The 55,390-nt window shown below is 72.0% G+C and carries 55 protein-coding genes and 1 pseudogene (1 of these 56 only partly in view); 34 read left to right on the forward strand and 22 right to left on the reverse strand.

Going from position 1 to position 55,390, the window contains the following annotated elements; genetic code table 11:
- The 10 genes from hypF to hypE form a co-directional block, all read left to right on the forward strand.
- Positions 1–887: the 3' end of a carbamoyltransferase HypF gene (gene hypF, locus ACWC1K_RS08750; protein ID WP_450829605.1), read on the forward strand. Its footprint begins 1,402 nt before the window's first position; 887 of the gene's 2,289 nt are visible here — the last part of the coding sequence; its start codon lies beyond the left edge, outside the window; its stop codon occupies positions 885–887.
- Between the two features lie 6 nt (positions 888–893).
- Positions 894–1,151, forward strand: a complete 258-nt coding sequence (locus ACWC1K_RS08755; RefSeq protein WP_450829606.1) for a HypC/HybG/HupF family hydrogenase formation chaperone — start codon at positions 894–896, stop codon at positions 1,149–1,151.
- Between the two features lie 149 nt (positions 1,152–1,300).
- Positions 1,301–2,431: a 4Fe-4S dicluster domain-containing protein gene (locus ACWC1K_RS08760; RefSeq protein ID WP_450829607.1), complete on the forward strand. Its 1,131-nt coding sequence runs from the start codon at positions 1,301–1,303 to the stop codon at positions 2,429–2,431.
- The gene (locus ACWC1K_RS08765) at positions 2,431–2,895 is read left to right on the forward strand and encodes a Crp/Fnr family transcriptional regulator (protein ID WP_450829608.1); all 465 of its coding nucleotides are present in this window, start codon (positions 2,431–2,433) and stop codon (positions 2,893–2,895) included. The genes ACWC1K_RS08760 and ACWC1K_RS08765 overlap by 1 nt, the downstream gene beginning before the upstream one ends.
- The gene (locus ACWC1K_RS08770) at positions 2,892–3,698 is read left to right on the forward strand and encodes an FAD/NAD(P)-binding protein (RefSeq protein WP_450829609.1); all 807 of its coding nucleotides are present in this window, start codon (positions 2,892–2,894) and stop codon (positions 3,696–3,698) included. The genes ACWC1K_RS08765 and ACWC1K_RS08770 overlap by 4 nt, the downstream gene beginning before the upstream one ends.
- Before the next feature lies 1 nt (position 3,699).
- A complete protein-coding gene (locus ACWC1K_RS08775) occupies positions 3,700–4,467 on the forward strand; it encodes an NADH-quinone oxidoreductase subunit B family protein (protein ID WP_450829611.1) in 768 nt (255 codons plus the stop codon).
- Complete coding sequence (locus ACWC1K_RS08780) at positions 4,464–5,837, forward strand: Ni/Fe hydrogenase subunit alpha (RefSeq protein WP_450829613.1); 1,374 nt, start codon at positions 4,464–4,466, stop codon at positions 5,835–5,837. Before ACWC1K_RS08775 ends, ACWC1K_RS08780 begins: the two co-directional genes overlap by 4 nt.
- Positions 5,830–6,450, forward strand: a complete 621-nt coding sequence (locus tag ACWC1K_RS08785) for a CBS domain-containing protein (RefSeq protein WP_450829615.1) — start codon at positions 5,830–5,832, stop codon at positions 6,448–6,450. The genes ACWC1K_RS08780 and ACWC1K_RS08785 overlap by 8 nt, the downstream gene beginning before the upstream one ends.
- 16 nt (positions 6,451–6,466) lie before the next feature.
- Entirely contained in the window at positions 6,467–7,570 is a 1,104-nt protein-coding gene (gene hypD / locus ACWC1K_RS08790; RefSeq protein ID WP_450829617.1) for a hydrogenase formation protein HypD, read from the forward strand.
- Positions 7,567–8,601, forward strand: a complete 1,035-nt coding sequence (hypE, locus tag ACWC1K_RS08795; protein ID WP_450829619.1) for a hydrogenase expression/formation protein HypE — start codon at positions 7,567–7,569, stop codon at positions 8,599–8,601. The genes hypD and hypE overlap by 4 nt, the downstream gene beginning before the upstream one ends.
- 17 nt (positions 8,602–8,618) lie before the next feature.
- On the opposite strand, the gene ACWC1K_RS08800 is transcribed toward hypE, so the two are convergent.
- The 5 genes from ACWC1K_RS08800 to ACWC1K_RS08820 all read right to left on the reverse strand — a co-directional run bounded on the left by ACWC1K_RS08800 (position 8,619) and on the right by ACWC1K_RS08820 (position 15,487).
- On the reverse strand, positions 8,619–9,224 hold the full coding sequence (locus ACWC1K_RS08800) for a TetR/AcrR family transcriptional regulator (protein WP_450829621.1): 606 nt from the start codon (positions 9,222–9,224) through the stop codon (positions 8,619–8,621).
- A 27-nt stretch (positions 9,225–9,251) separates the two neighbouring features.
- Positions 9,252–11,312 carry a discoidin domain-containing protein gene (locus ACWC1K_RS08805; protein ID WP_450829623.1) on the reverse strand — a complete coding sequence of 687 codons (2,061 nt, stop codon included), beginning with the start codon at positions 11,310–11,312 and terminating at the stop codon, positions 9,252–9,254.
- Positions 11,313–11,524: 212 nt separating this feature from the next.
- Positions 11,525–12,034, reverse strand: coding sequence for a flavodoxin domain-containing protein (locus ACWC1K_RS08810; protein WP_450829624.1), 510 nt, complete (start codon positions 12,032–12,034; stop codon positions 11,525–11,527).
- 16 nt (positions 12,035–12,050) lie between these two features.
- Positions 12,051–12,782, reverse strand: coding sequence for a CBS domain-containing protein (locus ACWC1K_RS08815; protein WP_450829625.1), 732 nt, complete (start codon positions 12,780–12,782; stop codon positions 12,051–12,053).
- 11 nt (positions 12,783–12,793) lie between these two features.
- Positions 12,794–15,487, reverse strand: coding sequence for a bifunctional acetate--CoA ligase family protein/GNAT family N-acetyltransferase (locus tag ACWC1K_RS08820; protein WP_450829626.1), 2,694 nt, complete (start codon positions 15,485–15,487; stop codon positions 12,794–12,796).
- A 312-nt stretch (positions 15,488–15,799) separates the two neighbouring features.
- On the opposite strand from ACWC1K_RS08820, the gene ACWC1K_RS08825 reads away from it, so the two are divergent.
- The 13 genes from ACWC1K_RS08825 to ACWC1K_RS08885 all read left to right on the forward strand — a co-directional run bounded on the left by ACWC1K_RS08825 (position 15,800) and on the right by ACWC1K_RS08885 (position 28,495).
- Entirely contained in the window at positions 15,800–16,681 is an 882-nt protein-coding gene (locus ACWC1K_RS08825) for a universal stress protein (protein ID WP_450829628.1), read from the forward strand.
- A 31-nt stretch (positions 16,682–16,712) separates the two neighbouring features.
- Positions 16,713–19,037 (forward strand): heavy metal translocating P-type ATPase, encoded by a 2,325-nt coding sequence (locus ACWC1K_RS08830; protein WP_450829629.1) that lies wholly within the window; start codon positions 16,713–16,715, stop codon positions 19,035–19,037.
- A gap of 35 nt (positions 19,038–19,072) precedes the next feature.
- Entirely contained in the window at positions 19,073–20,050 is a 978-nt protein-coding gene (locus ACWC1K_RS08835; RefSeq protein ID WP_450829631.1) for an ABC transporter ATP-binding protein, read from the forward strand.
- 6 nt (positions 20,051–20,056) lie between these two features.
- Positions 20,057–20,581: an ABC transporter permease gene (locus ACWC1K_RS08840; RefSeq protein ID WP_450829633.1), complete on the forward strand. Its 525-nt coding sequence runs from the start codon at positions 20,057–20,059 to the stop codon at positions 20,579–20,581.
- The gene (locus ACWC1K_RS08845; RefSeq protein WP_450829634.1) at positions 20,578–21,225 is read left to right on the forward strand and encodes an ABC transporter permease; all 648 of its coding nucleotides are present in this window, start codon (positions 20,578–20,580) and stop codon (positions 21,223–21,225) included. The genes ACWC1K_RS08840 and ACWC1K_RS08845 overlap by 4 nt, the downstream gene beginning before the upstream one ends.
- Positions 21,222–22,397, forward strand: a complete 1,176-nt coding sequence (locus ACWC1K_RS08850) for an ABC transporter permease (protein WP_450829636.1) — start codon at positions 21,222–21,224, stop codon at positions 22,395–22,397. Before ACWC1K_RS08845 ends, ACWC1K_RS08850 begins: the two co-directional genes overlap by 4 nt.
- A 109-nt stretch (positions 22,398–22,506) precedes the next feature.
- The gene (locus tag ACWC1K_RS08855) at positions 22,507–23,001 is read left to right on the forward strand and encodes a hypothetical protein (RefSeq protein ID WP_450829638.1); all 495 of its coding nucleotides are present in this window, start codon (positions 22,507–22,509) and stop codon (positions 22,999–23,001) included.
- 148 nt (positions 23,002–23,149) lie between these two features.
- Positions 23,150–23,440, forward strand: a complete 291-nt coding sequence (locus ACWC1K_RS08860) for a hypothetical protein (protein WP_450829639.1) — start codon at positions 23,150–23,152, stop codon at positions 23,438–23,440.
- A gap of 13 nt (positions 23,441–23,453) precedes the next feature.
- Positions 23,454–24,593, forward strand: a complete 1,140-nt coding sequence (locus ACWC1K_RS08865) for a site-2 protease family protein (RefSeq protein WP_450829641.1) — start codon at positions 23,454–23,456, stop codon at positions 24,591–24,593.
- Positions 24,594–24,639: 46 nt separating this feature from the next.
- On the forward strand, positions 24,640–25,194 hold the full coding sequence (locus tag ACWC1K_RS08870) for a respiratory nitrate reductase subunit gamma (RefSeq protein WP_450829643.1): 555 nt from the start codon (positions 24,640–24,642) through the stop codon (positions 25,192–25,194).
- Between the two features lie 95 nt (positions 25,195–25,289).
- Positions 25,290–25,964 carry a CBS domain-containing protein gene (locus tag ACWC1K_RS08875; RefSeq protein WP_450829644.1) on the forward strand — a complete coding sequence of 225 codons (675 nt, stop codon included), beginning with the start codon at positions 25,290–25,292 and terminating at the stop codon, positions 25,962–25,964.
- 121 nt (positions 25,965–26,085) lie between these two features.
- On the forward strand, positions 26,086–27,111 hold the full coding sequence (locus tag ACWC1K_RS08880) for a 6-phosphofructokinase (RefSeq protein ID WP_450829846.1): 1,026 nt from the start codon (positions 26,086–26,088) through the stop codon (positions 27,109–27,111).
- Between the two features lie 328 nt (positions 27,112–27,439).
- Positions 27,440–28,495, forward strand: coding sequence for a class I fructose-bisphosphate aldolase (locus ACWC1K_RS08885; RefSeq protein WP_450829645.1), 1,056 nt, complete (start codon positions 27,440–27,442; stop codon positions 28,493–28,495).
- A gap of 298 nt (positions 28,496–28,793) precedes the next feature.
- Here the strand turns inward: ACWC1K_RS08885 and ACWC1K_RS08890 are convergent, their stop codons facing one another.
- Entirely contained in the window at positions 28,794–29,402 is a 609-nt protein-coding gene (locus ACWC1K_RS08890) for a TetR/AcrR family transcriptional regulator (RefSeq protein ID WP_450829646.1), read from the reverse strand.
- Between the two features lie 161 nt (positions 29,403–29,563).
- Between ACWC1K_RS08890 and ACWC1K_RS08895 the strand changes: the two genes are divergently transcribed.
- Together ACWC1K_RS08895 and ACWC1K_RS08900 are read left to right on the forward strand one after the other, a co-directional pair.
- The gene (locus ACWC1K_RS08895) at positions 29,564–30,277 is read left to right on the forward strand and encodes an SDR family NAD(P)-dependent oxidoreductase (RefSeq protein ID WP_450829648.1); all 714 of its coding nucleotides are present in this window, start codon (positions 29,564–29,566) and stop codon (positions 30,275–30,277) included.
- Positions 30,278–30,450: 173 nt separating this feature from the next.
- On the forward strand, positions 30,451–30,891 hold the full coding sequence (locus tag ACWC1K_RS08900) for a helix-turn-helix domain-containing protein (protein ID WP_450829847.1): 441 nt from the start codon (positions 30,451–30,453) through the stop codon (positions 30,889–30,891).
- On the opposite strand, the gene ACWC1K_RS08905 is transcribed toward ACWC1K_RS08900, so the two are convergent.
- Positions 30,784–31,989, reverse strand: coding sequence for a lysylphosphatidylglycerol synthase transmembrane domain-containing protein (locus ACWC1K_RS08905; RefSeq protein ID WP_450829650.1), 1,206 nt, complete (start codon positions 31,987–31,989; stop codon positions 30,784–30,786). The two genes, ACWC1K_RS08900 and ACWC1K_RS08905, sit on opposite strands and share 108 nt — an antisense overlap.
- A gap of 529 nt (positions 31,990–32,518) precedes the next feature.
- The gene (locus tag ACWC1K_RS08910; protein WP_450829652.1) at positions 32,519–33,211 is read right to left on the reverse strand and encodes a hypothetical protein; all 693 of its coding nucleotides are present in this window, start codon (positions 33,209–33,211) and stop codon (positions 32,519–32,521) included.
- Between the two features lie 1,392 nt (positions 33,212–34,603).
- Here ACWC1K_RS08910 and ACWC1K_RS08915 point away from each other — a divergent pair.
- Together ACWC1K_RS08915 and ACWC1K_RS08920 are read left to right on the forward strand one after the other, a co-directional pair.
- Positions 34,604–36,187: an MFS transporter gene (locus ACWC1K_RS08915; RefSeq protein WP_450829653.1), complete on the forward strand. Its 1,584-nt coding sequence runs from the start codon at positions 34,604–34,606 to the stop codon at positions 36,185–36,187.
- Between the two features lie 22 nt (positions 36,188–36,209).
- The gene (locus tag ACWC1K_RS08920) at positions 36,210–36,827 is read left to right on the forward strand and encodes a GyrI-like domain-containing protein (protein WP_450829654.1); all 618 of its coding nucleotides are present in this window, start codon (positions 36,210–36,212) and stop codon (positions 36,825–36,827) included.
- A 55-nt stretch (positions 36,828–36,882) separates the two neighbouring features.
- Here ACWC1K_RS08920 and ACWC1K_RS08925 read toward each other — a convergent pair.
- Positions 36,883–37,204 (reverse strand): annotated as a pseudogene (locus ACWC1K_RS08925) (IS5/IS1182 family transposase); the annotation flags it as partial.
- 303 nt (positions 37,205–37,507) lie between these two features.
- On the opposite strand from ACWC1K_RS08925, the gene ACWC1K_RS08930 reads away from it, so the two are divergent.
- The gene (locus ACWC1K_RS08930; RefSeq protein WP_450829655.1) at positions 37,508–38,497 is read left to right on the forward strand and encodes a GerMN domain-containing protein; all 990 of its coding nucleotides are present in this window, start codon (positions 37,508–37,510) and stop codon (positions 38,495–38,497) included.
- Positions 38,498–38,816: 319 nt separating this feature from the next.
- Here the strand turns inward: ACWC1K_RS08930 and ACWC1K_RS08935 are convergent, their stop codons facing one another.
- Positions 38,817–39,722 carry an NAD-dependent protein deacetylase gene (locus ACWC1K_RS08935; RefSeq protein WP_450829656.1) on the reverse strand — a complete coding sequence of 302 codons (906 nt, stop codon included), beginning with the start codon at positions 39,720–39,722 and terminating at the stop codon, positions 38,817–38,819.
- Between the two features lie 60 nt (positions 39,723–39,782).
- Here ACWC1K_RS08935 and ACWC1K_RS08940 point away from each other — a divergent pair, with 60 nt between their 5' ends.
- Complete coding sequence (locus tag ACWC1K_RS08940) at positions 39,783–40,100, forward strand: hypothetical protein (RefSeq protein WP_450829658.1); 318 nt, start codon at positions 39,783–39,785, stop codon at positions 40,098–40,100.
- Positions 40,101–40,204: 104 nt separating this feature from the next.
- Here the strand turns inward: ACWC1K_RS08940 and ACWC1K_RS08945 are convergent, their stop codons facing one another.
- The 4 genes from ACWC1K_RS08945 to ACWC1K_RS08960 form a co-directional block, all read right to left on the reverse strand.
- Entirely contained in the window at positions 40,205–40,339 is a 135-nt protein-coding gene (locus ACWC1K_RS08945; protein ID WP_450829660.1) for a hypothetical protein, read from the reverse strand.
- Between the two features lie 319 nt (positions 40,340–40,658).
- The gene (locus tag ACWC1K_RS08950) at positions 40,659–41,258 is read right to left on the reverse strand and encodes an Rv1733c family protein (protein WP_450829661.1); all 600 of its coding nucleotides are present in this window, start codon (positions 41,256–41,258) and stop codon (positions 40,659–40,661) included.
- Positions 41,259–41,508: 250 nt separating this feature from the next.
- Positions 41,509–41,973 (reverse strand): cyclic nucleotide-binding domain-containing protein, encoded by a 465-nt coding sequence (locus tag ACWC1K_RS08955; RefSeq protein ID WP_450829662.1) that lies wholly within the window; start codon positions 41,971–41,973, stop codon positions 41,509–41,511.
- A gap of 219 nt (positions 41,974–42,192) precedes the next feature.
- Complete coding sequence (locus tag ACWC1K_RS08960; RefSeq protein ID WP_450829664.1) at positions 42,193–44,577, reverse strand: phosphoketolase family protein; 2,385 nt, start codon at positions 44,575–44,577, stop codon at positions 42,193–42,195.
- 50 nt (positions 44,578–44,627) lie between these two features.
- Here ACWC1K_RS08960 and ppk2 point away from each other — a divergent pair, with 50 nt between their 5' ends.
- Positions 44,628–45,431 (forward strand): polyphosphate kinase 2, encoded by an 804-nt coding sequence (ppk2, locus tag ACWC1K_RS08965; protein ID WP_450829665.1) that lies wholly within the window; start codon positions 44,628–44,630, stop codon positions 45,429–45,431.
- A gap of 14 nt (positions 45,432–45,445) precedes the next feature.
- Here the strand turns inward: ppk2 and ACWC1K_RS08970 are convergent, their stop codons facing one another.
- Genes ACWC1K_RS08970 through ACWC1K_RS08980 form a run of 3 tightly spaced genes read right to left on the reverse strand, consistent with a single transcriptional unit; the run spans position 45,446 to position 48,282 of the window.
- The gene (locus ACWC1K_RS08970) at positions 45,446–46,318 is read right to left on the reverse strand and encodes a universal stress protein (protein ID WP_450829667.1); all 873 of its coding nucleotides are present in this window, start codon (positions 46,316–46,318) and stop codon (positions 45,446–45,448) included.
- Between the two features lie 5 nt (positions 46,319–46,323).
- Positions 46,324–47,346 carry an alcohol dehydrogenase AdhP gene (gene adhP, locus ACWC1K_RS08975; RefSeq protein ID WP_450829668.1) on the reverse strand — a complete coding sequence of 341 codons (1,023 nt, stop codon included), beginning with the start codon at positions 47,344–47,346 and terminating at the stop codon, positions 46,324–46,326.
- 30 nt (positions 47,347–47,376) lie between these two features.
- Positions 47,377–48,282: a universal stress protein gene (locus ACWC1K_RS08980; RefSeq protein WP_450829849.1), complete on the reverse strand. Its 906-nt coding sequence runs from the start codon at positions 48,280–48,282 to the stop codon at positions 47,377–47,379.
- Between the two features lie 265 nt (positions 48,283–48,547).
- Between ACWC1K_RS08980 and ACWC1K_RS08985 the strand changes: the two genes are divergently transcribed.
- Positions 48,548–50,200, forward strand: a complete 1,653-nt coding sequence (locus ACWC1K_RS08985) for a SulP family inorganic anion transporter (RefSeq protein ID WP_450829850.1) — start codon at positions 48,548–48,550, stop codon at positions 50,198–50,200.
- Positions 50,201–50,205: 5 nt separating this feature from the next.
- Here ACWC1K_RS08985 and ACWC1K_RS08990 read toward each other — a convergent pair whose 3' ends face one another.
- Positions 50,206–50,430, reverse strand: coding sequence for a hypothetical protein (locus ACWC1K_RS08990; RefSeq protein WP_450829669.1), 225 nt, complete (start codon positions 50,428–50,430; stop codon positions 50,206–50,208).
- A gap of 210 nt (positions 50,431–50,640) precedes the next feature.
- Here ACWC1K_RS08990 and ACWC1K_RS08995 point away from each other — a divergent pair, with 210 nt between their 5' ends.
- Complete coding sequence (locus ACWC1K_RS08995) at positions 50,641–51,105, forward strand: cyclic nucleotide-binding domain-containing protein (RefSeq protein WP_450829671.1); 465 nt, start codon at positions 50,641–50,643, stop codon at positions 51,103–51,105.
- A 23-nt stretch (positions 51,106–51,128) separates the two neighbouring features.
- Positions 51,129–51,788 (forward strand): CBS domain-containing protein, encoded by a 660-nt coding sequence (locus ACWC1K_RS09000; RefSeq protein WP_450829673.1) that lies wholly within the window; start codon positions 51,129–51,131, stop codon positions 51,786–51,788.
- Between the two features lie 48 nt (positions 51,789–51,836).
- Here the strand turns inward: ACWC1K_RS09000 and ACWC1K_RS09005 are convergent, their stop codons facing one another.
- Positions 51,837–52,424, reverse strand: coding sequence for an Rv1733c family protein (locus ACWC1K_RS09005; protein ID WP_450829675.1), 588 nt, complete (start codon positions 52,422–52,424; stop codon positions 51,837–51,839).
- 228 nt (positions 52,425–52,652) lie between these two features.
- Here ACWC1K_RS09005 and ACWC1K_RS09010 point away from each other — a divergent pair, with 228 nt between their 5' ends.
- Complete coding sequence (locus ACWC1K_RS09010) at positions 52,653–53,354, forward strand: response regulator (RefSeq protein WP_450829676.1); 702 nt, start codon at positions 52,653–52,655, stop codon at positions 53,352–53,354.
- Here the strand turns inward: ACWC1K_RS09010 and ACWC1K_RS09015 are convergent, their stop codons facing one another.
- The 3 genes from ACWC1K_RS09015 to ACWC1K_RS09025 form a co-directional block, all read right to left on the reverse strand.
- The gene (locus ACWC1K_RS09015; protein ID WP_450829678.1) at positions 53,355–53,543 is read right to left on the reverse strand and encodes a universal stress protein; all 189 of its coding nucleotides are present in this window, start codon (positions 53,541–53,543) and stop codon (positions 53,355–53,357) included. It abuts the gene before it with no gap.
- 495 nt (positions 53,544–54,038) lie between these two features.
- Positions 54,039–55,028 (reverse strand): Acg family FMN-binding oxidoreductase, encoded by a 990-nt coding sequence (locus ACWC1K_RS09020; protein WP_450829679.1) that lies wholly within the window; start codon positions 55,026–55,028, stop codon positions 54,039–54,041.
- A 36-nt stretch (positions 55,029–55,064) separates the two neighbouring features.
- The gene (locus ACWC1K_RS09025) at positions 55,065–55,331 is read right to left on the reverse strand and encodes an SHOCT domain-containing protein (RefSeq protein WP_450829681.1); all 267 of its coding nucleotides are present in this window, start codon (positions 55,329–55,331) and stop codon (positions 55,065–55,067) included.
- Between the last annotated feature and the right edge of the window lie 59 nt (positions 55,332–55,390).

A 55,390-nucleotide genomic window follows, 5' to 3' on the forward strand; every position in this document is an offset into this window, starting at 1 on the left:
GGGCCGAGGCGCAGCCGCTGCGCCGCGTTGCGGTGCAGCACCATCACGCGCACGTGGCCGCGTGCGCGGCCGAGCACGGCGTACAGGGGCATTTCCTCGGTGTCGCCTACGACGGCCTGGGGCTGGGCGACGACGGCACGCTGTGGGGCGGCGAGATCCTCGTCGCCGATCTGAGCGGCTACCGTCGCGTGGGCCGGTTCGCCACCGCGCCCCTGCCCGGCGGCGACGCGGCGGTACGCCATCCTTCCCGCACGGCGCTGGGCCAGCTGTTCGGCGCCGAGACGCTGGGCTCCCCGCGCCCGTACCCCTGGCTCACCCGGGCCTTCACGGACCGGCTCGATCCGGCCGAGGTCACGGCCGTGCGCGCGATGATCGCCAGGGGCGTGAACTGCCCCCGCGCCTCCAGCGCCGGACGGCTCTTCGACACGGTCGCCGCGCTGCTGGGGCTGTGCGACCGGGCGAGTTACGAGGGCGAGGCGGCCGTCCTGCTCGAAGCGGCCGCGGGCGCCGAGCACGCCGCGCCCCTTTCCCATCGGGTGGTCCGGGCGCAGGGCCTGTGGGTGTACGACTGCGCGCCGACGCTGGCCGATCTGCTGGAGCGGCGGCTGGGCGGGGAGCCGGTGGCCCGGCTGGCCGCTGCCTTCCATCTGACGCTCGGGATCGTCACCGCGGAACTCGTCGCGCGGGCCGTGGCCGAGGGCGCGCCGCGCACGGTCTGCCTCGGCGGTGGCTGCTTCGTCAACCGCCGTCTGCTGACGGAGGTGAGACGGCGGCTGCACGCGCAGGGGCTGCGGGTGCTGGTCGGTGGTCAGGTCCCGGTCGGGGACGGCGGCATCAGCTACGGCCAGGCGGCGGTTGCTGCCGCACGACTGGCCGGGGAGAGGTGAGCGCACATGTGCCTGGGCATCCCGGGACGGGTCCTGGAGATCCACGACGATGCGGGGCTGCGGATGGCCACGGCGGACTTCGGCGGGATACGGCGCGAGGTCTGTCTGAGCTGCACGCCCGAGGCGGACGTGGGGTCGTACGTGATCGTGCACGTCGGGTTCGCGATCACCTTGGTCGACGAAGCGGAGGCCGAGCGGACCCTCGACGTGCTGCGGGCCATGGCAGGGGCCGTCGAGGGGGAACTGGGCGAGCCCCTTCCCTAGCGCTCGGCCGGCACAGCGATGTCCGCAGGCCGCAGGTTGGCGGCGTTGCAGGTCCGGTCGGCTTGTGCTGCTGGGCCAGTTGGCCCCTGCCTCAGGTGGTGGACGCCGTCAGAAGCTGAGAGTGGAAGCCGGCGACGAGGAGGAGCGACATGAGCACAGCCCCGGCCGTCCTCGATCGGGACGGGCTCAGCGCCCTGGTCACGGTGCTGGTGGCGGACGGACGGACCGTCGTCGGGCCGACCGTCCGCGACGGTGCGATCGTGCTGTCCGAGCTGACCTCGGCGGATGCCCTGCCGTACGGCTGGGGTGTCGAGCTGGAGGCCGGGCGGTACCGGCTGGTGCCACGCGAGGACGGCGCCGCCTTCGCGCACAGCGCGGGCCCCCAGTCCTGGAAGAACTTCCTGCACCCGTCCCGGGAGCGGCTGTGGAGTGCCGACCGGACGGCGGAGGGCGAGGTGACGTTCACCGCGCACGAGCCCGCGGCCCCGGCCTACGCCTTCCTCGGTGTGCGGCCCTGTGACCTGCGGGCCATCGCCATCCAGGACCGCGTGCTGACCGGCGGCCGCTACGAGGACACCGGCTACGGCAGGCGCCGGTCCGGCGCCCTGCTGATCGCCGCCGAATGCACCGAGCCCGGCGCGACCTGCTTCTGCGTCTCCACCGGCGGCGGACCCGCCGCCGACCCCGGCTACGACCTCGCGCTCACCGAGGTGGTCGACGAGGACGGGCACCGGTTCCTGGTGCGCGTGGGAAGCGAAGAAGGCGCCCGGCTGCTGGAGCAGGTGCCGCACCGCCGCGCAGACCTGGCCACAGAGGCCACCGCGCGCGCCTCGGTGGACGCGGCCCGCGACCGGATGGGCCGCTCGCTGCCCCCGGTCGACCTGCGCTCCCTGATGGGCGCGAGCCTGGACGCCGAACGCTGGAACGACGTCGCCGAGCGCTGTCTGACCTGCGGCAACTGCACCATGGTCTGCCCGACCTGCTTCTGCACCACCACGGAGGAGGTCACCGACCTGACCGGTGACCACACCGAGCGCTGGCAGCGCTGGGACTCCTGCTTCGACCTGGACTTCTCGTACCTGCACGGCGGCTCGGTGCGCCACTCGCCCCGCAGCCGCTACCGGCAGTGGCTCACCCACAAGCTCTCGACCTGGCACGACCAGTTCGACACCACCGGATGCGTGGGCTGCGGGCGCTGCATCACCTGGTGTCCGGTCGGCATCGACATCACGGAGGAAGTGGCCGCACTGCAGGCCGAACGCGGAACGGAGTCGGACTGATGCCTCCCTCGATCGCCCTGCGCATGAACCACGCGCTGCCCGCCGAGCACCGTGAGCGGCTGCTGCGGGTCGGCCGCGAGACCGCCTTCCCGCCGGGCAGCCGCCTCTTCGAGGAGGGCGGGCACGCGAACCGGTTCTGGATCATCCGCAGTGGGACGGCCGCCCTGGACATGCATGTCCCCGGCCGCCGCCCGCCGGTCGTCGAGACGCTCGGCGTCGGCGATCTGCTCGGCTGGTCCTGGCTCTACGAGCCGTTCGTGTGGCAGCTCGGCGCGGGGGCGGTGACGCCCTTGCAGGCCTACGAGTTCGACGCCGTCGCCGTCCGGCTGATGTGCCTGGACGACCCCGAGTTCGGCCGTGCCGTGGAGCACTGGGTCGGCCGGGTGCTGGCCCACCGGCTGAACGCGGCCCGCGCCCGGCTGGTCGACCTGTACGGCATCTACGACACGAAGGACGAGCGATGACCGCGCTGCCGGTGCCCCACCGGGTGGTCGACCGCCGGGCGGAGACCGCCGACACGGTCACGCTCCGGTTCGAACCGGTGGGCTCCGCGCTCCCCGACTTCCTGCCGGGGCAGTTCGCGATGGTGCACTCCTTCGGGCGTGGCGAGATTCCGGTGTCCGTCAGCTCCGTGCAGGCCACCGGCGGTCTCGCGCACACGGTTCGCTCCGTGGGCGCGGTCTCCGACGGGCTGTGCGCAGCCCGGGTCGGAGACGTCGTCGGCATCCGCGGTCCTTACGGCACCAGCTGGGAGTCGGGGCGGGCGCGCGGCCGTGACGTGGTGATCGTGGCGGGCGGCATCGGTTTCGCCCCGCTGCGGCCGCTGATCCTGGCGGTGCTTGCCGAGCCGGCAGCGTACGGGCGGGTGAACGTGCTGATCGGTGCGCGCACCCCGAGCGATCTGATCGCCCGGGCCGAGGTGGCGAGTTGGGCCACCGCGTACACCGGCGTGACGGTGGACCAGCCCGAGGTCGACTGGCGCGGCGACGTCGGCGTGGTCACCCAGCTGCTCGGGCGGGCGCAGTTCGAGCCGGAGGAGACGACGGCGTATGTGTGCGGTCCCGAGCCGATGATCCGGGCCACGTCCCGCGAACTCGCCCACCGCGGGGTGCCCCGCGACCGCATCCAGGTGTCGCTGGAGCGGAACATGCGCTGCGCCACCGGGCACTGCGGGCACTGCCAGCTCGGTCCCCTGCTGGTGTGCCGGGCGGGCCCCGTCGTCGACTGGGAATGCGCGGAACCCCTGCTCTCCGTAAGGGAGTTGTGAGATGACCGCCACGAAGTCCAAGCCCCGGCTCGCGGTGTTCAAGCTGGCCTCCTGCGACGGCTGTCAGCTCACCCTGCTGGACTGCGAGGACGAACTCCTCGCGCTGGCGGGCGAGGTGGACATCTCGCACTTCCTGGAGGCCTCCAGCGCGGTGGAAGCGGGCCCCTACGACCTCTCCCTCGTCGAGGGTTCGATCACCACGGCCGAGGACGCCGAGCGGATCCGGGCCATCCGCGCCGCCTCGCGCCACCTGGTGACCATCGGGGCGTGCGCCACGGCCGGCGGCATCCAGGCCCTCAGGAACTTCGCGGACGTCGACGAGTTCCGGCGCACGGTCTACGCGCACCCCGAGTACATCTCCACCCTCGCCACCTCCACTCCCGTCTCGGCCCATGTGGACGTCGACTTCGAGCTGCGCGGCTGCCCGATCGACCGCAGGCAGCTCATCGAGGTGATCACGGCATTCCTCGCCGGCCGCAAGCCGGACGTGCCGAACCACAGCGTGTGCTTCGAGTGCAAGCGGCGCGGCACGGTCTGTGTGACGGTCGCCCACGGCACGCCGTGCCTCGGCCCGGTCACACACGCCGGGTGCGGCGCGCTGTGCCCGGCCTACCACCGCGGCTGCTTCGGCTGCTTCGGCCCGTCCGGGTCGGTGAACCTGCCCGCGCTGATCCCGCTGCTGCGCCGCGACGGCCTCGACGAGGACGACGTGGAGCGGTTCCTGCACACCTTCAACACCGCCGCTTTCGAAGAGGAGTGGGGCAAGTGACGCACCGTGGATCCCGTGTCCTGCACGTCGGCTCGCTGTCCCGGGTCGAGGGCGAGGGCGCCCTGCGTCTGAAGGTGCACGACGGCACGGTCACCGACGCACGGCTAGAGATCTACGAACCGCCGCGCTTCTTCGAGGCGTTTTTGCGTGGGCGTTCGTACACCGAGCCGCCGGACATCACGGCGCGGGTGTGCGGGATCTGCCCGGTGGCGTACCAGATGAGCGCGTGCGCGGCGATCGAGGACGCGTGCGGGGCAACGGTCGACCCGGTGATCCGGGACCTGCGCCGCCTGCTGTACTGCGGGGAGTGGATCGAGAGCCAGGTCCTGCACATCTATCTGCTGCACGCCCCGGACTTCCTGGGCCGTGCGAGCGCGATCGAGCTGGCCCGCACCCATCGGGCGGAGGTCGAGCGCGGGCTCCGGCTCAAGAAGGCGGGCAACTCCCTGATGGAGCTGATCGGCGGGCGGGCCGTGCACCCCGTCAACGTCCGGCTCGGCGGCTTCCACCGGGTGCCGACGCGTGCCGAACTGCGGCCGCTCGCCGAGCAGTTGAAGCAGGCGCTGGACGATGCGTGGGAGACCGTGCGCTGGGTGGCCGGATTCGAGTTCCCGGATGCCGAGGTCGAGGCCGACCTGCTGGCGCTGGCCGCCCCGGACACGTACGCCATCGAGAGCGGCACCCCGACGGTGCTGCGCACGGACGGCTCCACCGCTTCCTTCCCCGTGCGGGAGTTCACCGAGCATGTCGCCGAGACCCATGTGGAGCACTCCACGGCGCTGCACTCGCGGCTGGACGGACGGCTGCATCTCACCGGCTCCCTCGCCAGGTTCGCGATCGGCGGCGCACGGCTGTCGCCGGTCGCGCTGGAGGCGGCCGTCGAGGCGGGGCTCGGCGATCCGCGCGAGGGCGCGGTGTGCCGCAATCCGTTCCGGTCGATCCTGGTGCGGGCGGTGGAGAGCGTGTACGCCGTGGCGGAGGCACTGCGGATCATCGAGGCCTACGAGCCGCCGACGCGCCCGTACACCGAGGTCCCCCCGGTCGCGGGCGTCGGCCACGGCGCCACCGAGGCGCCCCGCGGACTGCTCTATCACCGCTACGAACTGGACGCCGACGGTCTCGTGACCAGCGCGCTGCTGGTACCGCCCACGGCACAGAACCAGGGTGCGATCGAGGACGACCTGCGCCGGCTGACCCAGCGTGCGATCGGCGAACGCGACCCGGACGACGCCGAGTTGACGGCTTTGTGCGAGCGGGCGATCCGCAACCACGACCCGTGCATCTCGTGCTCCACCCACTTCCTCGACCTGACGGTCGTCCGTACCTCATCGGACACCTCGCACGACATTTCGGGAGGCTGCGATGCCTGAATCTCCGTACACCGTGAGCGACGTGATGACGCACACCGTCGTCGCCGTCGGCAGTGAGGCGCCCTTCAAGGAGATCGTCGAACTGCTCGACCAGTGGAAGGTCAGCGCCTTGCCGGTCCTGGCGGGCGAGGGCCGCGTGGTGGGGGTGGTCTCCGAGGCGGACCTGATGGCCAAGGAGGAGTTCCGAGACACCGAGGAGGGTGATCCGGAAGCCCGGAGGAAGGCCGGCGCGATCACCGCGGGCGAGCTGATGAGCGCCCCGGCCGTGACCGTGCACGCCGACGCCTCGCTGGCCGAGGCCGCCCGCATCATGGCCCGCCGGCACGTCAAGCGGCTGCCGGTCGTGGACGGGGTCGGTCTGCTGCAGGGCGTGGTCAGCCGCAGTGATCTGCTGAAGGTCTTCCTCCGTGACGACGAGGAGATCGCCCAGGAGATCCGGCACAGCGTGCTGGGCCAGCTCCCGGTCACCACTCCCCTGACCGTGGGCGTGAAGGAGGGCGTCGTGACGCTGGGCGGCTCCCTGCCCGACCGGATGCTGGTGCCCGTGGTGGCACGGGCGGTGCGGGCGGTGGAGGGGGTCGTGGACATCCGGCTCGATCTCACGCATCGATGACGCACGCGGAGGGCCGATGAAGTACCTCGACGAATACCGCGATCCCGTCCTCGCCCGGCGGCTGCTGGAGGAGCTGCGGCAGACCGCCACCCGGCCCTGGCGGATCATGGAGGTGTGCGGCGGGCAGACCCACACGCTGGTGCGCCAGGGCATCGACGAACTGCTGCCCGCCGGGATGCGGATGATCCACGGGCCCGGCTGTCCGGTCTGTGTGACCCCGCTGGAGACCCTGGACCGGGCCATGGCGATCGCCGCCCGGCCCGGTGTGATCCTCACCAGCTTCGGCGACATGCTGCGCGTGCCCGGCACGGACACCGACCTGCTGTCGCTGCGGGCGCGCGGCGCGGACGTCCGCGTGGTCTACGCCCCGATGGACGCCGTGCGCCTGGCCGCCGACCGGCCCGACCGGGAGGTGGTCTTCCTGGCGGTCGGTTTCGAGACGACCGCGCCGGCCAACGCGATGGCCGTACTGCATGCGGCCCGCCTCGGGCTGACGAACTTCTCGATGCTGGTCAGCCATGTCCTCGTGCCGCCCGCCATGACGGCGCTGCTGGAGGACCCCGACTGCGAGGTGCAGGCGTTCCTGGCGGCCGGGCATGTGTGCGCGGTGATGGGCTGGACCGAGTACGAGCCGATCGCCGCCCGCTACCGGGTGCCGATCGTGGTGACCGGCTTCGAGCCGCTGGACCTGCTGGAAGGCATCCTGATGGCCGTACGGCAGCTGGAGGACGGCCGGGCCGAGGTGGAGAACCAGTACGTGCGCGCCGTGCGCCGGTCCGGCAACACCGACGCGCAGGACGCCGTCCGGACGGTCTTCCGGGTCACGGACCGGGCCTGGCGGGGCATCGGGGCACTGCCCGACAGCGGTCTCGAACTCGCCGAGCGGTACCGGCAGTTCGACGCCGCCCGCCGCTTCGACGTGGGCGGGCTGTGCCCCGTCGAGGACGCGGAGTGCATCGCGGGCGCCATCCTCACCGGGGCGAAGCTGCCCACCGACTGCACCGCGTACGGCACCCGCTGCACCCCCCGCCACCCCCTGGGCGCGCCGATGGTGTCGTCCGAGGGCACCTGCGCCGCCTTCCACGCGGCCGGACGCACTCCGACGAGGAGCACGGCATGAGCATCCAATGCCCCACCCCGAACCACGAGGACGAGGTCGTCCTGCTGGGCCACGGCGCCGGCGGACGCCTGACGGCGGAGCTGCTGGACCGGCTCGTCCTGCCCGCCGTGGGCGACGGCACGGGCCCGCTGGAGGATGCGGCGCTGCTGCCCGGCCATCCCGGCCTGGTGATGAGCACCGACAGCTTCGTCGTCAGCCCGCTGTCCTTCCCCGGCGGGGACATCGGATCCCTCGCCGTGCACGGCACGGTCAACGACCTCGCCATGCGGGGCGCCTGGCCGCTCGCCCTGTCCGTGTCCCTCATCGTCGAGGAAGGACTTCCCCTCGCTGAACTGCGTTCCGTCATGGCCTCGTTGGGCAAGGCGGCGCAGGACGTGGGCGTGCCCGTGATCACCGGGGACACCAAGGTGGTGGGCCGCGGTGCGGCCGACCGGCTGTTCATCAACACCACCGGCGTCGGACAGCGGCACGAACTGCTGTGCCCGTCAGCCGCGTTGGCCCGGCCGGGCGATGCGGTGCTGCTGTCCGGGCCGGTCGGACTGCACGGCACGACCGTGCTGAGCACCCGTGAGGGGCTCGGCTTCGAGAGCGACATCGCCTCCGACACACGGCCGCTGCACCGGCTGGTGCGCGCCCTGGCGCCGCTGGGCGCCGCGGTCCATGTGCTGCGCGACCCGACCCGGGGCGGGCTGGCCGCCGCACTCAACGAGATCGCCCGGGACTCGTCCGTCGCCGTGGAGATCGAGGAGAGTGCCGTCCCGGTGCCCCGGGCAGTGGCCTCCGCCTGCGACCTGCTCGGTCTGGACCCGCTGGTCGTCGCCAACGAGGGCTGCCTCGTCGCCTTCGTGGACGCCGGCGCGGCCGACCGGACGCTGGCCGCCCTGCGGTCGCTGCCCGAGGGGGCGCAGGCGGTGCGCATCGGCGAGGTGCTGCAGGAGGGGCCGCGCGGGCGGGTCACCCTGCGGACGCTGGTCGGCGCCCGGCGCATCGTGGAGATGCCGCTGGGCGAGCAGCTCCCCCGTATCTGCTGACGCCGGATCTTCTGAAGCTAGGCCCGGCGGACGTCGTGGACCAGGCCTGCGATGTGGGTGGTGACCGTGTCGAGGATGTCGGCCCAGGCTGATTCGTCGCCCAGGACGAGGTAGTTGAGGGTCAGCCCGTCGGTCATGGCGGCCAGGTAGCGGGCCAGCACGCTTGCCGGGACGGCGAGTTGAAGATCCATGGTGCGGCGCAGCCCGTCGATGAGCTCGGTGTAGGCGGCGCCGTACAGCTCGTACTGCCGACGGGCCAGGTGCTCGAAACCCGGCTCGCGCAAGGCGTACTGGGTGAGTTCGTAGGTGAGCATGTGCTCGTCGGGGTGGGCGCGGACGTGGTCCCAGTACGCCTGGAAGCCGGCCCGGACGGTCTCCACGAGCGTGGCCCTGGGCCGCAGGGCCTGCTTCACCACCGTCACCGAGTGGTCGGTGAGGGTGGTGATGACGGCCTCGACCAGGGCCTGCTTGGAGTCGAAGCAGTAGTGGAAGACGCTCAGGGACACGCCCGCCTCGGCGGCGATGGACCGGGTCGTCGTCCTGGCGACGCCGTCCCGGGCCATCGCCCTGATCGCCGCTTCCGTCAGCTGTCTGCGCCGCTCGGCCGACGGCATGCGTGCCATGTGCGTCCTCGGGGGTGGTGAGGGACCTCAGGCGCTGTGGACGCCCACTTCGTACAGGGAGTATCCCCAGTCGGTGCCGCGCTGCAGGCCGTGGATGCGGACGTAGCGGGCCGGTGTGCCGGTGAAGCGGGCGGTGTCCAGGCCGCCGTCGCCGGACGTGGTGGACCAGACGGTCTGCCAGTCGGTGCCGTCGGTGGACAGTTCGATGCGGTACGCCTTGCCGTAGGCGCGCTCCCAGGCCAGTGTGACCCGGCCGACCCGGTGGGTGGCGCCGAGGTCGACCTGCCACCACTGGTCGTCGCTCCAGTCGCCGGCCCAGCGGGTGCCGTCGTCGCCGTCGACGGCGCGGCCCGGCTGGTAGCTGGTGAACGGGTTCCACTCGGAGGAACTGGCGGTGGCCGCCGCGCCCTTGGCGAGGTCGACCGAGGCCTGGTGCTGCTCGGTCGCTCCCCAGGTGTCGAGGTAGGACTCGGCGCCCCGCATCAGGTCGTTCACCACGCCCTGGCCGCCGTTGAGCCGGATGTCCTCGATCCAGTCGGGGATCAGGCCGACGTGGGCTGCGCCGTCGGTGTTGAAGTCGAAGGTGCGCTCACCGGTGGTCTGCCGGTCGATGACGGAGCCGCCGTCGGCGCTCTTGAAGGGGTAGGTGACCTTGTTCGGGGCGTCGGCGCCGCGCGGGGCGGGGTGGTCGCCGATGCCGTTGAAGTCGGTGCCGTAGCCGTAGCCCACGTGGTACTTGTCGCGCAGTGCCTTGGTGCGGGCGGCCTCTGCGACGAACCCCTGGGAGCCGTGCATGTACTGGGCGACGAAGCCGCCGAGGGAGTAGACGCGCTCGGTCCAGTTCAGGTCCATCCAGCTGTGCGAGGAGAGCACTCCGGGGTAGGAGGCGGCCTCGAAGATGTCCAGGGCCTGACCGACCGCCTTGACGCTCATGTGGTCGATCTCCAGCATCATCTTGCGTTTCATCATGCCGCGCACGGCGTAGGCGCCGAGGTCGGTGAGGCCGCGCTTGTTGCACTGGGCGTCGGAGTCGTACGCGGGGACGTCCACGCCCGCCGGCAGGTCCTTCTCCGCGGCGGAGGAGGCGGTGCCGATGGGGTTGTCGTGCTGGGGGCCTGTGCACTTCTCGGTCTGCCAGAAGGTGCCGGTGGACAGGAACTGCCCGACGTTGATGGCCGTGCCGAGGCCGCCCGAGTCGAAGCGGACGCCGCACAGGGCGTTGTCGAACTTGTGGCACAGGAACATCGAGCGCACGCCCAGCGAGTACAGCTCGTCGAGGCCCTTGTCGATGTCGGCCTTGCTGCACTGCGGGATGTCGAGGATCTGCTTGCAGCCGAACGGCTCGGAGGTCTCCACGCCCAGGACGACGGCCAGCTTGCCCTGCTTGATCACCTCACGGGCCTGGGCGCTGTCGGTGACGATCCGGAACCAGCCCTTGCCGGGGCCGCCGTACATCCTGTCGATGTAGTCCTGGAGTTGGTACGTCAGCTTCGCCTGCAGACGGATGGAGGTCATCTCGTCACAGCCGCGGTCCTTGAAGGGGTAGACGGAGCAGATCATGCCGTTGGTGACGAGGTCGTTGACCAGCACCCGCTGCCCGCCGCGCCAGGCCCGCTCCAGCCAGGCGTAGTAGTTCGCCTGATGGGTCATCGAGTCGTACGCCGGCCAGTCCTTGAAGGTCGGCCAGCCGACCGGGTCGTGCCTGCCGTCGCCGCCGTGGGTGATGTAGTCGAAGACCGCGAGGGTGCCGTCGGGGTAGTGCTCGGGACAGTCCTTGAGCGCGTCCGCGACCCCGGCCTCGGAGAACACCTTGCCGCAGATCAGTCGCCCGCCGAAGGCCTCGTTGGAGAACAGGTGGTTGTGCGCGTCGACGAATCCGCGCACGTCGCCCGCGGAATCGGTGCCGGTGAAGGGCTCACCGGTGACATTGGTCTGGGCATCCGGGGCAGGGCGCGAGGTGGGGATCCACCAGTCGTTGCCGGCCGCGGCACTCGGCGTGGGGCCGAAGGTCAGAGCCAGGAGAAAGAGAAGCAGAGACACCACGGTGACGTTCTTGCGGCTGCGGTGCGAGCGTCGAGTCGGCGTCACGGCCCACGTCCCTCGGTCGGCGGGATCGCGCGGTTGACCAACCCATGAGGTTGTCATGACCAGCGCAAGATATGGGACGAGGATGGGTGCGGACACCTACCGAGTCAAGAGTCCGGGACGCTTGACCTGATGGCGCGCGGCTTCCGCCGGCCACGCGCCACGGGGCCGTGCCCCTCAGCTGCCCGCACCGCATTCAGTGCGTCTGCCACTGTTCAGTTCTTCGCCCGTTCCGCCACCAGTTCGCCCGCGACACGCGCCGACCATGCCTCGATCTCGGGGAAGTCGCGGAAGTCTCCGCCCTTTCCCTTGCGTACGATCATCTGGGCGATGCGGCCCTTGGCACCCTCCTGCAGACAGCCTCCGAAGGTGACGTGTCCCCTGGCGTCGAGCCGGGTCATCGCGCGGCGCACACCCGGCACGGGCGGGATGTCCCGCTCGGAGGCCGAGGCGTCGAGCGGGCCGCTGCTGAAGAACCACAGCGGGCGTTCGGCCAGTGCGCGGCGGTGCCGGCGCACGAACCGGCGGGCGTCCTTGTGCCAGCGTCCGGCGTACAGCCCGCCGCCGACCACGACGGCGTCGTATCCCGTCAGGTCGACGACGGCCCCGGCCGGCAGTGCGGTGGCCGTCAGTCCCTCCTTGCGCAGGACCTCGGCCACGGTCTCGGCGATCTGCGCGGTCGATCCGTTCGTCGTCCCGTAGGCGACCAGCACATTGCCTGACATGGCGGTCCGCCTCCTCTCACAGCTTGCGCAGCCAGTCGTCGGCCACGCCGTGCAGGGCCTGCTCCTGGGGCTGGATCCTGGCGTCGTCCAGCCGGTAGGTGAGCTTGTCGACAACGGCGACCACTCCGTCGATCTGACGGGTCATGGAGACGGCGATCTCCGTCTCGCTCTTGCGCTCCATCTGACCGGAGAGCGTGACCACGCCCTCCACCACCTGGACGTCGATGCTGCGCGGCGGCAGCCACAGCGCACGCACCAGCACCTGTTCGACGACCTCGGTGCGGATGTCCGCGTCGGGCCGCAGGAAGACCTGGAGCAGGTCGCGGCGGGTGACGATGCCGACCAGCCGGTGCTCCTCGTCGAGGACGGGCAGCCGCTCGATGTGGTGCTGCGCCATGGTGCGGGCCGCCTCGACGATGGTGTTGTCGGCGTGCACCGTGAGGGGCGGCTGGGTCATCAGCTGACCGGCCGTGCGGGCCCTGACCTTCGTGGCTCGCTGTCGGGACGCACGGGTCGCGGAAGCCGGCCAGTGGCGCTTCTTCGGCTCGTACGGGTCCGGCGTCTCGGCCTGGCGGACCATGAGATCCGTCTCGGAGATGACGCCGATGACCTTCTCGTCCTCGTCGACCACCGGCAGTCCGCTGATGCGGTGTTCACCGAGCAGCCGTGCGACCTCCTTGAACGGGGTGCCGTACTCGGCGCGGACGACATCCGTGGTCATCACGGAGCCGACCTTGTTGTGCTTCATGACGTTCCTCCTCAGCGCAGGCGGCGCAGATACGGGTCGTGGGGCCTGCGCGGCAGCAGGCGCACCCGTGCGTCGAGCACGGTCACTCCGCCCGGTGTCGCGAGTACGGGGTTGAAGTCGGCCTCGGCCAGCTGCGGCAGGTCGCTCGCCATCCGGGACAGACGCAGCAGCAGCTGTTCGAGTCCTTCGAGGTCGACGGGCCGCGCGCCGTTCGCACCGAACAGGAGCGGAGCACAGCGCGGGGCCGTGATCAGGTCGTGCACGTCGTGGTCGGTGAGCGGGGCCAGGCGCGCGGCATGGTCGGCGAGCACCTCGGTGGCGGTGCCGCCGAGACCGAACAGCACGAGCGGGCCGAAGACCTCGTCCTGGACGACGCCCGCGAACAGTTCGGTGCCACGGTCGGCGAGCGGTTGCAGCACCACGCCCGTCAGCAGGCCGGCGAACCGGGTCTCCAGGTCCCGGAAGGCGGCGCGCACCTGGGAGTCGCCGCGCAGGTCGAGATGGACGGCGTGTTCGGCGGTCTTGTGCAGCAGGCCCGGCCAGTGGCCCTTCATGACCACCCGGCCGTCGGCGCCGCGCAGCCGGTCGGCAGCCAGGACGGCGTCGTCCTCGGTCTCGGCCCAGGCCCACGGCAACTGGGGTATGCCGTAGCAGTCGAGGAGTGCGGCGCACTCCCGCGGACCGAGCCAGCCGCCGTCGAGGTGGGCGTCGAGGTAGGTCTCGACGGTGGAACGGGCGCGTGCCGTGTCGACGCCGTCGAGGGCGGGGACCGTCCCGGCGGGGCGGGCGAGCCATTCCGTGCGGCGCACGGCATGGGCCAACGCCCGTGCCGCCGCCTGGGGTTCGGCGTACGAGGGGACGGTGCCGCCGTCGGCTGCGGGCAGCAGTTCCACGGGCAGCGCCTGTTCGAGCCGTACGGCGACCACCGGCTTCGGCCGGGGTCCGGACGGCCGGGTCACGGCCCGTACGAGGTCGTCGCCGGTGGCCGCGGCCACCGCCGTGGGCACCAGGGCGACCAGGACCGCGTCGGCGTCGCCGTGCCGCATGAGGCGGTCGACGCACTGCGTGAGCTGGTCCTCCGTGACGGCCGCGGTGGCGTCGACGGGGTTGCCTGCGGCGGCGCCGTCGGGCAGCAGGGCGAGCAGGTCGTCGACCAGGTGCGGGGTGGGCGCGGGCACCGTGAGGCCGGCCTCGGCGCAGGCGTCCGCGGCGAGGACTCCGGCTCCGCCGGCGTTGGTGACGATCGCGATGCGGGGTCCGGCGGGCAGCGGCTGGGAGTGCAGCAGGGCCGCTGCGTCCAGGAGTTCGCCGACGGAGCGGGTGGCGGTGATGCCGGCCTGGGTGAAGAGCGCCGCGCGGGTCATGGTGCGGGTGGCGGCCGCGGCGGTGTGCGAGGCGGCGGCGCGCCGGCCCGCGTCGGTGCGACCCGCGTCGACGGTCAGCACGGGCATACGGCGCGCGACGCGACGGGCGGTGTGGGAGAAGGCCCGCGGGTTGCCGAACGACTCCAGGTGCAGCAGCGCGAGGCGGGTGCGGCCGTCGCTCTCCCACCACTGGAGCATGTCGTTGCCGCTGACGTCGTACTTGTCGCCGAGCGACGCGAAGGTCGACACGCCGATGCCCAGCCGGGACAGCCCGTCCAGGAGGGCGATTCCCACCCCGCCGGACTGCACGGCCACGCCGGCCGTGCCGGGGCGCGGGTGGCTCGCGGCGAAGGTCGCGTCCAGGCTCAGCTCCGGGTCGGTGTTGGACAGGCCCAGGCAGTTGGGACCGACCAGCCGCATGCCATAGGTGCGACAGGCCGCCAGCAGCGCCTGCGCCTGGTCGGCGTCGAGCCCGGCGGTGACCACGAGCAGGGCCCGTACGCCCGCCTTGCCGCACTCCTCGGCGGTGGCGGGGACCGCGGCGGCGGGCACGGCGACGACGGCGAGGTCGGGGGTCAGGGGCAGGGCGCTGACCGAGGGGTGGCAGGGCACGCCGAGGAGGGAGGTCGCGGCGGGGTTCACCGCGAACATGCGGCGGGTGTAGCCGCCGGCCTTCAGATGGTGCAGGATCGCCCGGCCCACGGAGCCCGGTTTGCGCCCGGCCCCGATGACGGCGATCGCCTGCGGCCGCAGCAGGGGGCGCAGGCTGAGCACGTCGGCGGCCCGGCCGCGCTCCTCGACCGCCGAGAAGTAGCTCTCGTCCTCGTCGAGGGCGATGGTGCAGCGCACCTCGGGGCCCTCGAAGCGCCGGCCGACGTGCAGGCCGAGGTCGGCGAAGAGCCGGAGCACCTCGCGGTTCTCGCTGAGCGCGTCGGCGGTGAACGTCGTGACGCCCTCCGCGCGTGCGGCGGAGACGAGGTGTTCGACGAGGAGGGTGCCGACGCCGCGGTGGTGCAGCCCGTCGGCGACCGCGATGGACATGTCGGCCTCGGTGCCGAGGCCGCCGGTGTCGTATTCGGCGAGACCGATCACCTGGCCCGCCCGTTCGGCGAGCAGCGCGCGATATCCGCGGTGGGGTGCGGCGCAGGCACGGTCGGCGGCCATCTCGGCGGAACGCCGGCTGACACCGAAGAACCTCAGCCGCAGGTTCTCGGGGGACATCTCCTCGTACAGCCCCTGCAGTTGCTCGTGGTCGGCTGCCGCCACGGGACGGATGCACACCGTGGTGCCGTCCGCGAGCAGGGCGTGGACCGGGGGCGCGCTGGTCGTGTGGTCCGTCATCGCGGTCTCCTCCAGGTTTCTCTCCACCTCGAGCGTCCAGCGGAACGGGGCGGGGTCCCAGGGGCTGACCGGCGGTGATGAGGGGGCCGGTCGGCCCTCGGTCCCGGAGACGGTGCATGGTCCGGCGCCATCGGCCGGGCGGCCCCCACCTCGCCTTCGAAAGCCGGCGTCCGTGGCACGGCATCGTGCCGCAGGGCCATACGGGCCCGAGGGACGCACCGTCCGGCCCTCCCTGGCCAGTCGTGCGGCAGCCAGCCTGGAGGGTGGGAGGCATATGCGCGGCATTCGCCGTGCCGACACCGGAGGTGCACCATGGCCGGACCCGTCGTCGTCGGAGTCGACGGCTCTCCCGCGAGCGTGACAGCCGCGTGGTGGGCGGCACGCGAGGCCGTGGACCGGCGCCTGCCCGTGCTGCTGCTGCACTCGTGGACCACTCAGCCGCTCGACGTGCCCGTCGCGCAGGAAGCCCTCGACAAGCAGCGCTACGGAGCGCGGGTGCTGCAGCGGCTGGAGGCCGAGCTGCTGCACCGGCACGCCGACCTCTCCCTGGTCACGGAACTGGTGTCGGAGTCCGCCTCGAAAGCTCTCGTGGACGCGGGCGAGGGGGCGACGCTCCTGGTGCTGGGCTCGCGCGGCCACGGCTCCGTGGCCGGCTTCCTGCTCGGCTCCGTCAGCCTGCACGTCCTGGGCCTGGCCCAGTGCCCCGCCGTGACCGTGCGGGCCGGCGATCCCGCCGTGGAGGACGGCTGGGGCCACCCGGCGGCGATCGGCCGGCAGGAGGTCGTCGTCGGTGTCCAGGAACCTCCGCCGGTCGCCGATCCGCTGCTGGAGTTCGCCTTCACCGCAGCCGAGTTGCACGGAACCAGGGTGCGCGCGGTCCGGGCACTGCCGCCGTCGTCGCTGGTGACGCATCCGCACGCGTCCCGCGCCGGGGAGAGCTACGAGACGGACGAACGCGCGCGGCTCGCCGCCGACCTCGCGCCGTGGCAGGAGAAGTTCCCCGGCGTCGAGGTCGTCCACCACGTCGCCCGGGGTTCCGCGTCACAGGTTCTGCTCGCGGCGTCCGCGCGCAGCAGGCTGACCGTGGTGGGCCGCCGGCGTCATCCCTCGCCGCTCACCTGGAAGCTCGGCCCCGTCGCGCACGCGGCCCTGCACCACCTGCCGTGTCCCGTCGCCGTGGTCCCGCACGACTGACCCGCGACCGCCCACCCGATCGAGGCTCGTCATGGACCGAAGCACCAAGGGGAAACAGCAGCGGCGCCGGCTCTTCAGGGCGCCGGGGCTCGAATCCGTCCTGTTGGCCGTGACGGCGGCCGCACTCGTCGCGGGCGGCGTCGCGCGGCTCGCCGGGGCTTCGGGTCTCGCCGATCTGTGCTGGGCTCTGGGCACCGTCGCCGCCGTGGGCCCGGCGCTCGGCTGGGTGCTGGCCGCCCTGCGGCGCGGCCACGCCGGCGTCGACGTGATCGCTGTGCTGGCGCTCGGCGGCACCCTGCTGGTGCACGAGTACCTGGCCGGAGCGCTCATCGCGCTGATGCTCGCCACCGGCCGCACCCTCGAGGCGGCGGCGCAGCGGCGCGCCTCGCATGATCTGCGGGCCCTGCTGGAGCGCGCCCCGCGCACCGCGCGGCTGCTCACCGACGACGGGGTGAGCACGGTGCCGTCGGCGCAGGTCGCCGTCGGTGACCTGCTGGTCGTGGGGCCCGGCGAGGTGGTGGCCGTCGACGGCCGGGTGGCCGGGTCGGAGGCCGTGCTGGACGAGTCCGCGCTGACCGGCGAGCCGCTCACCGTGCGGCGTGTGCAGGGCGAGTCGGTGCGCAGCGGGGTGGTCAACGCGGGCGGTGCCTTCGAGCTGCGCGCCACCGCGACCGAGCAGGACAGCACCTACGCGGGGATCGTGCGGCTGGCCCGGCAGGCGGGCGCGGAGTCGGCTCCCGTGGTGCGGCTGGCCGACCGGTATGCGGCCTGGTTCCTGCCGCTGTCCCTGGCGGTCGCCGGGCTGGCCTGGCTGCTGAGCGGTTCCGCCGTGCGGGCGGTGGCGGTGCTGGTGGTGGCGACGCCGTGTCCGCTGCTGCTGGCGGCGCCGGTGGCGGTCGTCTCCGGTCTGTCCCGGGCCTCCCGTCTCGGGGTGGTGATCCGCGACGGAGGGGCGCTGGAGAACCTCGGCCGGGCCCGGACTCTGCTGCTCGACAAGACGGGCACCCTCACGGCCGGCCGCCCCCGCGTTCTCGACGTGGTCGCCGCGCCGCGCTGGCAGCCGGCTCAGGTGCTGCGGCTGGCGGCCTCCCTCGACCAGTACTCCCCGCATGTCCTGGCCGAGGCCGTGGTCGACGCGGCCCGCGACCGGGGGCTTCGGCTGTCCGTGCCCGAGGACGTGTCGGAGGAGCCGGGTCGCGGTGCGGCCGGCACCGTGGCCGGGCGGCGGATGACGGTCGGCCGCCGCGCCCAGGTGGCCGAAGTGCCCGCCTGGGCAAGGGCGGTGGACAACCGGGCGGTCCTGGACGAGGCGGCCGTGGCCTGGCTGTGCGTGGACGGCAGCCCCGTCGGCGCGGTCCTCCTGCGCGATCCGCTGCGCCCGGACGCCCCGCGCACCCTGCGCCGCCTGCGCGCGGCGGGCATCGAGCGGCTCGTGATGCTGACCGGCGACCGTGCCGAGCCCGCACGCGAGGTGGGCGCCGTCCTCGGCCTCGACGACGTGCGGGCCGGTCTCGCGCCCGCCGACAAGGTCGCCGCGGTGCGCGCCGAGCACGAGCGTGCCGTCACCGTGATGGTCGGCGACGGAGTCAACGACGCCCCTGCCCTCGCGGCGGCCGACATCGGTGTGGCGATGGGCGCCCGGGGCTCCACGGCATCCTCCGAGGCCGCCGACATCGTCCTGACCACCGACCGGGTGGACCGCCTGGCCGACGCCGTCACCATCGCCGTACGGGCCCGGCGCATCGCCGTGCAGAGCGCACTCGGCGGCATGCTGCTGTCGCTTGCCGCCATGGTCGCGGCGGCCTTCGGCCTGCTGGCCCCGGCCGTGGGCGCCCTGCTGCAGGAGGGCATCGATGTCGCGGTGATCCTCAACGCGCTGCGTGTGCTGCGCGACGACCGGCGGGGCCGGCCGCAGCTCACGCCCTCGGCCGAGGCCCTCATCCACCGCTTCGCCGCGGAACACGACGACCTCCAGGACGTCCTGGACGCCGTCCGCGACGCCGCGGACCGGCTGTCCGACGGCGCGGGCCCGCAGTCCCTCGCCGCGGTGGGCGAAGTGCACCGGCTGCTCACCGAGCGCCTGCTGCCGCACGAGGACGCCGAGGAGCACCAGCTGTATCCCGCGCTCGCCCCCACCCTCGGCGGGCCCGAGGCGACCGTCACCATGAGCCGTGCGCACGCGGAGATCGCACGACTCGCCCGCCGCATCGCCACCCATCTGGCGCTGGCCCGCCGCGACGACTCCCTGTCGCCGGAGCAGCTCGACGACCTGCGGGCCTGCCTCTACGGCCTGCACACCGTGTTGCGCCTGCACTTCACGCAGGAGGAGGAGAGCTACTTCTCCCTCGCACCCTGAGAATTCCCGCGAGCCACCCTCATCGAGGAGACGACATGACCGATCCTCCGCGAAACCCGGACACAGCGCAGCCGGTCCTCGACTGCGCCCGTCTCGTCCGGCGGTTCGGTGAGCGCACGGCCGTCGACGACGTGAGCCTGCACATCGCGCCCGGAGAGACGTACGGGCTGCTCGGCCCCAACGGCGCGGGCAAGACGACGACGATCCGGATGGTCTGCGGGCTGCTGCGCCCCGACGCCGGGACCGTGCACGTGGCCGGCCGTACGGTGAGCACGGCGGCCGGGCCCGCCAAGCATCTGATCGGCTTCGTCCCGCAGGACGTGGCGCTCTACCCGGACCTCAGCGTCCGCGAGAACCTTCGCTTCTTCGGCCGGCTCTACCGGTTGCCGCGTCGGCGGCTGGAGCGGCGCGTCGACGAGGTGCTGGATCTCGTCGACCTGGCCTCCCGGGCGGGCGACCGCGTCGAGTCGCTGTCGGGCGGCATGCGCAGGCGCCTCAACATCGGCGCGGGGCTGGTGCATTCGCCGACCCTGCTGGTACTCGACGAACCCACCGTGGGCGTCGACCCGCAGAGCCGGCACGCGATCCTGGAGAGCGTCACCCGCTTCGGCGAGGAGGGCATGGCCGTGCTCTACACCACGCACTACATGGAGGAGGCCGAGCGGCTGTGCGACCGCGTCGGCATCATCGACCGCGGCCGTCTGATCGCCGAGGACAGCCCGCGCCGGCTGGTGCAGTTGGTGGCCGAGCGTGACCGGGTCCGGCTCACCGCCGTCGGAGGCCTGGCGGCGTACGCGGAGGCCTGCCGCCGCCTGCCCCGGGTCGAGGGCGTGGCGCGCGGCGGGGATCGCGGCGACGTGGTCGAGCTGGTCGTCAAGGATGCGCGGAGCCTCCTGCCGGACCTGCTCGATCTCGCCCACCAGCAGGCCGTCGGCATCCGCAGTGTGGAGATCGACGAGCCCGACCTGGAGGCGGTGTTCCTGCATCTGACCGGCACCGCGCTGAGGGAGTGAGGCGTCGTGCGTGCGGTGCTCGCCATCGCCGCCAAGGACCTGCGGCAGCGGCTGCGCGACCGGTCGGCCTGGGTGATCGTGTTCCTGGCGCCGGTGCTGATCTCCGCGCTGATGGCCCTGGCGTTCAACAACAACGACACGTTCCGCGCGAACCTCGGCGTCGTGGACCTGGACCGGGGTCCGGCCGCCGCCGGGCTCACCGAGGTGCTGAAGAGCCCGGAGCTTCGCGGCACGGTCCATGTGCGCTCCTACGGCGCCGAGGCCGCTGCCCGGCGAGCGGTGGACGCGGGCGACGTGCACGCCGCGATCGTGGTGCCGCGGGGGTTCACCGCTTCGCTGCACGGCGGCAGCGCCGCGCCGGTGCGGGTCCTGGACAGCGTCGACTACGGTCTGCAGGCGCAGCTCGCCCGGGCGGTCACCGAGTCGTACGTCGCCCAGGTCAACGCCGACCGGCTGTCGGTCGCCACGGCCGTCGCCGCGGGCGCCCCGCACAGTGACATCCCCCGGCTGCCGCGAAGGCGGCCCTGTTGAGGCTGCCGGAACAGGTGCGGGCGCAGGGGCTGCCCGACGACCCGCTGAAGGTGATCAGCTACTTCGGGCCGAGCATGGGCATGTTCTTCGTGCTGTTCACGGTGGGTTTCGCGGCGCGCGGCTATTTCGTCGAGCAGCAGCAGGGCACCCTCGACCGGATCGCCGCCGCGCCCGTGGGGCGGGGCGCGCTGCTGATCGGAAAGTCGGTCTCGACGTTCGTCTACAGCCTGGCCGGTCTCGCCACCGTGACGCTGGTGTCGTGGCTCGCCTTCGACGCCCAGTGGGCCGACCCGCTGGGGGTCGCGGCGCTCAGCGTGGCCATGGCGGTGTCCGTGGTGTGCCTGACGGCTCTGGTCATCGCGCTCGTGCGCACCGAACAGCAGGCCCAGGGGCTCGCCTCGATCCTGGTCTTCGCACTCGTCCTGCTCGGCGGCAACTTCGTCTTCGCTTCCGGGACGACGCCGCTGATCCGCCGCCTCGCCCTGTTCACGCCCAACGGCTGGGCCCTGCGCGGGTTCACCGATCTGGGCACCGGGGTGCGCGGCTGGGACGCGGTCGGCGCCCCGCTGCTCGGCATCGCCGTGTTCTCGGCGGCCGTGACCGCGCTGACGGTACTGCTCCTTCGGCTGAGGAGGACGTCATGACCGCGCTCGCCGTGACCCGGGCCACCCTCACGCGGGTGCTGCGCGACCGCACGGCGCTGTTCTTCATGGTGCTGCTCCCGGTCGCGATCATCGTCGTCATCGGTGTCACCGTCAGCGGCTTCGACAAGTTCCGGATCGGACTCGTCTCCTCTCCTCAAGCGGGCCCGGTGGCACAGGAGTTGGCAACGGAGCTGCAGCACGCGCCCGGGCTGCGTACCCGCACCTACGACACCGCGGCCGATGCCCGCACCGCGCTGCGCCGTGCCGAGCTGGACGCGGTCGTCGTGGTGCCGTCCGGGCTCGACGCGCAGGTACGGGCGGGCCGCAGTGTCACGGTCCCGGTTCTGGTGGAGCCCTCGGGCAGTGCCGGGCACTCGGCCGTGACCTCGGTGTCGGCCGTGGTGGCCGGGCACGCGGCACGCCTGCAGGCCGCACACTTCGCCCGGGACGAGACGGGCGGCTCCTTCGACGGCGCCTTCGCGCTCGCGCATGACGCGGAGCGGGCCTCGTCCCCCATCGCCGTACGGGCCGAGACCGTCAACGGCCAGAGCGACTACCTGCCGCTCGGCTACAGCTACAGCACGCCGACCATGCTGGTGCTGTTCGTGTTCATCAACGCCCTGGCGGGCGGCGCGGCCATCGTGCAGACCCGTCGAACCGGCGTGTACGCGCGGGCGCTCGCTGCGCCGGTCGCCGCCCGAACGCTGGTGTTCGGGGAGACGGTCGCCTATCTGGCGCTGGCCCTCCTGCAGTCCCTGCTGATCGTCGGTATCGGAGCGCTGGCCTTCGACGTCGCCTGGGGTGATCCGCTCGCCGCCGGAGCATTGATCGCCGTGTGGGCGCTGGTTGGCACCGGTGCGGGGGTGCTGGCCGGGGCCGTCTTCCGTACGCCGGAGCAAGTGCACGCGATCGGACCGGCTCTCGGGATCGGGATGGGCATGCTGGGCGGCTGCATGTGGCCGCTGGCGCTGGTGCCCGGCTGGCTGCGCGCCGCAGGGCATTCCGTGCCGCACGCCTGGGCCGTCGACGCGTGGACGACGCTGCTGTCCCGGAACGGGGACCTCTCGGCGATCATGCGGGACCTGGCCGTCCTCGGGGGCTTCGCCGTGGTGCTCCTCAGCTGCGCGTCACTGGCCCTGCGGCACCGGTTGACCGCCGGTTCCGGGATGTGACCGGCCGGCCCCCCACATCGGTCCGGTCGGCCCGCGATCGCGTCAACTTCACGGCGGTGTACTGGAGTTGAGGAACACACGCTTTGCACCGCTGCAGGAGGGGAACGACATGATGACACCTCGCGCCCTGCGCCGTGTCGCGCTGGGCGGCGTACTGCTGACCCTCGCGGCGTCGGCACCAGCGTCCGCGACCGGCATCCGTACGGGCGCCGGCCCGTCCACGGCCGCGGCCGCTCCGGCCCGCAAGGGCAGCCCGCGCTCCGCCGTCGACCGGGTCGCCGACTTCTACGGCGCCTACATCGACGTCCTGTACGACTCCGGTCGGGGCCGGTTGGCCGACGCCCTGCGCGCCCACTATCTGACCAAACCCCTGCGCACGGACCTGGCGCGGTGGGAGTCGGCCCACCACAAGGACGGTGTGCTGCGCGCCAAGGGCGTGCCGATCGCCTGGGAGGTCGTCTACAACGACAGCGGCATGGGGCACTGCTGGACCAGGGTCACGCTCACCTGGCAGGACTCCGCCGGCCCGGTCCGTCACACCCACCTCATGGTCCAGTCCGACCTCGAAACGCAGCTGATCTCCGGCATCCGCGTGGACGCCTGACCCGGCCCGGAAGGGGCCGAAGGGTCCTGTCGGCCGCCGCAAGGACCGGTCGGCCCATGCCGGGGCGGGCGCCCCATGCCCACGATGTCCGTATGGCCCCGCCCGGAACGGCAGGGCAGGGGCACCGAGAAGGTGCCGGAGGTGGCCCATGAGCACGGTGCCCTCACGTCAGTCGTCCAGGCGTCCTGCCACCGTTCTGCATCTGCCCTGTGCCCGGCGCACCGTGGGTGTGGAGGCGGCGCTGCGGCTGCCCACCGTGGTGGTGCTGGTGGTCGAGGACGCGTGCACCGTGATCGCCCTGCGGGACTGGGAGCGGCGCGAACCGTCCCACTGGCGTCCGTGGGCCCGCCGTCGCCGGCGCGCGGAGGGCCGGCGGCTGCGGGCCAAGGAGCTACGGGTGAGGGAGCTCGCCGCGCAGAGCCTGGACGCTCCCGACTGACCGAGGAGGTGCGGTGAAGGAGACCCTGCCGCTGGGGCGGATCGCCGGTGTCCGGGTCGGGCTGCACTGGAGTGTGCTGGTCATCGTCGCACTCGTCACCGCGATGCTCGCGGGCGGCCGGTTCCCCGACGCCCACCCGGGCCACTCCGCATGGGCGTATTCGGCGCTGGCGCTGCTGACGGCGCTGGTCTTCCTCGCCTCGCTGCTGGCCCACGAACTCGCGCACGCGGTCGTCGCCCGTCGCAACGGCGTCCAGGTCGAGGGCATCACCCTGTGGATGCTCGGCGGTGTCGCGCGGCTGCGCAGCGAGGCGCCCACACCGGCGGCGGAGCTGCGTATCGCCGCAGTGGGCCCGCTGACCAGTGCGGTGCTCGGCGCGGCGCTCACGGGCCTGACCCTGTGGCTGGACGCGCTCGGTGTCTCCGGTCTCGTCGTGGAGGCGGTCGCCTGGCTGGCCGCGATCAACCTCGTCCTGGCGGTGTTCAACTCCGTGCCCGCCGCTCCGCTGGACGGCGGCCGTCTGCTGCGGGCCTTCCTGTGGCACCGCACCGGCGACCCCGTCCGAGCCACCCGCAGCGCCTCGGCGGCGGGGCGGGCCCTCGGCTGGTTCATGGTGGTCACCGGCTTCGCCGCGGTGCTGTTCGGCGGCAACATGTCGGGGCTGTGGCCCGCGCTGGTCGGCTGGTTCCTGATCGCCGCCGCCACCGAGGAGGCCCGCCATGCCGAACTGGGCGGTGTCCTGGCCGGCCTTCCCGTCCGTCAGGTGATGACCCGCGACCCGGTGACGGTGTCCGCCACGGCGACCGTCGCCGGATTCCTGGGCGAGGGCCCGTTCGGGACCTACCGGCACTCCGCATTCCCTGTGCTGGCACCGGACGGCGCACCGGCCGGGCTGGTCACGGTCAGGCTCGTCAACCGGGTTCCCCTGCAGGCCCGTGCGGCGACCACGATCGCCGACGTGATGCGCCCTCTCGCCGATGTCGCGACCGCGGCACCCGACGAGCCGGTCGTCAACCTGCTGCCGCGCCTCGAGACGAGCGCGGACCGCAGGGCCCTGGTCCTCGACGCGGGACGCGTCGTCGGCATCGTCACGCTCGCCGACGTCAGCCGCGCGGTGTCCTGGCTGACGGCCACGACACGGCCGCGGGCGTGAGGCATCCGGAGGCCGCCTGGCCGACGGCAAGAGCCGCCCATGGTGCGTGCGGCTCCGGCCCGGCGCGGCGCGGCGGCTGCTGACCCGCCGGATCCGGCTCGGCACCGACCGCAGCGACAAGCTCCTCTTCCCGCTGCTGTCCGCCACGGTCCTGCTGGGGCATCTCCTCCACCGCCGCGCACAACGTCTTCGGCGGCAGCACGACTACCGGCAGACCGTCTCGGTGTGGTTCCGCGGCATCTTCGCCCTCCAGCCGCACCCGGCGGCCATCGCCGACGCCCCGCTGCTCCTCCAGCTGCACGCCCTGACCGCCTGCCTCCTCTTCGCCGGCTGGCCGTTCCCCGCCTCGTCCACGTGTGGGGCGTCCCGGTGGGCTACCTCGTCCGGCCGTACCTGGTCCACCGACGGCGCGCAGCGACCCCGGCACCGGTCGTGGGCGGCGACCCGGCGTGCGAGACGCCTGCCCGACGCGCGGCGTGAGCACGGTCCGTCGAGTCAGGTGTCCGGACCACTGCCGTCGATCGACATCGCCAGACACTGTGCCGGCATCGTCGGCGCGTTCAGGGACGAACAGCCCGGTCGCCGGGCCATCCGGCCCTGAACGGGGCCTGAGTGGCTCTCCTGCCGACGGTTCTGTGCTGCCAGGCTTGACATGTGATCGTCGCCAGTTGTGACCCGCGGGAAGGGAGGAGCGCCATGCGTCACCGCACCGTCGCAGACCTGATGACCCGGTCCGTCGTCCGCGCCCGGCGCGACATGCCGTTCAAGGAGATCATCAAGCTCCTGGCGGACAACGACATCACCGCCGTACCCGTGGTGGACGAGTGGGACCACCCCATCGGGGTCGTCTCCGAGGCCGACCTGCTGCGCAAGACCTCCACGCAGGCCGACACGTCCGGCCGCATGCCGATACCTCACCCGGAGGCATGGGAGCGCGCCAAGGCCGAGGGCGTCAGCGCCGAGGAGCTGATGTCGGCTCCAGCGGTGTGTGCACACCCGGAGTGGACCGTGGTGGAGGCGGCCCGCCGGATGGCTGCTCACAACGTCAAACGGCTGCCCGTGGTGGACGAGGCGGACCGGCTGCTGGGCATCGTCAGCCGCGGTGACCTGCTGCGGATCTTCCTGCGCCGTGACGACGCCGTCCACGACGAGATCACCCGGGACGTACTGCACGGGACCCTGGGCCTTGCTCCCTCGGAGGTGACCGTCCAGGTACGCCAAGGGCAGGTGACCCTCGGCGGGTCCGTCGAGGCGAAGAGCCTGATCCCCGTCATCGAGCGGCTGTGCCGGAGCGTCGACGGTGTGGTCTCGGTCTCGGAGCACATCGCGTACCGGACCGACGACTCCCGGAACCTCCCCCTCGGAACCTGAGCCTCGCCGCGGGATCCTGCTCCGCGTGGGGCGCAAGGTCGCCCGGCGGACCGCCGTCGCTCATGATGGAAAGGGAGTCGAACGGCACTTCGAGTTCACGTCCACGGAGGTGCGCGAAGCCATGAAGGTGGGAGTGCTGACCGGTGGCGGTGACTGTCCCGGTCTCAATGCCGTGATCCGCAGCGTGGTCCGCAAGGGCGTCCAGGAGTACGGCTTCGACTTCGTGGGTCTGCGGGACGGCTGGCTCGGTGCGCTCCGGGGCACTGTCGTGCCGCTGGGCATTGCCGAGGTGCGGGGAATCCTTCCCCGCGGCGGAACCATCCTCGGCTCCTCCCGCACCAACCCGTTCAAGCACGAGGACGGGGTGCAGCGCATCCGGGACACGCTGGCCGCGCACGAGGTGGACGCGCTCGTCGTGATCGGCGGAGAGGACACGCTCGGTGTGGCCACCGAGCTCAGCCGTCAGGGGATCCGTCTGGTGGGCGTGCCGAAGACCATCGACAACGACGTGTCCGGTACGGACTACACCTTCGGCTTCGACACCGCCGTCGGCATCGCGACGGAGGCCATCGACCGTCTGCACACCACCGCCGAGTCGCACATGCGCACCCTGGTGGTGGAGGTGATGGGCCGGCACTCCGGATGGATCGCCCTGCAGGCCGGTGTCGCGGGCGGGGCCAACGTGATCCTCGTGCCGGAGCGGCCGTTCGACATCGACCAGGTCTGTGCGTGGGTGAAGAGCAGGTTCAGAATCAACTACGCGCCGATCGTCGTGGCGGCCGAGGGGGCCGTCCCCAAAGAGGGCCAGATGATCCTCAAGGACCGGACGCTCGACGAGTTCGGCCATGTGCGGCTGTCGGGCATCGGCGAGTGGCTGGCCCAGGAGATCGAAAAGCGCACGGGCACGGATGCCCGCACCACCGTCCTCGGTCACATCCAGCGCGGCGGCACCCCGAGCGCCTTCGACCGCTGGCTGGCCACGCGCTTCGGGCTGCACGCCGTCGACGCGGTCCACGACGGTGACTTCGGCAAGATGGTGGCCCTGCGCGGCACCGAGATCATCCGTATCCCCCTCGATGACACCCGCGGAAGGACCAAGACGGTCGATCCGGCGCTGTACGACGAGTTCCAGGTGTTCTTCGGCTGAAGCCGGCATCCGCGGAAACACGGCCTCGGCGGGAGAGGCCCAGGCTTGTACCGCCCGCAACCGCGCCCCTTCCACACGGCCCCCACAGGTCCCGGCGAAAGTGCCGTCCGGGCCCATGCCCCGCTCGGAAGTACGGCGGACAGGGCCATTCGTCCTGTGCAAGGGCCCAACGGGCTCTGCCGGGCGACCGGCACCGCACAGCATCGTGGACAGTGCCCGTGAGCCGACCGTAGGCACCACGGTTCACGCACCACACCCATCCGGTGGGCCCGTCGAAGCTCCGCGTGCGGCTCCCTCCATCGGAATTCCGGGCAACAGGAGAGGCGGAATGGTGACCGACATCCAAGGTTTGCTGGGCGATGAGGCCAAGGACCTGCTGACCTACGCCGTTCAGGGAATTCCCAAGGAGGACTTGGTGCTCCCGGGGCCCGACTTCGTGGACCGGACCGTGGCCGCGACCGACCGCTCGCCCCGGGTACTGCGCAACCTGCAGTCCCTCTTCGACCACGGCCGTCTGGCCGGCACCGGCTACGTGTCCATCCTGCCGGTCGACCAGGGCATCGAGCACTCGGCCGCGTCCGCGTTCGCGCCCAACCCTCGCTACCTCGACCCCAAGAACATCGTCGAGCTCGCAGTCGAGGGCGGGTGCAACGCGGTCGCCAGCACACTCGGCGTACTCGGAGCCGTGTCGCGGCGCTACGCACACAAGATCCCCTTCATCGTCAAGCTCAACCACAACGAGCTGCTGACCTACCCCAACCACTACGACCAGATCATGTTCGGCAGGGTCGAGCAGTGCTTCGACCTCGGCGCGGTCGGCGTCGGCGCCACGGTCTACTTCGGCTCGGAACAGTCCGATCGCCAGTTGCAGGAGGTCAGCGAGGCTTTCGCGCGCGCCCACGAACTGGGCATGTTCACCGTGCTGTGGTGCTACCTGCGCAACTCGGCGTTCAAGAAGGACGCCGTGGACTACTCGGCATCGGCCGACCTCACCGGGCAGGCCAACCATCTCGGCGTGACCATCGAGGCCGACATCGTCAAGCAGAAGCAGGCCGAGAACAACGGCGGTTACCGCGCACTGGGCTTCGGCAGGACCGACCAGCGGCTGTACGGGACGCTCACCACGGACCACCCGATCGACCTCACCCGCTGGCAGGTGGCCAACTGCTACATGGGCCGGGTCGGGCTGATCAACAGCGGCGGCGCCTCGGCCGGGCAGAACGACCTCGCCCAGGCCGTCCGAACGGCAGTGATCAACAAACGGGCCGGCGGCACCGGCCTCATCACCGGCCGCAAAGCCTTTCAACGGCCCACCGGCGAAGGGATCGAGCTCCTCAACGCCGTCCAGGACGTCTACCTCGACGAGAGCGTCGCCGTCGCCTGACGCAGGCAGGGCCCGGACGCCCCGGCAGGTGCGATCCCAGCCGGGGCGGCTGGAGGGCACAGCAGCCGATCACTGAGGGGGGCACCGAGGCGTGGCAGGCTGATCGCGCCGCCGCCGGCCCACACAGCTTCCACCAGCGGCCGGTGCGGGCGCCGGCTGTCCTGCTGGGAAGAGCAGCGCGCCGGACTTCCGGTCAGCGTGAGCCACTGGGAGGAGCCGCTGTACTGAACCTCCACATCGGCCGACTGCCGGCACATGCCGAAAGTCCACGGTTTCCGGGCTGGTTGACCGCTGCGGGTCAGCCGCGGACCGCAGCCATGCACTCGTCGTACAGGTCCATGATGTCGCCGTCGCCATCGTTGGCGACCCAAGTCATCGACGCGGCATCCAGGCATGCGAACGCCGCCGCAATCACCGCGCGGGCCCTCGCGCCCTCTGTGCCGGTAGCTGCGTCCATACGGGTCTCGATGAGCGGCAGCAGGTTCTCCTGGAACCGCAGTCGCTTCTCGAGCCAACCGGCACGCAGCGAGGCGGTGTTGTGCAGGAGGCGGAACCGCTCCAGGGCCTGTTCTCGGCTGTCGTGCAAGGCCAGTACGGCAGCAACCCCTGCACGCAGGGCCTCCCAGGCACCGGCATCGGCGGGCTGTTCACTGATCGTGTCCATCAGGACCTCGCCGAACCGGTCCTGGCCGCCGCCGAGAAGGTCCTCCTTGGAGCCGAAGTAGCGAAAGAGGGTGCGCTGAGAGACCCCGGCCTCTCGGGCGATCTGGGCGATGGTCGTCTCGTCGTAGCCCTGCTCGGTGAACAGGCGCAACGCCGTCTCAAGGATCTCTTGGGAAGCCAGCTGCCGTGTCCGGTCCCACAGCGTGGTCGGTGTCCCCATCGCTGACTTGGCTTCCTGCTTCATGTCACCAGACTAACCCAGCACTGCCAGGTCGACAGCCCCATGCACTTTGGCAGTAACTGCCAGGTTGTCGTACGCTGCCACGAGTGACGGCGCAGCACAGCCCACTGCCCCACCGGAAGAGCCGCTCACCCTCCGGCCAGAAGTACACAAAGGAGCGCATCATGCCTGCACCCACAGCTTTGATCACCGGTGGAACCAGCGGCATCGGCAAGGCGACCGCCGAGCTACTCCACTCCCGCGGCTACCGCGTCATGGTCACCGGCCTCGGCCATGTCTCCGACACCGGACTTCCCGAAGGCGTCACGGCTGTCCGGGCCGATGCGCGGTCCCTGCCGGACATCGACCAGGCGATGGACCACGCGCGCCGCCAACTCGGCTCCCTCGACCTGCTCTTCCTCAACGCGGGCATCTCCCGTCCCGGCCCGATCGAATCAACCGACGAAGACGCCTTCGACGCCCTGTTCGACGTCAACGTCAAGGGGAACTTCTTCACCCTGCAAAAGGCGCTGCCTCTCCTCAACGAGGGCGCCTCGGTCGTGTTCACCGTGGGGGCCGCTGAAGGGCTCGGGGCCGCGATGACAGCCGCCAAGGGCGCACTGCTGCCCCTCATGCGGTCCCTCGCGCTCGAACTCGCCCCCCGCCGCATCCGCGTGAACGCGGTCAGCCCAGGAATGGTCAACACCCCCGCCTACAGCAAGATGGGGATCTCCCAGGAAATGATCGACTCCTGGGCCGGGGGCGTCCCGCTCGGCCGCGTCGGCGCTCCCGCCGAGATCGCCGAAGCCGTGGCCTTCCTCGCCTCGGACGCCGCCGGCTACATCACCGGCGACAACCTCACCGTCTCCGGCGGCATCGGTGTTCACGCCAACGCCTGAACCTTTCAGGGCAGAGCCGAATTACTCGTCCGGGATCCGACGCTCCGGCTGCGGCCCTGGCGAGCCGATGGCCCGTGCGGGAACCCGGCACCGCCACTTCGTTCTCCACCACGGATGGATGGGCCGCCCTCCTTCCCTGCCTGTGTGCCCCGCCGTGCCCTTGGAACTGACCGCTGCCGAGTGCCACCGCTCAAGAAGTCGGCCCATGGCCCCAGCACCCGCCCCAGGCACGCCGGCGGGCGACGATCGTGCTCCTGGCAGCAGGAGGCCGCGGCTGGGCCCGGATCGCCGCCGAAATCCACCTGCACGTGAACACCGTGCGCCGCTGGCGCAGCCGATTCGCGGTCGCGCGGCGGTGCGTACGCGTGGCGCGGTGCAAGAGGGTTGCGAGCATGATGCGCTTGAGGTCGGGCAGCACCGTACGGGTGACGTCGAGGAGGGGGACGTCCGGGTCGATGAGCGCGCCCATGGATTCCAGGGGGACTCGACCTCGTTCAGTAGCAACGTCACCTGTCTCGTGGGGTGCCGCGTCGGTTGAGGTGAACTCCGCGGTGTCGAATGGCCCCGGTCTGCTCGCGCGTGTTCGATGTCACGGACCCGTCGGCGGCGGGTGACCCCGGGCGCGGGGAGCCGGTGTCCGGTGGCGGGTGGGTGTCGCGGAGAGTGAGGCGAAGCCAGCTGGCCCAGCCGATCGGCTGAACCGCCCAGAAGCTGACGGCGCGATAGAGCAGCGCGGCGGCGACGGCTTGGTCCGCGGGCAGCCCTTGGACGACGAGCAGGGTGCTCAGGCTGGCCTCGGCGATGCCGAGGCTGCCCGGTGTCAGGCGCAGGCTGATGGAGATCTGCGTCAACCCGTATGTGATCAGAATGCCGCGCCAGGGCACATCGCCCCTCAGCGCCCACAGGCAGGCGGTGAGCGCGGCGGCGTCGCACACCCAGTTCAGCAGCGCCCACCCGAAGGGGTGGGCCCAGCCGCGCAGGCCGGGCTGGAGGGTCTCGGCCTGGTGCAGGACGTCGGCGAGCAGGCGGCCGAGCCGTCTTCCGGCCCGCCATCGCGCGGTGACGTGCTGCATCGCGCGGCGCAGGCCCGATGAGCGGGTGAGGCAGACGGCCACCGTGATCGTGGCGACCAGCGCGGCCGCCGACACGAGAACCACGGTCCGCAGCCCCGCGCCCGGTGCATCGGGATCGGCCGGCAACGCACCGAGTGTCAGCACCAGCGCGAGAGCCAGTGCGGACAGGGCCCCGGCGACGACCAGCATCGCCGCGGCGAGTGCCAGGACGATGCCCCGGCGGCGGAGCTGGCGGATCGCCCACGCGACGGACAGGGCGCTGCCTCCGGGGAGCGCCCCGGCCATCGCGTTTGCGGCGAACACGAGGCGGGTCATGGTCCCCAGGCCCGGCCGCGTCCGCACCCCGCGCAGCAGCCGCCACTGCAGTGCGGCAAGGGAGACGAACGACGCCGCCTCGAACGCGAGGGCGAGGACCAGTTTGGGGACGCTGACGTGGGTGAGGAGGTGGGCGCTGCCGACCAGTTCGCGACGGTGGGAGACACCTGCGGCCACCGCGAGGGCGACGACGCCGGCCGTGCCGGTCCACCAGACCCACACCTGCCACCTGGGCCGGCCGTCCCCTTCCGGCCCGGCGACCGGCTCCGCCGACGGCTCCGCTGCCGGACGGCCGTTGTCCGGTCGTGCGGGAAGGTCGCTCACGTCACTGCTCGCCTTCATAGTCGCCTGCCGACCGGGCGATCCCGCGTCCGGGAGCAGTCACAGGTCGACGCGGCGGCCGTCTGAGGTACGGGCGGTGCGCGACCCGGCGCAGAAGAGCGGCAGCCCGTTCTTGCAAGACGGGAGTGACCGCGATGCCGGTGCCGAGTTCGAACCTGGCGGGCTCGGTAAGTCCGGGGACGATCTGGAGGTGCCCGGCGCAATAGGCAGTCATCTCCTCGCCGTTGGGGGCGCTGGTCACAGCGTAGTTGCAGGGGGACGTCGCCGAGTCGACCGCGCGGCGCCCCGAAACCTGGCCCAGGAGCACGCGGCCTGTTCCAGGTCCTCCTCGGAAAGCATCGGCGAAGGCCCTGGTGACGGCGGACCACGAGTCAGGTCTCGCACGAGGTGCGGGCGGCGTACGGGGCCGACGCGGCTGTGGGGTGCGGGGCTGGATGCGACCGCGCTTGGAGAGGCCCTGGACCACGGCGCCCCGGAGACCGCGGGCCGACCCCGGAGCCTCGGCGACGTGTCAGGCTGCCGCAGCGACCCGGTTACGCAGGTTGTGGAACTGGCGGGTCTGCATGATGAAGTGGGCGGGTTCGCCCAGCAGCAGGTCGAACGGCCGCGTGAGCCGACGTGGGCGGCCCTGTCCGCGGGTGCGGACCACCAGGCGGGTCTTCCCGTCGGCGGTCGGCCGCAGATGGAAGCCCCAGACCCCGTCCATGCGCGCCAGCGGGAGAACGTCCCATTCCGGGTCGAAGGAGTGGCCGGAGGGCAGGCTGAGGTCCGAGCGCAGCACCAGGGTCCGGTACGGCTCCAGGCGGGCCACGGTGAACCATGACCGGCCGTCCCGCGTCGCCTGCAGCCGCTGCCCCTCCTCCAGTTTCTGCCACTCGGGCGCGATGCGGTCCGCGCTGGGTTCGCCGTAGCGGTCCAGCAGGTCCCAGCTGTACCAGCCACCACGGTCGACTCCCATCTGCACCAGCCAGGGCCAGACCTTCTCGGGTGGCGCTGGGAGGGTGGTCGCCATGGTCGATGTGCCGTCGGCGTCGGGGAAGAGCTCGTCGCCGGGGTAGGCACGGACGGTCTCGGCCTGTGTGGCGCCCCAGGTCAGCAGTCGCGGCCGGAACCGCAGTGCGTAGAGCGCCAGCGCGGCGGAGGCCGCCATGAAGGGGAGCAGACCGGCTCGCGGTCGCCGTCGGCATGATTTCTGCTCGGACATCGTGTCCTCCCTGGTCACCGGGAAACGGGCCTGGTGCGACAGGCCTCCAAGCCGTGTGGCAGGGCACCGGGGCGGGGATCGGACGGGCCGCGCACCGGTGGTCGTACACAGGGTGCCGGACTACGTGGCGCGGCGGCCCTCGATGCGGTTGACCGGCCTTCTCCGTGCCAACGGTCGGCGCTCCGCACGACGGGGCCTCGGCGTGGAGCCTGTCGCTTCATCTCTGCATATCGGGTGTGGAACGGCTCGCGCGAGGGCCGGTCAGCCCTGCGCCGGGTCCGATTGTCCCGGCGGCCGACTCGCCCGCGCCGCCACGCGGGGACTTGCGAAGCGACCGGGGCCGCCTGGGTCCGATGCACGCCGTGCTCGTCGCCGGTGACCAGCTGGAGAAGGCCAGGTCGTTTCCCAGTACGGGAGCGCGGATGATGCTGATGCCCAGGCGCGCGCGTCCTCGTCCGACCCGTCGGGGTGCGGTCCAAGGGCTGGTCGGGGCTCACGGCGACTTCGGCAGGGTTTTGTGGAACCGCGACGAAGGCCGCCGCGGAGCCGGTCGGTCCACGCCGGGGGCCGTGCGCCCAGGCGCGCCACGCCGAGCCGCAGCCCCGAGGCTTGTTGCCGTGGCGGCAGCAGTTCCGGGACGTCCGCGTGGAGGAGATCTGTCTGGAGGACGTCCCCGCCGACGCCGTGTCCGCAGCCTGCCGCCACGCCGTCCTCGCCGTGCTCGGCCACCGTGTAGCGGCCCACAGCAGGGTCCCAGCTCGCGGGAGGGCAATGTCCCGCTCAGGAGTGTCCGAGGGAATCGGTCGCTTCGGTGACGCATCCATGTCCGGCCCCCAGCATGGTCGGCCGGACAGGCAGGTGCCGGGCCCGCCGACCGGCAGGAACCCCCTCCGACGACGATGTCGTCGCCTGCCTGCCTCACGCAGGCCCGGCACCCGAGGCGGGACGCCCCGGCCCACCCCTTTCCCGAGGAACCGCCGTAGCGGCCTGCGCCGGTCCCCAATCCGGCGCCGCCCACAGGACTTCCAGCCTTGGCCGCCACCCTGAACGGCCAGGGGCCACGAAGGCGAGGTCTCAGGAAGGACCTCGTCACCGCTCGCCTCGCGGGCTCACCCATCACCCTCACACCACAGGCCCCGCTGGAGCAGGGGCCGAACGGCTCACCACGGGACCGAACGGCCCCACTTGCCCGCGATCACTGCGCAATGACATACCAGGTAAGGCATGGGTATGCCCTGGGGAGAGCGGACCGGCCCCTGACAGACGTCTCCTGCACGCCCGGTCGAGCACCTTGTCCGCACACTGCGAGCCGTGGCTGATGGCCCGTGGGCCCCCTCCCCGGGACCTTCGGTCCCTGCCGGTGCGGGTGGCTCCGGGCGCTCCATGGAGACCATGACGAATCTGCGTGACATCCCGCAGGCAGCGCCGGCTCCGGATTCGGGCAGCGCGAGGAGTCGTTGGACCGCCCTCGTGGTGCTCTGTGTGTCGCTGCTGATCGTGACCCTGGACAACACCATCCTGAACGTCGCCCTGCCCACCCTGGTGAAGGAACTCGGGGCGACGACGACCCAGTTGCAGTGGATCGTGGACGCCTACGCGCTCGCGTTCGCCGGACTGATGCTGGTGGCGGGCAGCGGCGCGGGCCGGTTCGGTCGCCGACGCGTCTTCATGGCTGGGCTCGCGGTGTTCGGGGTCGCGTCGGCTTGGGCGGCGTACTCGGGCTCGGTGGGGATGTTGATCGCGGCTCGCGCCGGCATGGGCGTGGGGGCGGCGATGATGATGCCGGCCACTCTCTCGATCATCACTGACGTGTTCCGGGATCCCGGCGAGCGGCGGCGGGCGATCGGCGTCTGGGCCGCCACCAGCGGGCTCGGGATCGCAATCGGTACGGTGGCGGGCGGGCTGTTGCTGGAGCACTTCTGGTGGGGGTCGGTCTTCTGGGTCAACCTCCCCTTCGCGCTGGCCGGTCTGGTGTGCGCGCGCCTGCTGGTGCCCGAGTCCCACAACCCGGAGGCGCTGCGCCCGGACCCGCCGGGGTCGGCACTGTCGATCACGGGCCTGGGGCTGCTGCTCTGGGCGATCATCGAGGCGCCGGTGCGGGGCTGGTCGTCGGGGATCGTGCTCGGCGCGGGCGGGGCCGGACTCGCGGTGCTGGTGTGCTTCGCCGTGTGGGAGGGGACCACCTCGCACCCGATGCTGAATCTTGGTTTCTTCGGCAACCGGCGCTTCTCGTTCGCCACCACGTCCGTGGCCCTGGCGATGTTCGGGCTGTTCGGCGCCCTGTTCGTGCTCACCCAGTATCTGCAGTTCGGCCTCGGCTACACCGCCCTGGCCACGGGTGTGCGCGTGCTTCCGGTCGCCGGGCTGCTGGCGGTGGTGGCACCGCTGTCGCCTGTGCTGGTGCGCGCGGCGGGCACCAAGGTGGTCGTCGGAACGGGTCTGCTGGTCGTCGCGGGCGGACTGTGGCAGCTGTCCCGCGCGGACGTGTCGTCCACGTACGGCGATGTGGCCGGCGGCATGCTGCTGCTCGGCCTGGGCGCCGGCCTGGTCGTCCCCGCTGCCCTCGATTCCCTCATGGGCACGCTGCCGCCGGGCGACACGGGCGTCGGTTCCGCGTCCAACGGTGTCTCCGTCCAGTTGGGCGGGGCGCTCGGAGTCGCCGTCATCGGCAGCCTGCTGACGTCCCGTTATCAGGACCGCATGGGCCCGCCGTTGGCGCCGTACCATCTGCCGCACAGTGTGTCGGACAGCGTCCTCGGCTCGCTGGGCGGTGCCCTCGAACTCGCCGCACGGGTGGGCGGGGTCTCCGGCCGCATGCTCGCGGAGCTGGCTCGGTCGGCATTCGTCAGCGGCATGAGCCTCGGTCTCATGGTCGGGGCCGTGGTCGCCGTGGGCGGAGCGGTCCTGGCATTCGTGGCACTGCCGTCCCGGCCGTCCGCCGAGTCCCCGGCCCCGGTGCGCCCGCCCGAGCACTGATCGTCCCCGGAAGGAGACCCGCATGCCTGCACTGGACCTTCTCAAGGAGCTCAAGGACCTCTACCGGCCGCCCGTCGGCAAGGCAGTGCTCGCAGAGGTTCCCGAGCAGAACTTCCTGATGGTCGACGGCACGGGCGACCCCCACACCTCCACCGGCTACCGGGCGGCCGTCGAGGCGCTGTACACGGCGTCGTACGCCTTGAAGTTCGCGGTGAAGCGCGGTCCGTCCGGCTTCGACTACAAGGTGATGCCTCTGGAGGGGCTGTGGTGGACGCCGGACATGGCCGACTTCTCCGTCGACCGCAAGCAGGACTGGCTCTGGACGATGATGATCGCCCAACCGCCGGTCGTCACGGCCGGCCTCGTCGCCCGGACCCTCTCCGACCCCAAGCTCCGCAAGGAGGCCAAGGCCCTGCCCTGGCTGCGGTTCGAGCCGTTCACCGAAGGTCTCGTGGCGCAGATCATGCACGTCGGACCGTACACGGCCGAGGGGCCCACGGTCGCGGCTCTGCACGCCTTCATCGCGGAACAGGGCCGCGCACTGGCCGGGAAGCATCACGAGATCTATCTGGGCGATCCCCGGCGTACGGCGCCCGAGCGGCTCAGGACCGTCCTGCGTCAGCCGGTCGCCGCTCGCTGACGCTCCGGGGGCCGTTCTGCCGCGATCGTCGTCCCGGTGGGGCGGTCGTGCGGGGCCATCCCCGGCTGGCCCGGATCGGCGGCTTCTCACCCTTGTCCGCGGTGCTGCCGTGCAGATCGCGGGCGGCGAGTTCGGCGCGGGTCCTGTCCCAGCCGTAGCCGGCGTGCACCAGGATGTCCTCGGCAGTGGCTCCGGGCCGTCCAACAAGTCCTGCGTCAGCGCGAGCAGCGGCGAGTCGTGGCGGTTCGCTCCGGCCAGAACGCTGCCGAGCGAGATTCCGTAACCATCCGTCATACCCGCGTCTTCAGGCCGTGCTTGCCGAGGTCGACCGGTGAGCGCCCGTCGACCTCCTCGGCGCCGGTCGCTTTGGTGTTGGACCATCGACGGCGATGGGGGCATGCGCCGTCGCGGCCGTCATGCCGGCTGCGGGCTGATGCCGGCGCGTCGCGGCGCGCCGGTGCGGGTGTGCACCCGCTCGTGGTTCCGGCACACCAGCAGCGCCCCGGGCCAGGCATTGCCGGCACCGCCGCGGCCACCTGACGGCCCGTCAACCCGCATCGTCGCCGGCGCAGGGCCGAACGGCCCCTGGGTGCATGCTGTTCGGCCAGGTGACAGGTGCCGATCAGCCCTGGAGGCCCGGCCGTGACAAGGCTTGAATGAAAGTGTCTCAGGAGGCTGCCATGAACAACGAGGCCCTGAGCGCCCACACCGGCCCATGCCACCGCAGAGCACTCACCGCGGTGTTGACGCTCCCCTTGCTCACACTCGCCGCATGCGGCACGAGCGGCGGCTCGAGTACGCCGGGCGGGATCGCCGAATCCTCCCGGCCCCCGGCTGGTACGACATCTTCGGGGAGTACCTCCGGAACACCCGCGCCCTCCACGCCATCGACATCCACCGCCCCGGGCACGACACACCCCGCGCCCTCGACAAGTGGCGGCACCGGCACCACCGCGAAGCACATCCGCACGGCGGTGTACTTCCTGCACGGCGAACATGTCTCGCCCGCCCCGCGCACCGTGACCGCTCCGTCCACCGCCACCGGAGCCGTCCGCGCCCTGCTGGCCGGCCCCAACCGCTACGAAGGCAGCCACGGGCGCACCACGGCCATCCCGTCCGGCACCACACTGCACTCCGTCGTGGTCCGCAACCACGTGGCGACCGTGGACCTTTCCGGCCGGTACGACGACGGCGGCGGCAGCCTGTCCATGCAGGCACGCCTCGCCCAGGTCGTGTTCACCGTGACCCGCTTCTCGTCCATCCACTCGGTCCGCTTCGAGCTCGACGGCAAGCCGGTGAAGCACTTCGGCGGCGAGGGCATCGTCCTCAACAGGCCCGTGGGACGGGCCGACTTCGAGGACCTGGCCCCGGCCGTCCTGATGGAGGCCCCGCTGATCGGCGACACCGTGCACACCCCGCTACGGGTCTGGGGCAGCGCCAACACGTTCGAGGCCGTGTTCCGTCTGAAGGTCACCGACACGACGGGGCGCACCGCAGCCGACGTGCGTGTCAAGGCCACCTCCGGCACCGGCACCCGCGGCACCTTCGACGTGACCTTCCCCTGCAAGGCTGCCCGCACCGGACCCGGCCTGCTCACCGCGTACTACCTGTCGGCCAAGGACGGCAAGCCCGTCACCGTCGACACCGTGCCACTGACCGTGAACCGCTGACGCCGGCCGTCCCGGGACAGCGCGAGGAGGCCGCACAGCGATCCCTTACGGCCGGACGGACAGCGCTCCGGGCCATTCCGGCCCACGCCGCGCCCGCCGGGCCCGAACCGCGGTGGGAACAGGAGCAACCCGGGGAAGTTGCCGTGGCGGGACCCGCCACGGCAACGACATCGCGACGGAACTCGGGCCGGCGCCCCGCAGTCCACTCGCGCAACGGGCATCGCCGGCCCGTATCACCTGCAACAGCACCCACCGAGCCAGGGCCCGGCACCGCGACGCACCCGACGAAGCGGGGGACCTGGTTGTCGGCGGCGCGACCTCAGGTCCCGAGCGCCGCCTCGTCGTCGACGGGAACGCCCAGACGGCCCGCCACCGTGGTGAGGGCCGCTCCGAGCGGAAGGTCGACCCGGGTGACGGCGTGCCGGTCGCCCCGGGTCACGTCCCGGTTGATGATGAGCACCGGTTTCCCTGCCTGCGCGGCCTGGCGGACGAACCGCAGTCCGGACATCACCGTCAGCGAGGATCCGAGGACGAGCACTGAGTCGGCCGCGTGGACGAGGTCGCGGCACTGTTCGACCCGGTGGCGCGACACTGCCTCGCCGAAGAACACCACGTCCGGCTTGAGGATCCCGCCACAGACTGTGCAGGGCACGACCTGGAAGTCCCCCACCTGGTCGTCGGTGAGGTCGGCGTCACCATCGGGGTTCATACCGGCGGCGACCGGCGCGAAAGCGGGATTGGCCTCCTCCAGTCGTCGGGCGAGTTCCCTGCGCGCGATGAGGACGCCGCAGCCGAGACAGACCACCCGGTCGAGGCTGCCGTGGAGTTCGACAACGCCCTCACTGCCGGCGGCCTGGTGCAGCCCGTCAACGTTCTGGGTGATCACCCCGGAGAGCAGCCCCTGCCGCCCGAACGCGGCCACCGCCCGGTGCCCGGCGTTCGGCCGCGCCCGGCCGAAGGCCCGCCAGCCGAGGTGACTGCGTGCCCAGTACCGCCGCCGCGCGTGCGCGCTGTCGGTGAAGTCCTGGTAGAGCATCGGGGTGTGCCGGCTCAGGCTGCCGCCCTCACCTCGGTAGTCGGGGATGCCCGACTCGGTGGAGATGCCCGCGCCGCTGAGCACCAGTACGCGCCCGGCCGCCAGCGCGTCGACGACCGACCGCAGGTCCGTCGTGCTCGGCGGCGGGTTCTCGGTGGGGGTCCAGCTCAGGGTGGGGCGCATGCGCATGGCGCCAGGGTACGAAACCCGGCGGCCGATGCCACGCGCCCAAGGCGCGCCGGCCGATCGGTGGCGGCGTCGGGGCTCCGCGGTGACGACGGCGTACCCCGGATCCGCGAACGGGCTTCCGTCCGTATCGGCCGGCTCGGCGACCGCGCCGCCGGCTCCTACTACGACGCCGCCTCCCGGTGCATCGTCGTCGACGTCACCGACCGGTCGGCGACCCGCCAGGTCCAGGCCGCCGGAGTCGTCCCCAGAGTCGTGCCCTCCTGCATGGCCCAACTGCACTCCACCGCCGCCACGTCGGCCGAGCCGGCTCACCGGAGCGAAGCGCACCCGGGGCGCGGGGTGCCGGCAGGTCGACGGCTTCGCAGACCCACCGGGTGACGGTGGTGGGTGTATCCCGTTGCCGCCTGCCAGATGGCCCGGCCGCTGGTCACAGCGCAGTACGGCGAGCACGATGGCGGCGTTCCTTCCCGCGGGCATGCCCGTCACCGTGAGCCGATCTTCTTCAGGCGACCGCGTATCAGGACCGCGAGCTGGTGCAAGGTGGCGCTCGACAGCGGCAGGCGGGCGGAGCAGGCAAGGCCGCCAGGGCCCTCGACGACGTGGTTGGCTTTCTTCACGCCAGCCAACCTCAACCGCCGTCGGACGCCCGCAAGTTACGCCCCGTCCTGCACGGTCACGAACGCGCGGTGAATCGCCCGTCGGGCCGCTTGTGCAACCATCCCCGTGTTCAGCAGCCCGGTGAGCACCGGCGAGTACCGCAGGCAGATCAAGCCGGGCTGCTACTACCCACTCCAGTACGACTGGGCGTACGACCTCTCGCACCTGTACGCCAAGGGCATCGCCGGCGCCGACCGCACGATCGTCAGGCGGCAGCTCCAGCCGTCCTACGCCGACCAGCCCTGTGCTCCGCACGCGCCTCGCGCGCCTGCCGTCCTGTCATCCGCTCATCTTCTTACGCCACTGGGGACCGACACGCTCCCACTCGGCCTCCCAGGCGCGTATCCGCCACCGGTCCAGCCGGAGCCGTGCCACCCGTCCGCAGCCCAGGGCCACACCGCCGGCACCCGCCGCGCCCAGCAGACCCGTCAGCGCCGACTGCACACGTGCTGCCCCCTCGGTGGGAGGCCGGCCCGCCAATTCGCCCCGGCTGTCGATCCACACGGTGACCGAGGTGCCCGCGGTGCTGCTGGGGTCGACCCGAGTCAGGCCCGTGTGGGTGGATCCGTCGGCGGTGGTCCAGCGGACCTTGCCCCACACCGTGTCGCCGCCACCACCGTCCGTCGACGCGGTCTCGGTCCTGTCCGCGTTCTCGGTGAGCTCGGCCGGTACGGCGTGCACGGTCGCGCGTCGTGCGGCAAGGCTGTCCTGCATGGCGCCGTCCGCCGCCGAGCCCGCGAGCAGGCCGCCCACCAGGGCGACGATCCAGGTGGCGAGGATGATCCAGGCCTCCACGGAGTCGCTGCGCCGGCGCAGTGGATTGTGCCTCCACCGCCAGAACCGCACCTTCCTCACCCGCGTGAGCCGCGTCCGCGCCATGGCTGGACACCCCTTTGTCTGCCGGTGCACCCGCCGGGGCCGACCGGGCCAGTCAGGCCGTATGACCGGCGGGCAGGCCCGCTCGGTCCCCGCCGCATCGGCGTCACGACTCCGCCGCGCACCTGCAGCGGGACCGGCTCGGGCGGATCGGGAGCCGTCGTCCTCCGGGACCGCTCCATGGGCATCACGCCCGTCTCGGACACCACCGTACCCGGGCCCCGGTGCGCGCTGCCCGCGACGGGAAGCGGCCTCATCCCCGTGCTCCACTGCCGTAAGGCGCATACAGGTCGAGCAGCCGGGTGCGCGCCGCCTTCAGCCTGCGGACCACGGCTTCGCCGACCCACAGCGCGATCGACCGCCCCATCTGGGGATCGGCCTCGCACATGCTCCGGACGGCGTCGGCGTCGAACTCGAAGGCGCGTACCGGGCCCACCGTCCTGGCGCCGAACCGCCACGCGTGGGGTGGGTAGAGCCAGGACCAGCCGAGGAGTTCACCTGCCCCCAGGGTCTCGATCACGGCCGCACGGCGTCCGGGCACCCGCATGTCGAGGGCGACGGTGCCCGACTCGATGATCCAGAAGTGGTCGGCCCGTCCGCCTTCGTTGAACAGCTGAGCGTCCGACGGGTAGCTCACGTCGTGCGCCATGCTCATGAGCCTGCCCCGGTATTCGGCGGGGAGTTTCCTGGTCGATCGGGGTGTGGTCGCGGTGGTCATGGCTGCGCCTCCTCGTGCGCCGGGCCGACGCGGCGGACGTCACGGAGGACGTCGCCTGCCTTCAGGCTCGGTCATAGAGGCCGCGAACACATGGGCCGATCGGTCCCCGTCGCGGAGCCCACCGGGCCACGTCCGGCGGATCGGCGTTCACCTCGTGCCCTCGGTCACGGTCCGGGCCGCCACGGCCACCGCCACAGAACCGAACACGCGCGGCCCCGCTCAGCCGCCCCAGGTCCACTCCGCGACCTCCGGCAGGTCGGTGCCGTGGAGGCGGATCCAGTCGTGGTGGCGCAGACGCGCGTCCTCCATGCGCTGGCGTACGGCCGCGGCGCGCACCGCCAGCCCGGGCACGCGGTCGATGACGTCCATGACCAGCCGGTAGCGGTCCAGGTCGTTGCGGACGACCATGTCGAACGGCGTGGTCGTGGTGCCGGACTCCTTGTAGCCGCGCACGTGCAGGTTCTGGTGGCCGGTGCGCCGGTAGGCGAGGCGGTGGATCAGCCACGGGTAGCCGTGGTAGGCGAAGATCACCGGCTTGTCCTTGGTGAACAGGCCGTCGTACTCGAAGTCGCTCATGCCGTGCGGGTGCTCCTCGCGGGGCATCAGGCGGGCCATGTCGACGACGTTGACCACGCGGACGGCGAGACCGGGCAGGTGTCGGCGCAGCAGCTGGGCGGCGGCGAGCACCTCCTGGGTGGGGACGTCCCCCGCGCAGGCGAGGACGACGTCCGGCTCGCCTCCGTTCTCGGTGCCCGCCCACTCCCAGATGCCGGCTCCGCGGGCGCAGTGGGCGCGGGCCTGGTCCATGGACAGCCAGTCGAAGCAGGGCTGCTTGCCGGCCACGATCACGTTGACGTAGTCGCGGCTGTGCAGTGCGTGGTCCGCGACGGACAGCAGCGTGTTGGCGTCCGGCGGCAGGTAGACCCGTACGACCTCGGGGCTCTTGTTGAGGACGTGGTCGACGAAGCCGGGGTCCTGGTGGGAGAAGCCGTTGTGGTCCTGGCGCCACACGTGCGAGGTCAGCAGGTAGTTGAGGGAGGCGATCGGTGCGCGCCACGGCAGCTGCCTGGAGGTCTTGAGCCACTTGATGTGCTGGTTGACCATCGAGTCGACGATGTGCACGAAGGCCTCGTAGCAGGAGAACAGGCCGTGCCTGCCGGTGAGCAGATAGCCCTCCAGCCAGCCCTGGCAGGTGTGTTCGGAGAGGATCTCCATCACACGGCCGTGCCGGTCGAGGTGTTCGTCGACCGGCAGGTGCTGGGCCTGCCAGGCCTTTCCGCTGGCGTCGAAGACGGCCTGCAGCCGGTTGGAGGCGGTCTCGTCGGGGCCCACGACCCGGAAGTCGCGGCGGGCCGAGGTGTCCTCCATGACCTTTTCCAGGAGGTCGCCGAGGACGCGGGTGGGCTCGTGGAGGGTCGTTCCCGGCTTGTCGACGGGCACGGCGAACCGGTCGAGGGACGGGACGGGCAGGTCGCGCAGGAGCAGGCCGCCGTTGGCGTGGGGGGTGGCGCCCGGACGCCTGGTCCCCTCGGGGACGCAGGCGAGGACGTCGGCGACCGGCCGGCCGTCGGAGTCGAACAGCTCCTCCGGGTGGTAGGAGCGCAGCCACGCCTCCAGCTGCCGCAGGTGTTCCGGGTTCTCGCGCACGCCGGCCAGCGGAACCTGGTGGGCGCGCCAGGTGCCCTCGACCGGCACTCCGTCGACCTCCGCAGGGCCTGTCCAGCCCTTGGGGGTGCGCAGCACGATGACCGGCCAGTGCGAGCGCTCCGTCACGCCGTTCTCGCGGGCGGAGTGCTGGAGCGCGGCGATGCGGTCCAGCGCGTCGTCCATCGCCTGCGCCATGGCGCGGTGCACGGCGGCCGGGTCGTCGCCGCTGACGTGGATCGGTGAATGGCCGTAGCCGCGCAGCAGCTCGTCGAGCTCGTGCTCGGGCAGGCGGGACAGCACCGTCGGGTTGGCGATCTTGTAGCCGTTGAGGTGGAGGATCGGCAGCACGGCTCCGTCGTGGACCGGGTCGAGGAACTTGTTGGAGTGCCAGGAGGCGGCCAGCGGTCCGGTCTCCGCCTCGCCGTCGCCGATCACACAGGTGACCAGCAGGTTCGGGTTGTCCAGGGCCGCCCCGTAGGCGTGCGAGAGCGAGTAGCCCAGTTCACCGCCCTCGTGGATGGAGCCGGGCGTCTCGGGCGCCACATGGCTCGGCACACCGCCGGGGAAGGAGAACTGGCGGAACAGACGCTCCATGCCGGCCCCGTCCCGGCCGACGTCCGGATACGTCTCGCTGTAGCTGCCCTCCAGCCAGGAGTTGGCCAGTACGGACGGTCCGCCGTGGCCCGGGCCCCAGATGGCCAGGGCGTCGATGCCGCGGGCCTTGATGACGCGGTTGAGGTGGGTGTAGACGAGATTCAGACCGGGCGAGGTGCCCCAGTGGCCGAGCAGCCGCGGCTTGATGTGCTCCGGGAGCAACGGTTCACGCAGCAGCGGGTTGGCCATGAGGTAGATCTGTCCGGCGGACAGGTAGTTGGCGGCACGCCAGTGCGCGTCCAGGGTGCGCAGTTCGTCGTCGGTCAGTACGGTGCTGCTGGTCTGGTGTTCGACCTTGGTCATCGGGCACTCCGGAAGTCATCGGCGTGGTCAAACGGGGCGGTGGAGGCGGCATGGCCGGCAAGAAGGCGGCGAAGGTGCCGCTCAAGGCGTATGAGAAGGAACTGCTGCGCCTGCAGACGGAGTTGGTGAAGCTGCAGGAGTGGGTGCGTGCGGAGGGCTCCCGCCTCGTCATCGTCTTCGAGGGGCGGGACGCGGCCGGCAAGGGCGGCACCATCAAGCGGGTCACCGAGCACCTCAACCCCCGTGTCGCCCGGATCGCGGCCCTCCCGAAGCCGACCGAACGCGAACGCACCCAGTGGTACTTCCAGCGGTACATCGAGCATCTGCCGGCCGCCGGGGAGATCGTGTTGTTCGACCGGTCCTGGTACAACCGGGCCGGGGTCGAGCATGTGATGGGCTTCTGCACCAAGGAGGAGTACCAGCTCTTCCTGCGGCAGTGCCCGATCTTCGAGCGGATGCTGGTGGAGGCCGGGATCCTGCTGCGCAAGTACTGGTTCTCGGTGAGCGACACCGAGCAGCAGGCGCGCTTCCGCAGCCGTATGGAGGACCCGCTGCGGCGCTGGAAGCTCTCGCCGATGGACCTGGAGTCGATCACCCGCTGGGAGGCGTACTCCCGGGCCAAGGACGAGATGATGGTGCACACCGACATCACCGAGGCACCGTGGTTCGTCGTGGAGAGCGACGACAAGCGCCGGGCACGGCTGAACATGATCGCCCATCTGCTGGATTCCCTGCCGTATCACGACGTGCCGCCGCCTGTGCTGGAGCTGCCGGACCGGCCGAAGTCGACCGGCTACCAGCGCTCGCCGCGTGACCTGCAGACGTACGTCCCCGATCACGCGGCGACCCTGTAATCCGGTCACGGCGCTCACGCCCGCTGCGGTACGACGGCGACCGGGCAGGCGGAGTGGTGCAGTACCGCGTGGGCGACGCGGCCGAGCTGAAGCCCGAAGCGTCCCTCGCGTCGCTTGGCACCCACCACCAGCAGGTCGGCGTCGTACGAGAGGTCCGCCAGGACCCTGCGGGCGTGGCCCTCGACGGTGCGGCGGTGCACGTCGGCGTCCGCCGGTACGTCGCGCAGCGCCCCCTCCAGCGCCGCAACGGCCCGCTCCTCGTGCAGCCGGGCGGGTTCCCCGGCCATCAGCGGGTGGTCGGTGCTCTCGTGCGCGGGGCACCGCCAGGCGCGTACGGCCTCCAGACGCGCCCCGCGGCGGCGCGCCTCGTCGACGGCGAAGCGCACGGCCGAGGACTCGGCGCCGTCCTCGCCGACGCCCAGAAGGACACGTTGGTGGGTGCCCGGTACCGCCTGATTGTCGTGGCTGCCGCGCAGCACGATCACCGGGCAGTCGGCGTGCGCCGCCACGGACAGGCTGACGGAGCCGAGCAGGAACTCCGCGATGCCGCTGCGGCCGCGGCTGCCCACCACCAGCGCGGAGGCCTGACGCCCCTCGTGCACCAAGGCGTACTCGGGCTCCTCCGCCAGCGCCACCGGTGCCACCTTCAGGTCCGGATGGCGCTCGTGCGCCCGCCGGGCCGCGTGGTCGACGACGTCCTGGGCGAGCACCGCCTCGGACGGCTTCCCGAGGTCCGTGGCGAGGGCGCTGCCCTCGTAGCGCTCCCACAGCGAGGCGTACACGACCCGCAGCTCCACCCCGCGCAGCACGGCCTCGTCGGCGGCCCAGTCGACGGCACGCAGGCTCGGTTCGGAGCCGTCCACGCCCACGACCAGAGGGAGTTCCATCGTTTTCACCTTTCCGTGCCGAGGTCGAAGACGATGCGGGCCTTGACCTGGCCGCGCAGCACCTCGTCGATGGCTTCGTTGACCGCGGTGAGCGGACGGGTCTCGTGGATGACCCTGGTGCGCCCCGCCGCATGCAGTCGAAAGACCTCGGCGAGGTCCTGACGGGTGCCCACGATCGAGCCGATCACCGAGGTGCCGTTCAGGACGGTGTCGAAGATCGGGACCTGGATGGTGCCGTGCGCCGGCAGTGCCACCATCACCAGCTTCCCGCCGCGCCGCAACCCGGAGTTCACGGCGGTGAACGCGGCCTCGTTCACGGCCAGGGCGATCGCCGCGTGGGCGCCGCCGTGCTGCCTCAGCACCTCGCCGACGTCCTGCTTGCGGGCGTCGATGACGAGGTCGGCGCCGAGTTCCGCGGCCAGTTCGAGCTTCTCGTCGGTGACGTCGACGGCCGCGACGGTGGCTCCGGCGATCTTCGCGTACTGCACGGCCAGATGGCCGAGGCCGCCGATGCCGGAGATCGCGACGAGCTGGGCCGGCCGGACGCCTGCGACCTTGAGCGCCTTGTACGTGGTGACGCCGGCACAGGTCAGCGGGGCGGCCTCGACGGCGCCGACGCCCTCGGGCACTGGTTGCGCGAAGTCGGCCCAGGCCAGCATCTTCTCCGCGTATGCGCCGTCGCAGCCGTACCCGGTGTTGATCTGCTGCTCGCACAGCGTCTCCCAGCCGGACAGGCAGTGCTCGCACCGCCCGCAGGCCTTCCCCAGCCACGGCACGGCGACCCTGTCCCCCACGCTCAGATGGCTGACGCCGTCGCCGAGCTTCTCGACGAGGCCCACACCTTCGTGGCCGGGCACGAACGGCGGTTCGGGCTTGACGGGCCAGTCGCCGTGGGCGGCATGGATGTCGGTGTGGCACAGCCCCGAGGCCTCGACACGGATGCGGACCTGGCCGGGCCCCGGCTCGGGATCGGGCCGGTCCTCGATGACCAGAGGGGCGCCGAAGGCTTGTACGACTGCTGCCTTCATGGTGGTTGAGCTCCTGTCTGAGGGGGTGCGTCAGTCGTGGGCGACGACGGCGACGGGGGCGGTGGCGTGGTGCAGGGCCGCGTGCGTGATCGGGCCGATGTGCGGACCGAACCGGCCCTGGCGGTGCCGCCGGCCGACGACGACCAGGGAGGCATCGCCGGAGGCGTCGACCAGGAGGCTCGCGGGGCTGCCGTAGCGGGACTCCTCCGTGATGGAGAGGTCCGGGAACTTCTGCCGCCACGGGCGCATGGCTTCCGTCAGGGCGTCGGCGTGCTGGCGGGCCAGCGACCGGTGGAGTTCGTAGTCCGCGGGGACGCCGTAGGAGATGTACGGCGACGGGTTCCAGCCGTGGACGACCCGCAGGGAGGTGGACCGGCGGACGGCCTCGTCGAGAGCGAACTCGATCAGTGTCTCGTCCGGGGAATCGGTGTCCAGGCCGAGCAGCACGGGCCGGTAGGGGGTCGCGGCGGACGGGATGCCCGCCGGATCCGGCTGGTGCTCGTCCGCGGCCTGTTCCCCGGCGCGGACCAGGACCACCGGTCGGTCGGCGTGCGCGACGACCTCGTAGCCGACCGAGCCGATCAGGAAGCCGCCGATCCCGCTCAGGCCGCGGGAACCCATGACGAACACTTCGGCCTCCTTGGCCTGGCCGGCCAGAATCTCGGCGGGCCGTCCGCTGAGGTGCTCGGTGATCACCTCGATGCCGGGGTGACGCAGCCGCAGTCCTTCGGCGGCCTCGCGAGGAACGCGCTCGGTCCAGTGCTGGAGCGTCTCGGCTCCGAGCAGCGGTGCCTGCGCGATCGGGTCGGGTACGGCCTCCCAGACGTGCACCAGCTTCAGCGGCAGGCCGCGCAGAGCCGCCTCGCGCGCGGCCCATTCGGCCGCGGCGCGGCTCTCGGGCGACCCGTCCAGGCCCACGGTGACGGTACGGGGCATCATGATCTCCACCTCCCGGTTTGATCCGTTCCCAGCGTCGGCTCCGGGAGGGGGTGCGGGGCAGGGGCCGCTGGTCCTGAGCGGGGGCCGACCGGCCCCATCGTGGCGAGAGCGCTGCGGCGGTGCGCGCGGTGGTTGGATCCTGGGGCCGGACGGCGAAAGGCGGGCCATGGTGCGAAGATCCGCAGGGTGGCGGGCAGTGCCCGGTGTCGGCGGCCTCCCCGATCACCCGGGGGCCTGGCGGCGGGTGCTGCCGGGGCTGGTCATGCTGCTCGGTTACCGGCGGGCGTGGCTGCGCGGCGACCTGCTGGCCGGGGTGACGGTGGCCGCCTATCTCGTGCCGCAGGTGATGGCGTACGCAAGCGTGGCCGGACTGCCGCCGGTCACGGGACTGTGGGCGATCCTGCCCTCGCTCGCGCTGTACGCCCTCCTGGGCACCTCACGGCTGCTGTCGGTGGGCCCCGAGACGACGGCCGCGTTGATGACGGCCACCGTGGTGGCTCCGCTCGCCGGTTCCGACCCGGGCCGCTACGCCACACTGGCCACCGCGCTCGCGGCCACGGTCGGCCTGCTCTGTCTGGCCGCGCGGCTGCTGCGCCTGGGCTTCGTCGCCGACCTGCTGTCCCGTCCCGTCCTGATCGGCTATCTGGCGGGTGTGGCCCTGATCATGGTCGTGGACCAGCTGACCAAGCTGACCGGCGTACCGACGACGGGTTCGACGTTCTTCCCGCAGCTGTGGTCCTTCCTGCGGCACCTGGGGCAGGCCCACCCGGCCACGCTGGTGTTCTCTGCCGTCACGCTCGCGCTCCTGTTCGCGGTCCGGCGGTGGCTCCCCCTGGCGCCCGGACCGCTGCTGGTCCTGGTGCTGGGCACCGCGTCCGTGGCCGCCTTCGATCTGGACGGCCGGCACGGCATCAAGGTGATCGGCGCGGTACCGGCGGGCCTGCCCGACGTGGCCCTGCCGGACCTGACGGAAGTGCCGCACCTGGTGCTGCCCGCCCTCGGTGTCCTCCTGGTCGCGTACACCGACTTCATTCTCACCGCCCGCGGCTTCACCGCTCCCGACGACGCCGGCTCGGAGCTGGATGCCAACCAGGAGTTCCTGGCCCTCGGTGCGGCCAATCTCGGGGCCGCCTGTCTGCACGGCTTCCCGGTGAGCAGCAGCGCCAGCCGCACCGCGCTCGCCTCCTCGACGGGGGCGCGGAGTCAGGCGTACTCGCTGGTGGCGGGCCTGGTGGTGGTCGCCGTGCTGCTGTTCCTCAGCCCGCTGCTGACCCACACGCCGTCGGCCGTGCTGGGCGCGATCGTGGTGTACGCCGCCGTCCGCATGATCGATCTCGTGGGCTTTCGCCGGCTGGCCTCCTTCAGGCGGCGCGAACTGCTGCTGGCGCTGGGCTGCCTGGCCGGGGTGCTGACCCTGGACATCCTCTACGGCGTGATCGTCGCCGTCGGTCTGTCCGTGGCGGAGCTGCTGAGCCGGGTGGCGCGCCCGCACGACGCCGTCGAGGGGCTGGTACCGGGTGTGGCCGGCATGCACGACGTGGACGACTACCCGCAGGCCCGCACCATCCCGGGCCTGCTCGTCTACCGCTACGACTCCCCGCTCTTCTTCGCCAACGCACAGGACTTCCACCGCCGGGCGCTGGCCGCGGTGGACGAACAGACCACCCCGGTCCGCTGGTTCGTCCTCAACACCGAGGCGAACGTGGAGGTGGACATCACCGCCCTCGACGCGGTCGACGAGGTGCGCCGCGAACTCGTCCGCCGTGGGATCGTGTTCGCCCTCGCACGGGTCAAGCAGGACCTGCTGGACGACCTGGAGGCGTACGGGCTGGCCGAGACAGTGGGCAGGGACCTGATCTTCCCCACCCTGCCGACCGCCGTGGCCGCGTATCGGACCTGGTGCCGCGAGAGTTAGGCCGGTCAGTTCTTCACGGGCGTGCGCACGACAGGCCGGCGCGTCGTCGTCCCGGTCATCCCGGTTGTCACGGACGTCCCTGGGCCCGACGGCCGCCGGGCGGCACGGCGCTGCTGCGCCCGCAGGACCAGCGCGTCGAGTGCCGCGCTGAGCACGAAGGTGACGGCCATGGCGATCACGAGGAGAACGGCGAACTGCCGCCAGAATTCCGGAGTCAGGCTCGTACCCATGGTGTTCCCCCCTTTCCGCTCTGTCGTTCTGCACTGTCGGTTGGCTCTCTCATCACCATCGAACTGCGGACGGGCGCATGGCACAGGGTGCCAGTGGGGTGGGACGCACCGCCGGTCGGCCCGATCGTGGGGCCGGGTGGCCCCTGGTCCGGTCCGGGCCGCGCGCCCACGCTGGGAGTGGTAGTCCGTACGCCTGAGTGGAGGCACGCCATGAACGCTCCCGTCACCACGAGCATGCCGCGGGCGCTGCCTGCCGAGCACCGGCAGAGGCTGATGCGGATCGCCCGGGAGGTGTCGTTCCCCGAGGGCACTCGGCTCTTCGAGGAGGGCGGTCACGCCGACCGGTTCTGGATCATCCGCACCGGCACGATCGATCTCGACATGCGCGTGCCCGGCCGCCGGGCCGCCGTCATCGAGTCGCTCGGGCACAACGAACTGGTCGGTTGGTCCTGGTTGTTCGCCCCGTACATCTGGCACCTCGGCGCCCAGGCGGCTTCGCCGCTGCGGGCGTACGAGTTCGACGCCGCGACCGTGCGGACGATCTGCCAGGAGGATCCCGCGTTCGGACGGACCGTCGCCCGCTGGGTGGGCGAGGTCGTGGCCGACCGGCTGCAGGCGGCCCGGGTGCGGCTGCTCGACCTGTACGCCCCCTACGGCAGCGGGACGCTCCGCTGAACCCGAACGATCAAGGAGGCGTCGTGCACGCATTCCCGCACATCGTGAGTGATGTGATGACCCGTACCGTCGCCGCGGTCGGCCGCGAGGCAGCCTTCAAGGACATCGTGCGGACCATGCAGGACCGGAAGGTCAGTGCGGTACCCGTGGTGGACGGCGGGAACCGGGTCGTGGGGGTCGTCTCCGAGGCCGATCTCCTGCCCAAGGAGGAGTTCCGCGACAGCGACCCCGACCGGTACACGCAGCTGCGGCGGCTGTCGGACCTCGCGAAGGCGGGCTCGGTCACCGCCGGCGAGCTGATGACCTCGCCCGCCCTCACCGTCCGGCCGGACGCCACGCTCGCGCAGGCCGCGCGGGAGATGGCCCGGGCCCGGGTCAAGCGTCTGCCGGTGGTCGACGACGGTGGGCGTCTTGAGGGCGTCGTCAGCCGTGCGGACCTGCTCAAGGTGTTCCTGCGGGACGACGAGGAGATCGCCGAGGAGGTGCGGCGGGAGATCGTCTCGTATCTGTTCACCACGCCGCTCTCGAAGGTGCGGGTCGAGGTCCGCGACGGGGTCGTGACGCTCACCGGCCGGGTCCGCGACACCTCCCTGGTGCCGGTGGCCGCGCGCCTGGTCCGGGCGGTCGAGGGGGTCGTGGACGTGGAGTTCGCGCTCGACGGACTGGACCGGCCGGCAAGCTGATCGACGTCACCATCCCGGTGTCCCGGTGGTCGGCCGGTCGCTTCGGTCTCAGCCTGTCCTGTGCCCCCACTCCCGTCCGACCCGCTCCCATTCGGCTCCCCACCGCTCGGTGGCCCGCCGCTGCACGCGCAGCCGCACCAGCCGCCCGCCGCCGAGAACCATCAGCCCCGTCGCCAGCCCGACTCCGGTGCCGGCCAGCACGACACGTGTCGCCGCCTCCTCGGCATTCACGGGCGCCGACACCAGGCGGCCGCGTCCGTCCGTCCAGGCCCGCACCTCACTGCCCCGCTTCGCCGTGGGCTTCACGTCCACCGTGCCCGTACGGACCGTTCCCTTACCGTCGCTCCAGTGCACCGTCGCCAGCACCCGGTCGTACCGCACACCGGTGACGACGTCCCGCCCGCTTCCGGCCACGGTCTTCACAACCACCGCCGACACCGGCCGACGGTCCGCCCGGTCCTCGTTCACCACGCGCTGCGCGGCCTGCGCCCCGACCATCCCGGCGGCAACCGCTCCGGCCGTCGCGGCCGTCCAGGCGGCCAGCACGATCCACGCCTCCACCACATCGCTGCGCCTCCGCAGCGGGTTGCTCCGCCAGCGCCACCCCAGGACCTTCGCGCGTCTGACCTTTCGCATCGGTCACACCCCCTTACGGGCGCAATAAGGACGGGCACACCTAAAAGGTCTCACCAGATCACCGTCTTCGGGAGGGGCAGCAGGCCCTTTGCACGGTGCGGCGGATCGGGTGGCGTGGCGGCGAGTGGGGCCGGTCGGCCCTAGTGCGCCCGGTCCCCGCGGGTGATGATCGTCGTGACGTGCGGCCCGCAGCCCGTGCGTCATACCTCCGGGGAACAAGGGGTCGACATGACCGAGGCACGTACCTTCACGGCGCAGGACCCGATCCGCGTCTTCCTGCTCGACGACCACGAGGTCGTCCGACGCGGACTGGCAGACCTGCTGGACGGCGAACCCGACATCAGCGTCGTCGGCGATGCCGAGAACGTCGAGCACGCCCTCGTCCGCGCACCCGCCGTGCGCCCCCATGTCGCCGTCCTGGACGTCCGACTGCCCGACGGCGACGGCATCTCCGTCTGCCGGGACCTGCGCAGCCGCATGCCCGAACTCGCCGTGCTGATGCTCACCTCGTTCGACGACGAGGACGCGCTCCTCGACGCCATCATGGCCGGCGCGTCCGGCTATGTCCTCAAGCAGATCAAGGGCTCCGACCTGATCTCGGCGGTCCGCACCGTCGCCTCCGGCCAGTCCATGCTGGACCCGGCCACCACCGCCCGGCTCATGCGCTCCCTGCGCACCGAACCCGCCGAAACACCCTCGGTGGCACCCGAGTTGGCGGGCCTGTCGCCGCGCGAGCGGGAGATCCTCGCGCTGATCGGGGACGGACTCACCAACCGTGAGATCGGCAAGCAGCTCTATCTGTCGGAGAAGACCGTCAAGAACCACATCTCCCGGCTGCTGGCCAAACTGGGCGTGCAACGCCGTGTGCAGGCCGCGGTCCTGGCCACGCACCTGGACCAGCCGGAGACGGGCGACCGCTCCGCGCACTGATCACACCTTGCCGTACGGGACCAGGGCGACGGGGCAGTGCGCGTGCCGCAGGATCGCCCGGCCGTCGGGGCCGGTCAGCGCGGCCGCGCGGCCGTTGCGCCGTCGTACGCCGGCCACGACGAGTTGCGCGCCGACGCTCGCCTCGACCAGGGAGCGGTGCGGGCGGCTCCGAGGCCTCGGCGAAGGCAAGCTCGGCGGCTTCGCGGCCCTCTGGTGGCTCGTCCTGCGCCAGGACGACGGGACCGGTCCGGCTCTGCCTGCCGCACACCACCAGCACCGGGCAGCCCGCACGGGCCGTCAGACGACCGAGCCGTGCAGGCGGCCGCGCGTGCCGTGCGCGAGGCCGACCCGAGCACGTCACCGGCTCGCCGACCAGGACTTCACGCGTGATCGCCAGGTCGGGCGCCCCCCGGCGAGCCCGCCACTCGGCATCGGCCGGCGCCTCGTTCACCCGGTCCCGCAGCCCGCCGCCGTCCGGATCCCAGGGACCAGCTCCTGGGACCAGGTCAGGGCGTGCGCCGGCTCCAGGCCCGCGCCGCGGCTTCCACGGCCGCCAGGCCCGACGGCGAACCGTCCACTCCCACCACGACCGGACCGTTCATGGTGCCCCGGGCCTCGGCCGCACTGGGCCGACAGGCCCCGGGGGCGCACCGACCGGCCCCTCGCGGGGGCCCGTACGGACCCTCAGCCGATCTCCAGTACCTCGTGCACGGGACGGCGGGGCGTCCCCGTCCCCGCGGGCCCGTAGCCGAGGCGCAGCACCATGTGGACGAAGCCCATGGCCGAGCGTGGATCGCGGGCCAGCTCCCGCAGGTCCGCCTGCTCCAGTGCGTGCGAGGTGAGGGAGGTGGCCAGGCCGTCGAGCGTGGCCAGCAGGAGGACCCGCTCGAGCGCCTGTCCCGCGCGCAGCCAGTCGTCGGGGTGGTCATTGTGCGTGCCCAGCAGTGCCAGGTGCGGCGTGGTCTCGAAGACAGCCGCCGGACGGCCGGGCACGGCGCGACGGCCGGCGAAGTCACGGACCGGAGCGCGACCGCCCTGCTTGCGCGGCCCGAAGGCCCCCTCGGGAATGCCGTCCACGGCCGTGCCGGCACTCTCCGCCCCGATGCGGGTCCACCGCTGCACGTCCTCGAGACGCTCGGGGTGCAGGCTGTCGCGCCCCTCGACGTCGCGGACGTGTTCCAGCAGCGACTCCACGTGCCAGGCCTCGGGGAAGACCAGCTGGGCGCCCTCCCTGAGGGCGGCCTCGCGCAGGGCGTCCCGGACTGCGGCCGGGATCGGCTTGTCCTGGAACGGATGGCGGCTGGTGTGCCGACGGGCGATCGCCGGGAACAGCGTCGCCAGGTCAGGGTCGGGCCGGTCGCTGTCGTTGAGATGCACGACGGCGAGCAGCTCCCGGTCGGCGGGATCGGGCAGCAGACGCACATCGACGTGCAGGCCGCCGTCGGCCGCGGCGACACGGAGGTTGAACAGCGCCGCGCCGCAGCCGATGTGCAAGCCGCGGTTGTCCGGGTCGGTGTGCGGCATGGCGCGCTCGAAGTCGGCACGCAGTTCGACCGTGCCGACTCCGGTGTGGTGGCGGAATCGCCACGGCTGCGCGTTGTGCAGGGAGGGCGCGGCCGTGGCGGCGGCCACCAGGGCCGTGATGTTCGTCGTGTCGAGGGGTTGGGCCGGCATGGGGCGCGCCTCCCTGGGACGGGCGGGGCAGTTCGGTCAGTGTTTGGCGAGGGTGGGGCCGTCGCCACGCAGCACGGCCAGGCCTCGGCGGTACTGCTCCTCGTCGATCTCGCCCCGGGCGAAGCGTTCGGCAAGCAGTCGCTCGGGCGAGGCGGCGGTCGAGGTGCGCGGGGGCTCCGGGACCTGGTTCAGGGTGCGGTAGAGCAGCACGGCCACGGTGATGAGCAGGGCCCACAGCAGGACCGTGCCGATCGACATCGCGAACCAGCCCCACCCGTTCATGTCGTGACCGTTCCAGTACATCGCGGACCGCTTCCGTTGTCTCGGACTGCTTCTCACGGCCACCCTCCCACCCCGCACGA

Source organism: Streptomyces sp. NPDC001492, from assembly GCF_053597275.1.

Coding starts and splice junctions, on each gene's coding strand:
- ppk2 (WP_450829665.1), top strand. CDS start 44,628: ATGGCCGGCAAGAAGGCGGCGAAGGTGCCGCTCAAGGCGTATGAGAAG.
- hypD (WP_450829617.1), top strand. CDS start 6,467: ATGAAGTACCTCGACGAATACCGCGATCCCGTCCTCGCCCGGCGGCTG.
- ACWC1K_RS08830 (WP_450829629.1), top strand. CDS start 16,713: ATGGACCGAAGCACCAAGGGGAAACAGCAGCGGCGCCGGCTCTTCAGG.
- ACWC1K_RS09010 (WP_450829676.1), top strand. CDS start 52,653: ATGACCGAGGCACGTACCTTCACGGCGCAGGACCCGATCCGCGTCTTC.
- ACWC1K_RS08755 (WP_450829606.1), top strand. CDS start 894: ATGTGCCTGGGCATCCCGGGACGGGTCCTGGAGATCCACGACGATGCG.
- ACWC1K_RS08920 (WP_450829654.1), top strand. CDS start 36,210: ATGCCTGCACTGGACCTTCTCAAGGAGCTCAAGGACCTCTACCGGCCG.
- ACWC1K_RS08765 (WP_450829608.1), top strand. CDS start 2,431: ATGCCTCCCTCGATCGCCCTGCGCATGAACCACGCGCTGCCCGCCGAG.
- ACWC1K_RS08935 (WP_450829656.1), bottom strand. CDS start 39,722: ATGCGCATGCGCCCCACCCTGAGCTGGACCCCCACCGAGAACCCGCCG.
- ACWC1K_RS08980 (WP_450829849.1), bottom strand. CDS start 48,282: ATGCCCCGTACCGTCACCGTGGGCCTGGACGGGTCGCCCGAGAGCCGC.
- ACWC1K_RS09020 (WP_450829679.1), bottom strand. CDS start 55,028: ATGCCGGCCCAACCCCTCGACACGACGAACATCACGGCCCTGGTGGCC.
- ACWC1K_RS08775 (WP_450829611.1), top strand. CDS start 3,700: ATGACCGCCACGAAGTCCAAGCCCCGGCTCGCGGTGTTCAAGCTGGCC.
- ACWC1K_RS08875 (WP_450829644.1), top strand. CDS start 25,290: ATGCGTCACCGCACCGTCGCAGACCTGATGACCCGGTCCGTCGTCCGC.
- ACWC1K_RS08990 (WP_450829669.1), bottom strand. CDS start 50,430: ATGGGTACGAGCCTGACTCCGGAATTCTGGCGGCAGTTCGCCGTTCTC.
- ACWC1K_RS08885 (WP_450829645.1), top strand. CDS start 27,440: ATGGTGACCGACATCCAAGGTTTGCTGGGCGATGAGGCCAAGGACCTG.
- ACWC1K_RS09025 (WP_450829681.1), bottom strand. CDS start 55,331: ATGTACTGGAACGGTCACGACATGAACGGGTGGGGCTGGTTCGCGATG.
- ACWC1K_RS08785 (WP_450829615.1), top strand. CDS start 5,830: ATGCCTGAATCTCCGTACACCGTGAGCGACGTGATGACGCACACCGTC.
- hypE (WP_450829619.1), top strand. CDS start 7,567: ATGAGCATCCAATGCCCCACCCCGAACCACGAGGACGAGGTCGTCCTG.
- ACWC1K_RS08880 (WP_450829846.1), top strand. CDS start 26,086: ATGAAGGTGGGAGTGCTGACCGGTGGCGGTGACTGTCCCGGTCTCAAT.
- adhP (WP_450829668.1), bottom strand. CDS start 47,346: ATGAAGGCAGCAGTCGTACAAGCCTTCGGCGCCCCTCTGGTCATCGAG.
- ACWC1K_RS08995 (WP_450829671.1), top strand. CDS start 50,641: ATGAACGCTCCCGTCACCACGAGCATGCCGCGGGCGCTGCCTGCCGAG.
- ACWC1K_RS08810 (WP_450829624.1), bottom strand. CDS start 12,034: ATGTCAGGCAATGTGCTGGTCGCCTACGGGACGACGAACGGATCGACC.
- ACWC1K_RS08825 (WP_450829628.1), top strand. CDS start 15,800: ATGGCCGGACCCGTCGTCGTCGGAGTCGACGGCTCTCCCGCGAGCGTG.
- ACWC1K_RS08835 (WP_450829631.1), top strand. CDS start 19,073: ATGACCGATCCTCCGCGAAACCCGGACACAGCGCAGCCGGTCCTCGAC.
- ACWC1K_RS08860 (WP_450829639.1), top strand. CDS start 23,150: ATGAGCACGGTGCCCTCACGTCAGTCGTCCAGGCGTCCTGCCACCGTT.
- ACWC1K_RS08815 (WP_450829625.1), bottom strand. CDS start 12,782: ATGAAGCACAACAAGGTCGGCTCCGTGATGACCACGGATGTCGTCCGC.
- ACWC1K_RS08820 (WP_450829626.1), bottom strand. CDS start 15,487: ATGACGGACCACACGACCAGCGCGCCCCCGGTCCACGCCCTGCTCGCG.
- ACWC1K_RS08950 (WP_450829661.1), bottom strand. CDS start 41,258: ATGGCGCGGACGCGGCTCACGCGGGTGAGGAAGGTGCGGTTCTGGCGG.
- ACWC1K_RS09005 (WP_450829675.1), bottom strand. CDS start 52,424: ATGCGAAAGGTCAGACGCGCGAAGGTCCTGGGGTGGCGCTGGCGGAGC.
- ACWC1K_RS08895 (WP_450829648.1), top strand. CDS start 29,564: ATGCCTGCACCCACAGCTTTGATCACCGGTGGAACCAGCGGCATCGGC.
- ACWC1K_RS08890 (WP_450829646.1), bottom strand. CDS start 29,402: ATGAAGCAGGAAGCCAAGTCAGCGATGGGGACACCGACCACGCTGTGG.
- ACWC1K_RS08915 (WP_450829653.1), top strand. CDS start 34,604: ATGACGAATCTGCGTGACATCCCGCAGGCAGCGCCGGCTCCGGATTCG.
- ACWC1K_RS08930 (WP_450829655.1), top strand. CDS start 37,508: ATGAACAACGAGGCCCTGAGCGCCCACACCGGCCCATGCCACCGCAGA.
- ACWC1K_RS08855 (WP_450829638.1), top strand. CDS start 22,507: ATGATGACACCTCGCGCCCTGCGCCGTGTCGCGCTGGGCGGCGTACTG.
- ACWC1K_RS08800 (WP_450829621.1), bottom strand. CDS start 9,224: ATGGCACGCATGCCGTCGGCCGAGCGGCGCAGACAGCTGACGGAAGCG.
- ACWC1K_RS08960 (WP_450829664.1), bottom strand. CDS start 44,577: ATGACCAAGGTCGAACACCAGACCAGCAGCACCGTACTGACCGACGAC.
- ACWC1K_RS08770 (WP_450829609.1), top strand. CDS start 2,892: ATGACCGCGCTGCCGGTGCCCCACCGGGTGGTCGACCGCCGGGCGGAG.
- ACWC1K_RS08760 (WP_450829607.1), top strand. CDS start 1,301: ATGAGCACAGCCCCGGCCGTCCTCGATCGGGACGGGCTCAGCGCCCTG.
- ACWC1K_RS08910 (WP_450829652.1), bottom strand. CDS start 33,211: ATGTCCGAGCAGAAATCATGCCGACGGCGACCGCGAGCCGGTCTGCTC.
- ACWC1K_RS08970 (WP_450829667.1), bottom strand. CDS start 46,318: ATGGAACTCCCTCTGGTCGTGGGCGTGGACGGCTCCGAACCGAGCCTG.
- ACWC1K_RS08955 (WP_450829662.1), bottom strand. CDS start 41,973: ATGACCACCGCGACCACACCCCGATCGACCAGGAAACTCCCCGCCGAA.
- ACWC1K_RS08850 (WP_450829636.1), top strand. CDS start 21,222: ATGACCGCGCTCGCCGTGACCCGGGCCACCCTCACGCGGGTGCTGCGC.
- ACWC1K_RS08985 (WP_450829850.1), top strand. CDS start 48,548: ATGCTGCTCGGTTACCGGCGGGCGTGGCTGCGCGGCGACCTGCTGGCC.